60 protein-coding genes (2 of these 60 only partly in view) are annotated in these 54,247 nt (G+C 67.1%); 23 read left to right on the forward strand and 37 right to left on the reverse strand.

What is annotated here, in order from left to right; all coding sequences use genetic code 11:
• On the forward strand, positions 1-76 hold the final stretch of the coding sequence (locus J2S76_RS11840; protein WP_307060649.1) for an ABC transporter permease. It extends 647 nt beyond the left edge of the window; 76 of the gene's 723 nt are visible here — the last part of the coding sequence; its start codon lies beyond the left edge, outside the window; it ends in the stop codon at positions 74-76.
• Positions 76-825 (forward strand): ABC transporter permease, encoded by a 750-nt coding sequence (locus J2S76_RS11845; RefSeq protein ID WP_307060650.1) that lies wholly within the window; start codon positions 76-78, stop codon positions 823-825. Before J2S76_RS11840 ends, J2S76_RS11845 begins: the two co-directional genes overlap by 1 nt.
• 136 nt (positions 826-961) lie before the next feature.
• Here the strand turns inward: J2S76_RS11845 and J2S76_RS11850 are convergent, their stop codons facing one another.
• From J2S76_RS11850 to cobT, 3 genes are all read right to left on the reverse strand, one after another.
• Positions 962-1,597 (reverse strand): uracil-DNA glycosylase family protein, encoded by a 636-nt coding sequence (locus J2S76_RS11850; RefSeq protein WP_307060651.1) that lies wholly within the window; start codon positions 1,595-1,597, stop codon positions 962-964.
• Positions 1,598-1,631: 34 nt separating this feature from the next.
• Positions 1,632-2,174 carry a thermonuclease family protein gene (locus J2S76_RS11855; RefSeq protein WP_307060652.1) on the reverse strand — a complete coding sequence of 181 codons (543 nt, stop codon included), beginning with the start codon at positions 2,172-2,174 and terminating at the stop codon, positions 1,632-1,634.
• A gap of 118 nt (positions 2,175-2,292) precedes the next feature.
• Complete coding sequence (cobT, locus tag J2S76_RS11860; protein ID WP_307060653.1) at positions 2,293-3,315, reverse strand: nicotinate-nucleotide--dimethylbenzimidazole phosphoribosyltransferase; 1,023 nt, start codon at positions 3,313-3,315, stop codon at positions 2,293-2,295.
• Positions 3,316-3,491: 176 nt separating this feature from the next.
• On the opposite strand from cobT, the gene bluB reads away from it, so the two are divergent.
• The 4 genes from bluB (at position 3,492) to J2S76_RS11880 (ending at position 5,951) form a co-directional block, all read left to right on the forward strand.
• A complete protein-coding gene (gene bluB / locus J2S76_RS11865) occupies positions 3,492-4,181 on the forward strand; it encodes a 5,6-dimethylbenzimidazole synthase (protein WP_307060654.1) in 690 nt (229 codons plus the stop codon).
• A gap of 11 nt (positions 4,182-4,192) precedes the next feature.
• Positions 4,193-4,975, forward strand: coding sequence for an adenosylcobinamide-GDP ribazoletransferase (gene cobS, locus J2S76_RS11870; RefSeq protein ID WP_307060655.1), 783 nt, complete (start codon positions 4,193-4,195; stop codon positions 4,973-4,975).
• Positions 4,976-5,052: 77 nt separating this feature from the next.
• Complete coding sequence (locus J2S76_RS11875) at positions 5,053-5,232, forward strand: DUF1289 domain-containing protein (protein ID WP_081620340.1); 180 nt, start codon at positions 5,053-5,055, stop codon at positions 5,230-5,232.
• Positions 5,229-5,951 (forward strand): TIGR02281 family clan AA aspartic protease, encoded by a 723-nt coding sequence (locus J2S76_RS11880; protein WP_307060656.1) that lies wholly within the window; start codon positions 5,229-5,231, stop codon positions 5,949-5,951. Before J2S76_RS11875 ends, J2S76_RS11880 begins: the two co-directional genes overlap by 4 nt.
• 15 nt (positions 5,952-5,966) lie before the next feature.
• Here J2S76_RS11880 and J2S76_RS11885 read toward each other — a convergent pair whose 3' ends face one another.
• The 3 genes from J2S76_RS11885 to J2S76_RS11895 all read right to left on the reverse strand — a co-directional run bounded on the left by J2S76_RS11885 (position 5,967) and on the right by J2S76_RS11895 (position 9,096).
• A complete protein-coding gene (locus J2S76_RS11885) occupies positions 5,967-6,803 on the reverse strand; it encodes a sulfite exporter TauE/SafE family protein (RefSeq protein ID WP_307060657.1) in 837 nt (278 codons plus the stop codon).
• Positions 6,804-6,853: 50 nt separating this feature from the next.
• Positions 6,854-7,855, reverse strand: coding sequence for a tRNA dihydrouridine(20/20a) synthase DusA (gene dusA, locus J2S76_RS11890; RefSeq protein WP_307060658.1), 1,002 nt, complete (start codon positions 7,853-7,855; stop codon positions 6,854-6,856).
• 227 nt (positions 7,856-8,082) lie between these two features.
• On the reverse strand, positions 8,083-9,096 hold the full coding sequence (locus J2S76_RS11895; protein ID WP_307060659.1) for a helix-turn-helix domain-containing protein: 1,014 nt from the start codon (positions 9,094-9,096) through the stop codon (positions 8,083-8,085).
• 178 nt (positions 9,097-9,274) lie between these two features.
• Here J2S76_RS11895 and J2S76_RS11900 point away from each other — a divergent pair, with 178 nt between their 5' ends.
• Positions 9,275-10,498, forward strand: coding sequence for a tetratricopeptide repeat protein (locus J2S76_RS11900; RefSeq protein WP_307060660.1), 1,224 nt, complete (start codon positions 9,275-9,277; stop codon positions 10,496-10,498).
• Between the two features lie 200 nt (positions 10,499-10,698).
• Here J2S76_RS11900 and J2S76_RS11905 read toward each other — a convergent pair whose 3' ends face one another.
• The 8 genes from J2S76_RS11905 to J2S76_RS11940 all read right to left on the reverse strand — a co-directional run bounded on the left by J2S76_RS11905 (position 10,699) and on the right by J2S76_RS11940 (position 19,266).
• Positions 10,699-12,396: a GMC family oxidoreductase gene (locus J2S76_RS11905; protein ID WP_307060661.1), complete on the reverse strand. Its 1,698-nt coding sequence runs from the start codon at positions 12,394-12,396 to the stop codon at positions 10,699-10,701.
• 4 nt (positions 12,397-12,400) lie between these two features.
• A complete protein-coding gene (locus tag J2S76_RS11910) occupies positions 12,401-13,186 on the reverse strand; it encodes an ABC transporter permease (RefSeq protein ID WP_307060662.1) in 786 nt (261 codons plus the stop codon).
• 2 nt (positions 13,187-13,188) lie between these two features.
• Positions 13,189-14,061: an ABC transporter permease gene (locus tag J2S76_RS11915; protein WP_307060663.1), complete on the reverse strand. Its 873-nt coding sequence runs from the start codon at positions 14,059-14,061 to the stop codon at positions 13,189-13,191.
• A gap of 27 nt (positions 14,062-14,088) precedes the next feature.
• Complete coding sequence (locus tag J2S76_RS11920) at positions 14,089-15,126, reverse strand: ABC transporter substrate-binding protein (protein WP_307060664.1); 1,038 nt, start codon at positions 15,124-15,126, stop codon at positions 14,089-14,091.
• 62 nt (positions 15,127-15,188) lie between these two features.
• Positions 15,189-16,493 carry an NAD(P)/FAD-dependent oxidoreductase gene (locus J2S76_RS11925; RefSeq protein WP_307060771.1) on the reverse strand — a complete coding sequence of 435 codons (1,305 nt, stop codon included), beginning with the start codon at positions 16,491-16,493 and terminating at the stop codon, positions 15,189-15,191.
• A gap of 17 nt (positions 16,494-16,510) precedes the next feature.
• Complete coding sequence (locus tag J2S76_RS11930; RefSeq protein WP_307060665.1) at positions 16,511-17,233, reverse strand: HAD-IA family hydrolase; 723 nt, start codon at positions 17,231-17,233, stop codon at positions 16,511-16,513.
• A 37-nt stretch (positions 17,234-17,270) separates the two neighbouring features.
• A complete protein-coding gene (locus tag J2S76_RS11935) occupies positions 17,271-18,362 on the reverse strand; it encodes an ABC transporter ATP-binding protein (protein ID WP_307060666.1) in 1,092 nt (363 codons plus the stop codon).
• A gap of 187 nt (positions 18,363-18,549) precedes the next feature.
• Positions 18,550-19,266: an HAD-IA family hydrolase gene (locus tag J2S76_RS11940; RefSeq protein WP_307060667.1), complete on the reverse strand. Its 717-nt coding sequence runs from the start codon at positions 19,264-19,266 to the stop codon at positions 18,550-18,552.
• A 96-nt stretch (positions 19,267-19,362) separates the two neighbouring features.
• On the opposite strand from J2S76_RS11940, the gene J2S76_RS11945 reads away from it, so the two are divergent.
• From J2S76_RS11945 to J2S76_RS11955, 3 genes are all read left to right on the forward strand, one after another.
• Positions 19,363-20,229, forward strand: a complete 867-nt coding sequence (locus J2S76_RS11945) for a LysR family transcriptional regulator (RefSeq protein ID WP_307060668.1) — start codon at positions 19,363-19,365, stop codon at positions 20,227-20,229.
• A gap of 322 nt (positions 20,230-20,551) precedes the next feature.
• The gene (locus J2S76_RS11950) at positions 20,552-21,508 is read left to right on the forward strand and encodes a LysR family transcriptional regulator (protein ID WP_307060669.1); all 957 of its coding nucleotides are present in this window, start codon (positions 20,552-20,554) and stop codon (positions 21,506-21,508) included.
• A 416-nt stretch (positions 21,509-21,924) separates the two neighbouring features.
• Positions 21,925-22,083 (forward strand): hypothetical protein, encoded by a 159-nt coding sequence (locus tag J2S76_RS11955; protein ID WP_307060670.1) that lies wholly within the window; start codon positions 21,925-21,927, stop codon positions 22,081-22,083.
• A gap of 47 nt (positions 22,084-22,130) precedes the next feature.
• Here J2S76_RS11955 and J2S76_RS11960 read toward each other — a convergent pair whose 3' ends face one another.
• From J2S76_RS11960 to J2S76_RS11975, 4 genes are all read right to left on the reverse strand, one after another.
• Positions 22,131-22,937 carry a DeoR/GlpR family DNA-binding transcription regulator gene (locus tag J2S76_RS11960; RefSeq protein ID WP_307060671.1) on the reverse strand — a complete coding sequence of 269 codons (807 nt, stop codon included), beginning with the start codon at positions 22,935-22,937 and terminating at the stop codon, positions 22,131-22,133.
• A 140-nt stretch (positions 22,938-23,077) separates the two neighbouring features.
• A complete protein-coding gene (locus J2S76_RS11965; protein WP_307060672.1) occupies positions 23,078-26,476 on the reverse strand; it encodes an autotransporter domain-containing protein in 3,399 nt (1,132 codons plus the stop codon).
• Positions 26,477-27,183: 707 nt separating this feature from the next.
• The gene (locus J2S76_RS11970) at positions 27,184-27,447 is read right to left on the reverse strand and encodes a hypothetical protein (RefSeq protein WP_307060673.1); all 264 of its coding nucleotides are present in this window, start codon (positions 27,445-27,447) and stop codon (positions 27,184-27,186) included.
• A 70-nt stretch (positions 27,448-27,517) separates the two neighbouring features.
• Positions 27,518-28,045: an ureidoglycolate lyase gene (locus J2S76_RS11975; protein WP_307060674.1), complete on the reverse strand. Its 528-nt coding sequence runs from the start codon at positions 28,043-28,045 to the stop codon at positions 27,518-27,520.
• Positions 28,046-28,189: 144 nt separating this feature from the next.
• On the opposite strand from J2S76_RS11975, the gene J2S76_RS11980 reads away from it, so the two are divergent.
• The 4 genes from J2S76_RS11980 to J2S76_RS11995 are packed head-to-tail and all read left to right on the forward strand — an operon-like array spanning position 28,190 to position 31,050.
• Positions 28,190-28,738, forward strand: a complete 549-nt coding sequence (locus J2S76_RS11980) for a FadR/GntR family transcriptional regulator (protein ID WP_307060675.1) — start codon at positions 28,190-28,192, stop codon at positions 28,736-28,738.
• 51 nt (positions 28,739-28,789) lie between these two features.
• Positions 28,790-29,689, forward strand: coding sequence for a polysaccharide deacetylase family protein (locus tag J2S76_RS11985; RefSeq protein WP_307060676.1), 900 nt, complete (start codon positions 28,790-28,792; stop codon positions 29,687-29,689).
• A gap of 9 nt (positions 29,690-29,698) precedes the next feature.
• Complete coding sequence (locus tag J2S76_RS11990; protein WP_307060677.1) at positions 29,699-30,001, forward strand: hypothetical protein; 303 nt, start codon at positions 29,699-29,701, stop codon at positions 29,999-30,001.
• A complete protein-coding gene (locus J2S76_RS11995; protein ID WP_307060678.1) occupies positions 29,998-31,050 on the forward strand; it encodes a CobW family GTP-binding protein in 1,053 nt (350 codons plus the stop codon). Before J2S76_RS11990 ends, J2S76_RS11995 begins: the two co-directional genes overlap by 4 nt.
• A 43-nt stretch (positions 31,051-31,093) precedes the next feature.
• Here J2S76_RS11995 and J2S76_RS12000 read toward each other — a convergent pair whose 3' ends face one another.
• From J2S76_RS12000 to J2S76_RS12065, 14 genes are all read right to left on the reverse strand, one after another.
• Positions 31,094-31,624: an SDR family oxidoreductase gene (locus tag J2S76_RS12000; RefSeq protein ID WP_503128596.1), complete on the reverse strand. Its 531-nt coding sequence runs from the start codon at positions 31,622-31,624 to the stop codon at positions 31,094-31,096.
• On the reverse strand, positions 31,563-32,993 hold the full coding sequence (gene hydA, locus J2S76_RS12005) for a dihydropyrimidinase (protein ID WP_307060679.1): 1,431 nt from the start codon (positions 32,991-32,993) through the stop codon (positions 31,563-31,565). The genes J2S76_RS12000 and hydA overlap by 62 nt, the downstream gene beginning before the upstream one ends.
• A 37-nt stretch (positions 32,994-33,030) precedes the next feature.
• The gene (locus tag J2S76_RS12010; protein WP_307060680.1) at positions 33,031-33,450 is read right to left on the reverse strand and encodes an SDR family NAD(P)-dependent oxidoreductase; all 420 of its coding nucleotides are present in this window, start codon (positions 33,448-33,450) and stop codon (positions 33,031-33,033) included.
• Complete coding sequence (locus J2S76_RS12015) at positions 33,380-33,787, reverse strand: hypothetical protein (protein ID WP_307060681.1); 408 nt, start codon at positions 33,785-33,787, stop codon at positions 33,380-33,382. The genes J2S76_RS12010 and J2S76_RS12015 overlap by 71 nt, the downstream gene beginning before the upstream one ends.
• A gap of 108 nt (positions 33,788-33,895) precedes the next feature.
• Complete coding sequence (locus J2S76_RS12020; RefSeq protein WP_307060682.1) at positions 33,896-34,330, reverse strand: ATP-binding cassette domain-containing protein; 435 nt, start codon at positions 34,328-34,330, stop codon at positions 33,896-33,898.
• A complete protein-coding gene (locus J2S76_RS12025) occupies positions 34,264-35,445 on the reverse strand; it encodes an ATP-binding cassette domain-containing protein (protein WP_307060683.1) in 1,182 nt (393 codons plus the stop codon). Before J2S76_RS12025 ends, J2S76_RS12020 begins: the two co-directional genes overlap by 67 nt.
• Entirely contained in the window at positions 35,442-35,975 is a 534-nt protein-coding gene (locus tag J2S76_RS12030; RefSeq protein ID WP_307060684.1) for an ABC transporter permease, read from the reverse strand. The genes J2S76_RS12025 and J2S76_RS12030 overlap by 4 nt, the downstream gene beginning before the upstream one ends.
• Complete coding sequence (locus J2S76_RS12035; protein WP_307060685.1) at positions 35,976-36,494, reverse strand: ABC transporter permease; 519 nt, start codon at positions 36,492-36,494, stop codon at positions 35,976-35,978.
• A 92-nt stretch (positions 36,495-36,586) separates the two neighbouring features.
• Positions 36,587-36,958, reverse strand: coding sequence for a hypothetical protein (locus J2S76_RS12040; protein WP_307060686.1), 372 nt, complete (start codon positions 36,956-36,958; stop codon positions 36,587-36,589).
• Positions 36,959-37,234: 276 nt separating this feature from the next.
• Positions 37,235-37,951 (reverse strand): energy-coupling factor ABC transporter ATP-binding protein, encoded by a 717-nt coding sequence (locus J2S76_RS12045; RefSeq protein ID WP_307060687.1) that lies wholly within the window; start codon positions 37,949-37,951, stop codon positions 37,235-37,237.
• Positions 37,948-38,679 (reverse strand): cobalt ECF transporter T component CbiQ, encoded by a 732-nt coding sequence (cbiQ, locus tag J2S76_RS12050; RefSeq protein WP_307060688.1) that lies wholly within the window; start codon positions 38,677-38,679, stop codon positions 37,948-37,950. The genes J2S76_RS12045 and cbiQ overlap by 4 nt, the downstream gene beginning before the upstream one ends.
• A complete protein-coding gene (locus J2S76_RS12055; RefSeq protein ID WP_307060689.1) occupies positions 38,676-39,230 on the reverse strand; it encodes a NikL family nickel/cobalt ECF transporter subunit in 555 nt (184 codons plus the stop codon). The genes cbiQ and J2S76_RS12055 overlap by 4 nt, the downstream gene beginning before the upstream one ends.
• The gene (gene cbiM / locus J2S76_RS12060; RefSeq protein ID WP_307060690.1) at positions 39,227-39,841 is read right to left on the reverse strand and encodes a cobalt transporter CbiM; all 615 of its coding nucleotides are present in this window, start codon (positions 39,839-39,841) and stop codon (positions 39,227-39,229) included. The genes J2S76_RS12055 and cbiM overlap by 4 nt, the downstream gene beginning before the upstream one ends.
• A 4-nt stretch (positions 39,842-39,845) precedes the next feature.
• Positions 39,846-40,649, reverse strand: coding sequence for a DUF4198 domain-containing protein (locus J2S76_RS12065; RefSeq protein ID WP_307060691.1), 804 nt, complete (start codon positions 40,647-40,649; stop codon positions 39,846-39,848).
• Between the two features lie 146 nt (positions 40,650-40,795).
• On the opposite strand from J2S76_RS12065, the gene nikR reads away from it, so the two are divergent.
• The gene (gene nikR, locus J2S76_RS12070) at positions 40,796-41,269 is read left to right on the forward strand and encodes a nickel-responsive transcriptional regulator NikR (protein WP_307060692.1); all 474 of its coding nucleotides are present in this window, start codon (positions 40,796-40,798) and stop codon (positions 41,267-41,269) included.
• A gap of 173 nt (positions 41,270-41,442) precedes the next feature.
• Here nikR and J2S76_RS12075 read toward each other — a convergent pair whose 3' ends face one another.
• From J2S76_RS12075 to bcoG, 3 genes are all read right to left on the reverse strand, one after another.
• Positions 41,443-41,694 carry a GlsB/YeaQ/YmgE family stress response membrane protein gene (locus tag J2S76_RS12075; RefSeq protein ID WP_018390011.1) on the reverse strand — a complete coding sequence of 84 codons (252 nt, stop codon included), beginning with the start codon at positions 41,692-41,694 and terminating at the stop codon, positions 41,443-41,445.
• A 105-nt stretch (positions 41,695-41,799) separates the two neighbouring features.
• On the reverse strand, positions 41,800-43,326 hold the full coding sequence (locus tag J2S76_RS12080) for a carnitine 3-dehydrogenase (RefSeq protein WP_307060693.1): 1,527 nt from the start codon (positions 43,324-43,326) through the stop codon (positions 41,800-41,802).
• Between the two features lie 10 nt (positions 43,327-43,336).
• Positions 43,337-44,239 carry a 3-dehydrocarnitine:acetyl-CoA trimethylamine transferase BcoG gene (gene bcoG / locus J2S76_RS12085; RefSeq protein WP_307060694.1) on the reverse strand — a complete coding sequence of 301 codons (903 nt, stop codon included), beginning with the start codon at positions 44,237-44,239 and terminating at the stop codon, positions 43,337-43,339.
• Between the two features lie 92 nt (positions 44,240-44,331).
• Between bcoG and J2S76_RS12090 the strand changes: the two genes are divergently transcribed.
• On the forward strand, positions 44,332-45,297 hold the full coding sequence (locus J2S76_RS12090) for a GlxA family transcriptional regulator (protein ID WP_307060695.1): 966 nt from the start codon (positions 44,332-44,334) through the stop codon (positions 45,295-45,297).
• 5 nt (positions 45,298-45,302) lie between these two features.
• Here the strand turns inward: J2S76_RS12090 and choX are convergent, their stop codons facing one another.
• Together choX and J2S76_RS12100 are read right to left on the reverse strand one after the other, a co-directional pair.
• Complete coding sequence (choX, locus tag J2S76_RS12095; RefSeq protein ID WP_307060696.1) at positions 45,303-46,247, reverse strand: choline ABC transporter substrate-binding protein; 945 nt, start codon at positions 46,245-46,247, stop codon at positions 45,303-45,305.
• Positions 46,248-46,381: 134 nt separating this feature from the next.
• Complete coding sequence (locus J2S76_RS12100) at positions 46,382-47,158, reverse strand: inositol monophosphatase family protein (RefSeq protein ID WP_370874738.1); 777 nt, start codon at positions 47,156-47,158, stop codon at positions 46,382-46,384.
• Between the two features lie 321 nt (positions 47,159-47,479).
• Between J2S76_RS12100 and J2S76_RS12105 the strand changes: the two genes are divergently transcribed.
• The 7 genes from J2S76_RS12105 to J2S76_RS12135 all read left to right on the forward strand — a co-directional run.
• On the forward strand, positions 47,480-48,829 hold the full coding sequence (locus tag J2S76_RS12105; RefSeq protein ID WP_307060698.1) for an ABC transporter substrate-binding protein: 1,350 nt from the start codon (positions 47,480-47,482) through the stop codon (positions 48,827-48,829).
• 113 nt (positions 48,830-48,942) lie between these two features.
• Entirely contained in the window at positions 48,943-49,497 is a 555-nt protein-coding gene (locus J2S76_RS12110; protein WP_307060699.1) for an SIS domain-containing protein, read from the forward strand.
• 52 nt (positions 49,498-49,549) lie between these two features.
• Positions 49,550-50,467, forward strand: coding sequence for a carbohydrate ABC transporter permease (locus J2S76_RS12115; protein ID WP_307060700.1), 918 nt, complete (start codon positions 49,550-49,552; stop codon positions 50,465-50,467).
• Entirely contained in the window at positions 50,467-51,285 is an 819-nt protein-coding gene (locus J2S76_RS12120) for a carbohydrate ABC transporter permease (protein WP_018390002.1), read from the forward strand. The genes J2S76_RS12115 and J2S76_RS12120 overlap by 1 nt, the downstream gene beginning before the upstream one ends.
• On the forward strand, positions 51,282-52,196 hold the full coding sequence (locus J2S76_RS12125) for a sugar phosphate isomerase/epimerase family protein (RefSeq protein WP_307060701.1): 915 nt from the start codon (positions 51,282-51,284) through the stop codon (positions 52,194-52,196). The genes J2S76_RS12120 and J2S76_RS12125 overlap by 4 nt, the downstream gene beginning before the upstream one ends.
• Positions 52,197-52,206: 10 nt before the next feature.
• Positions 52,207-53,181 (forward strand): sugar-binding transcriptional regulator, encoded by a 975-nt coding sequence (locus J2S76_RS12130; RefSeq protein WP_307060702.1) that lies wholly within the window; start codon positions 52,207-52,209, stop codon positions 53,179-53,181.
• A 47-nt stretch (positions 53,182-53,228) separates the two neighbouring features.
• Positions 53,229-54,247, forward strand: the 5' portion of a protein-coding gene (locus tag J2S76_RS12135; RefSeq protein WP_307060703.1) for an ABC transporter ATP-binding protein. Its footprint extends 64 nt past the window's final position; 1,019 of the gene's 1,083 nt are visible here — the first part of the coding sequence; the start codon lies at positions 53,229-53,231; its stop codon lies beyond the right edge, outside the window.

Genomic DNA, 54,247 nt, shown 5'->3' on the forward strand with positions numbered 1-54,247 from the left:
CGGGCTTTCGAGCGTCGTCTTCTCCGCGCTGGAAAACCGAGCCTCGCGCGGCTTCAAGCGGGTGGGAGGCCATTGATGGAACCGTTTCTCGGCGCGCTCGGCGAGGGCTTCCTCTGGCTGATGGGGCTGATCGGCCTCAACGCCGATTTGATGAGCCGCTACGGCCTGCGCTTTCTCGACGGCGTCTGGGTGACGCTGCAGCTGGTCGGGCTGTCCATCGTCTTCGGCGCCGTGCTGGCGCTGCCGCTCGCCATTGCGCGGGTGGAGGGCGGCAAGGTGCTCTCCCGCGCGGCCTTCACCTATTCCTATTTCTTCCGCGGCACGCCGCTGCTGGCGCAGACCTTCCTCATCTATTACGGCGCCGGCCAGTTCCGCGAGCAGCTGACCGATATCGGCCTGTGGTGGTTCTTCCGCGACGCCTTCAACTGCGCGGTGTTCACCTTCACCCTCAACACCGCCGCCTACCAGTCGGAGATCCTGCGCGGCGGCATCCAGACCCTGCCCGCCGGGCAGATGGAGGCGGCGCAGGCGCTCGGCCTGTCGCGCGTGCTGGCCTATCGCAAGATCATCCTGCCGCAGGCGATCGCGGTGGGGCTGCGCCCGCTCGGCAATGAGCTGGTGCTGATGATCAAGGCCAGCGCCATCGCCTCGGTCATCACCGTCTACGATTTGATGGGCGTCACCCGCCTCGCCTTCTCCCGCTCCTATGACATGGAGGTCTATCTCTGGGCGGCGGTGCTGTATCTGGTGATGGTCGAGATCGTGCGGCGGGTGTGGAACGTGCTGGAGCGCCGGCTGAACCGGCACCTTCTGGTGTCGCGGTAGCGCGGCCGATTGCCATCCTTCGAGGCTCGCTTTCGCTCGCACCTCAGGATGACGGCGTTCGCCGCACCACGCCGTCATGCTGAGGTGCCGGCCAACGTCCGGCCTCGAAGCACGCAGGTTCGTGCCTCCCGTCCCCCTATCCCACCAGCCGCGCCACCTCGGCGCGCAGCACCGGCACGAGGTCGGCCTCGAACCAGGGGTGGCGCCGGAGCCAGCCGGTGTTGCGCCAGGAAGGGTGCGGCAGCGGCAGGATGCGCGGCGCCGCCCGCGCCTCCCATATCTCCCGCCAGCGCGCCACCCGGTCGGTGAGCCCGCCCCCGGCGAAGCGCTCCAGCCCGAGCCGGCGCAGATGATAGGCCTGCGCCGCCGCCCCCACCGCGACGACAAGATCGAACGGCGCCCGCGCGGCGAACAGCCGGTCATGCCACAGGCCCGCGCATTCCCGGCGCGGCGGCAGGTCGCCGCCCTTGGCATCCTGCCCGGGAAAGCAGAAGCCCATCGCCGCCACCGCGATCCGGTCCTGATCATAGAAGGTCGCGCTATCGACCCCGAGCCAGTCGCGCAGCCGGTCGCCGGAGGCATCGGTGAAGGAACGGCCGGAGGCGTGCACCTTGGTCCCCGGCGCCTGCCCGGCGATCAGTATCCGCGCGCGCGGCCCGACATGCAGCACGGGGCGCGGCGCGTGCGGCAGCGGCTTTCCGCGCGGCGTCTCCACGCAGAAGCGGCAGGCACGGATCGCGGCGAGAAGGGCGTCGAGGTCGTCGGCGGGCATGGGGGCTAGATAGGGGGTCTTCGCCCGCGCGTCATCACTCCGCCGGGCGCGGATGCCGCGCCCGCCACTCCGCCGGCGTCTCGAACGGGCCGGCCCAGATGCCGGCGCCGGCCGACTTCGCCGCGCGCGCCTCGGCGCGATAGGCCAGCCCCAGCGCCATCGCCCAGCCCTGCCGCACCAGTTCCGCCCCGATATCGGCGCCGCCCACCGTGCAGCGCGCGACGGCGCGGCCATAGCGGTCCTCGTCCACCGGGCGGCAGCTTACCTCGCCCTGGGCGACCAGCGCCGCCAGCGCCGCGCGCGCCTTCATTCCGCAAGGCCAAGCCTTCGCCCCCTCGCCGCACTCCTGATGCAGTTCCGGCGCGTCGATGCCCTCCAACCGCACCCGCTCGCCGGATATCTCCAGGCTGTCGCCATCCGCCACCCGCACCGCGCCGCTGAGCGGGGGAATGAAATGCTCGACCACCAGCGCCACCACGATGAGTGCGCCAGCGAGCAGGATGCCGCGCCAGGTCCGGGGATGCCAGCCGCGCAGGGGCCGATGTCGTCTCCGAGGGGTCAGATGGTTGAGCCGCATGACGTCATCCCGGCCGAAGCGAAGCGCAGAGCCGGGATCGCTCCCCGCTCTGTCGCGATCCCGGATCGGCCTGCGGCCGTCCGGGATGACGGCAACCCCACGGCCGCGTTATCGCCCTTCACGCCTCCGCCACGCCGGCCTCGGCGAAGGTCGCCATGCCGCCATGGCAGGCGAGCGCCGATTTGATGATGCCGATCGACAGCGCCGCGCCGGAGCCTTCCCCCAGCCGCATGTCGAGATCAAGCAGCGGGCGCAGGCCCAGCCGTTCCAGCACCGCGCGATGGGCCGGCTCGGCCGAGACATGGCCGGCGAGGCAATGGTCGAGCGCGCCGGGGTCGAGCGCTTTGAGCACGGCGGCGGCGGCCGTCACCACATAGCCGTCGAGCACCACAGGCACGCGCTGCAGCCGCGCGGCGAGAATCGCGCCGGCCATCGCCGCCACTTCGCGCCCGCCCAGCTTGCGCAGCACTTCCAGCGGGTCGTCCAGATGCCCCTTGGCGCGCGCCACCGCCGCCCGCACCGCCTCGATCTTGCGTTCCAGCACCTCGCCGGTGGCGCCGGTGCCGGGGCCGACCCAGTCGCCCGCCTGCCCGCCATAGAGCCCGTGGAAGATGGCGGCGGCCACGGTGGTGTTGCCGATGCCCATTTCGCCGAGGCACAGCAGGTCCGGCTCGCCGGCCAGCGCCTCCATGCCGAAGGCCATGGTGGCGGCGCATTCGGCCTCGGTCAGCGCGTCGTGTTCCACAATATCCGGCGTCGGCAGATCGAGCGCGAGGTCGAACACCCGCAGCCCGGCGCCGAACACGCCGCAGATCTGGTTCACCGCCGCCTTACCGGCCGTGAAGGTGGCGACCATCTGCTTGGTCACGTCCGAGGGGTAAGGCGAGACGCCGCGCCCCGCCACGCCATGGGTGGCGGCGAACACCGCCACGGTCGGCCGGTTCACCTGCGGAATCTCCCGCCCCTGCCAGCCGGCGATGTGGATGGCGATCTCCTCCAGCCGGCCCAGCGCGCCGGGCGGCTTGACGAGTTGCCCCTGCCGGGCGGCGGCGGCGGCGCGGGCGGCCATGTCCGGCCCCGGCATCTGGGCGATGAGGTTGCGGATATCGTCAAAGGGCAGGCCGGTGGCGGAGCGCAGCATGGGAGCCTCAGCAGGAAGACGGACGACGGCAAAACGGAAGATGGGGGTGAAGAGGTGTCGCCTCGGGCGCCAAGGCGGGGTAGACCCTCACCGAGGGACGCGCAACCCTCACGCAGGCCGCCGCGCCCCGGCGATTTCGCATGGAAGCGCGCGGGCGAGCAAGAAGGCGATCACGGATGGAAGCCCGTAAGGAGGCCCCCTTGGCCGTTCCTCTCAAAGCCCCTGCCGCCACGCCGCCGGACTTCGACGCCGCCTTTCGCGACAGGCTCGACGCGCTGTTCGCCTGGCGTCGCGATGTGCGCTGCTTCCGCACCACCGCGCTCGATCCGGCGGAATATGACGCGCTGCTGGCGGCCGCCTGCCGGGCGCCGAGCGTCGGCTTCAGCCAGCCCTGGCGGCTGGTGCGGGTGCGCGAGGCCGGACGCCGCGCCGCCATCCGCGCGATCTTCGAGGCGGCAAATAGCGAAGCGCTGGCGCTGCAACCGGCCGAGCGCGCCGGCCTCTATGCAAGGCTCAAGCTCGCCGGGCTGGACGACGCGCCCGAACATCTCGCCGTCTTCGTCGAGCCGGAGCCGGAAACCGGCCACGGGCTCGGCCGCACCACCATGCCGGAAACGATCGCCTATTCCGCCGTGCTCGCCATCCACACGCTGTGGCTGGCGGCGGCGGCGCGCGGCATCGGGGTCGGCTGGGTGTCGATCCTCGACCCGCAGGCGGTGGCCCAGGCGCTGGAAGTGCCCGCGCAGTGGCGGCTCGTAGGCTATCTCTGCATCGGCTATCCCGCCGAAGCCTCACCCGTGCCGGAGCTGGAGCGCGCCGGTTGGGAGCAGCGGCGGCCGCTCGCCGCGCTGCTGGTCGAGCGCTGAACGGAACGCCGATGCCCCTCCCCGTTGTTTCAGATGTGCCGGCCGCGCTGCGCTTCCTCTCGCGGCTGCCGGTGCGGCTGCCTTCCGAACCGCAAGCGGACGGCCCGCCCGATCTCGACCGCCTCGGCCCGGCGCTGCCGCTGGCCGGCGCGCTGCTGGGACTCATCGCCGCCTCGGTGCTGGTGGTGGCGCAGGGAATCGGGCTGGGGGATTTTCTCGCCGCCACGCTGGCGGTCACGGTGCTGGTGGCGATATCAGGGGCGCTGCACGAGGACGGGCTGTCGGATGTCGCTGACGCGCTCGGCGGCATGAGCGTCGAGCGGCGGCTGGAGATCATGAAGGACAGCCGGGTCGGCGCCTTCGGCGTGTGCGCCCTCATCCTCGCCTTCGCCCTGCGCATCGGCGCGCTGGCGGGGCTGCTGGCGCTGGGCCCGCTGCCCGCTGCCGCCGGGCTTGTCGCCGCCGTCAGCGTCTCCCGCCTCGCCGGTCTGTGGATGCTGGCCGCCCTGCCCTTCGCCCGGGCGGACGGTCTCGCCCGCAGCGCCGGGGTGCCGGGCGTGGAGAGCCGGCGGCTGGCGCTGGGCCTTGGACTTTTTGTTGCGACTGCACTGATCGTCCCCCTCATCGGCCTGACTGGCCTGATCGGCGGAGCGGTTTTTGGCGTTGTGATTTTCCTCGGAGTGGTTCGCCTTGCGCGCGCCCAATTCGGCGGGCAGACCGGCGATGTCGCTGGAGCCGCGACCCTTCTGGTCGAGATTGGCTTCCTGATCGGTCTGCAAATCTTCGCGCGCTGACGCCCTGCCGGCCCGGCGCTTAACCGGATCGACAGGAAATTGCGCCAGAGTCAGCCGTCCCTGAGCGTACCGGATCCATGTCCCAAACCCTTTCAACACCTTGCGTTTCCGTCTGCACGCTGGATGCCGCCGGGCGCCTTTGCCTCGGCTGCGGCCGCACCCTGGAGGAGATCGGCGCGTGGTCCACGCTCGGCGAAAACGAGCGGCGCGCCATCATGGCCCGCCTGAGCCAGCGCCCCGCAGGAGCCGCGCGATGAATGCCGACCGCCTGATGTGGATCGTTGTCATCGGCCTTGCCGGCGGCATCGGCCTGGTGTTCTTCGCCTCGCGCTATGGCGATGTCGGTGGCCTCGGCGCCAACGACTTGGCACAGCTTGTGTTTTACGGCTCTCTGCTGATGGTGGTGGGGGCGAGCGTGTTCGCTACCTTCACCGGCAGGCTTGGCGAAGCACTGCGCGCCGCCGCGCTCTGGCTGGTGATTTTCGCTGTTCTGGCCGTGGGTTACTCCTACCGGGTCGAGCTGCACGCCGTCGCCTACCGCGTCCTGGCCGAACTGGCCCCGGGCTATGCCGTCCCGCTCGCCGATAACGGCCCGGCGGTCGAAGTGGCCCGCGCCCGCGACGGCGATTTCAACGTGCGGGTTGAGGTAAACGGCAACAGAATACCGATGCTGGTCGACACCGGCGCTTCCAGTGTCGTGCTGACGCCCGAGGATGCGGTGGCGGTGGGTCTGCCGCTGGAATTCCTGCGCTACGACATCCCCATCGACACCGCCAATGGCCGTGGCCGCGCGGCGGCGGTGGTGCTGGAGCGCATCGGCATCGCCGGCTCGATCGACGAACGCGACGTGCCGGCCCTTGTCGCCAGCCCCGGCACGCTCAAGCACAGCCTGCTGGGCATGACCTTCCTCTCCCGCCTCGCCAGCTTCGAGATTCGCGGCGAGAAGCTGGTGATGCGGGCCAAGATCCTGGACTAGCAGCCCTTCTTCGCCTCACTCGACGATCAGCGCCACCACGAAGCGCAGACCAACGATGAGCAGATACAGGCCGAACCCGACCTCCAGCTGGCGCCGGGTGAAGCCGTGCGCCAGCCGGGCGCCGAGCGGCGCGGCCAGCGTCGCGATGCCGCCCACCAAGACCAGCCCCGGCAGCGAGACATAACCGAGCGAGAAGGGCGGAAGGTCGTCCAGATGCGGGATGCCGCTGATGATGTAGCCGATCGTCCCAGGCACCGCGATCAGCGCTCCCAGCCCGGCCGAGGTGGCGATGGCGGTATGGATCGGTACCCGGTAGAGGGTGAGCACAACCGTGGCGATGCCACCGCCTGATATGCCGATCAGTGGCGCCGAGGCGCCGATGCCGAAGCCATACAGCGCCATGGGCAGCCGCCCCGGCAGCGTGTCGGCCAGCACCCAGTGGTCGCGGCCGAACAGCAGCTTCGACGACATCAGCGCGGCGAACAGCACGAAGGCGATCTTCAGCACCACATCGGGCGACACCGCCGCCAGCAGAGTGCCCGCGACGACGCCGGCGACCAGCGGCACGGCCCATTGCCGCATGATGGAATTGTCGATCTTGGTGCGGCGTCGATGGGCGAAATAGGAGCGCAGCGCCGTCGGCACGATGATGGCCAGCGCCGTGCCCACAGAAAGGTGCATGCGCTCGGAATCGTCGACGCCCACCGCGCCGAACACCTCATAGAGCACCGGCACCACGATGGCACCGCCGCCAATGCCGAACAGGCCGGCGAGGATGCCGGTGGCAAGGCCGGCCACCAGCAGCACACCGGACAGCCACAACAGATGTTCGAGAGGAATTGCCTGCACCATCACGCCACCACGTTTCGTCCTGCGTCGGATCGCGTCGTGATGGCACGAATTCAGGCCACAAGCGACCGGCGTTCTTCGGCCTTGCGCACCTCGTCGACGGCGGCGCGCAGCACATAAAGCCCTGCCTCCGGCTTCACGCCCTCGGTCGCCAGATGGCGCCGGAAGGCCCGCGCGCCGGGGCGGCCGGTGAACAGGCCGAGCATATGGCGGGTGATGTCGTGGAGCCGGCCACCCGCCGCAAGGTGGGCGGCGACATAGGGTTCGAAGGCCGCCACGGCGGCAAAGGCATCGGCGTGCGGGTCCTCTTCGCCGAAGAACAGGCTGTCGATCCGCAGCAGCAGTTCGGGCTGCTGATAGGCGGCGCGACCGAGCATGACGCCATCGACATGCGCCAGCTGCGCCAGCGCGGCGTCCAGAGTGAGAAGGCCGCCATTCAGGCTGACCGGCACATCCGGCAGCCGGGCCTTCAGCCGATGCACCCGGTCATAGTCGAGCGGTGGAATGTCCCGATTTTCCTTCGGCGACAGCCCCTCCAGCCACGCCTTTCGAGCATGGACGATGAGCCCGTCCGCCCCTGCCGCCAGCACCGCATCGGCCAGCGCGTCGAGAGCGACCTCAATGTCCTGATCATCGACGCCGAGCCGGCATTTCACGGTGACGGGGATGGCCACTTCCGCCTTCATGGCGGCCACGCACGCCGCCACCAGCGCCGGATCACGCATCAGGCAAGCACCGAAATTGCCGCCCTGCACCCGGTCCGAGGGGCAGCCGACATTGAGGTTGATTTCGTCATAGCCCCACGCGGCGCAGATCACCGCGGCCTTCGCCAGCGCCACCGGGTCCGACCCACCGAGCTGCACCGCAATCGGGTGCTCGACTTCCGAAAAACCGAGCAGCCGCTCACGGTCGCCGAAGATCACCGCATTCGCCGTCACCATTTCAGTATAAAGCAGCGCCCGGCGCGAGAGGACCCGGTGGAACGCCCGGCAATGCCGGTCGGTCCAATCCATCATAGGAGCCACAGAAAATCTAAATGATTGATTTATAGACATATTATTTCTGTTTTAAGGGGTGGGGTCTTGTCGTGAGCACACGATGTTTCGCCACGACACGCCCCAAGTTCCGATTTTTCGACGTGTGAGTGCACATGAAGCGCGCACGGATTGGCGACCTTCACTAAACTAAAACCCGGCTCCTGGAGAGCCCAGATCCGACGGAACGGCGCGCTCGGCGCCTCGGCATCAATGACGGCATCTCCCTTGTGCACCGGCGACCGAGCTCAGAGCGAGACCAGCCAGTCGGGGAACACACGCCGCGCAGGATCGGCTTCGCCGCCGGCCCGGCGCCGCGCCACAATGGGCGCCCCTTCCGCGAGGGCGGCGCGCGCCTCGCGGGGGGAACAGCCGTAATAGGCCTTGAAGGCATGGCTGAACTGGGATTCGCTGGAGAAGCACAAGGCGTGGCCGATGGCACCCACGGCGGCCGTGCCGGAGCGCAGATCGCGTAGCGCCTGATGCAGGCGCGCCTCGCGAATGGCGCGCGCAACACCCCCGATCGGCTCAAACAGCCGATACAGGCTCGCCCGCGACATGCCGGTCTCCCGCGCCAGCATGTCTGGGTCCAGCCGCGGGTTCCGCAAATTCGCGTAGAGCACATCGCGCGCCTTGCGCATGAAGGCGAGATCGAGCTCCGCGCGCGCGTGCCGGGCGTTCTCCCGTCCCGGCTGAAGGCAGGCCGCGATCAGCTGCGGCGTCAGGGCCAGCAGATCGTCCCCGACGGCGCCGCCGGCGCGCTGGGCGAAGCGCATGAGCGAAACCACATGCTCGGCGAGAAACAGCGCCTGCGGGGTGAGCAGGCTCTCGCCATGGAATGAGGCCACCGCCTGGCGCGCCGGGCCGGCGAGAGCGTGGCGCGGCAGGATCAACGAGATGTTGTGCTCGGGCGTCGGCCGGTGATCAATCGGCTGGCCGAGATCGATCACTGTCAGCGCCCGCGCCTGTCCGCCCTTATCGGGCGCGCCGTCGAGATCGATCCGCAACATGAGGTGGTCGAGGAAGTCGCGCAGGATGCGTTGGCGCGGACGCTCGAAGCTGAACCGGCGCGTCTGCATGGAACTGACCAGCATCGTCCCAAGATTGGCGCTGCTGATCCTGCCCTCGAAGCCCAACCGTTGCTCGGTCGAGACTATCCCCATCTCGAACATGGTGTCGATGCGCAAGCGGAAGGCGTCGAACCGTTCCTCTGGCGAAACAGCCTGCGTCGAGAAATGATGAAAGCGAACGGTCTTCTGCATCGTCCCGGCGGTATCTCATTCTAGCCAGCAAGCGGATCGGCGCGCAACGATCAGTGTTTGAGACGCCTGCGCAAATCCAGCCGATCACTCTGCGACGCAGACGATAGCACTTGTGACTGTTCTTTCGATAGCGTGCTGCGCTCCGTTCAGATCACCCAACGTCAAGGCGTCCCAACTCATGCATGTCGGCAGTCTTGCGCGCACGCGCGTCACCCCCCTGATTGCGCTGGTCGGTCTTTTGCTCCTCGCCGGCTCAGCTTCGGTCTGGTCGGCGCCCGATCCAGCCATCGCCGACTGCGACGCGCTGGCGGCCAGCCCCAATGACGCCGTTCCCGGACGGGCCGGCGTCGCCTTGGAGGACATGGACGGCGAACGCGCCCGGGAGGCGTGCAGGAAGGCGCGCAGCGTCGATCCCGCCAATGCGCGCCTCGCCTTCCAGCTGGGGCGCGCCGAGCAGAAGGTCGGCAACTACAGCGAGGCCCTCACGCGGTTCGAAGAGGCCCGCAGCGGAAACTACCGGCTTGCCGATGTCGCTATCGGTATCCTCTACGACCACGGCCTCGGCGTGCCCCAGGATTACGGCCGGGCGCTGGAACACTACAATCGCGCGGCCGAGGCGGGAATCGGTGTCGGCCTCAGCAATGCCGCCGATTTTTATGCGGAGGGCCTGGGCGTGACGCGGGACGACGCCAAGGCGCTTGCGCTCTACCGGCAGGCGACGGCCGCCGGCTATGTTCCCGCCTATGGCAAGATCGCCGACCTGCTTGCCAGCACCTATGCGCAGGGCGATGATCCCCGCCCGGTGATCGACGCCTACATGGTTGCATCCGCGCATGGCATCGGCTTCGCCGATTCCGAGTTGGGGCAGTTCTACCGCGATGGCCGGTTCGGTTTGCCGGCCGACACCCTTGCCGCTCGCGCCCATTTCGAGGCCGCCATGGCGGCGGGCGATGAGTGGGCGGCTCTCCATCTCGCCGAACTCCTTGTGTTCAGCCGCGACACGGCGCGGCGCGATCGGGCCCGCGCGGCCGAGCTGCTCGCCGGCCCGGCCGAAACCGGCGCGCCGCCGCTGCGCGCCACCGCGCTGGCGCTGCTGGCGGAGATCGCCCTGCAGCGGAAAGGAGCGGAAAAGCAGGCGGCCGCCCTGATCGAACAAGCGCTTGCGCTCCAGCCCGAGAGCGCCATCGCCCAGGCCGCCCTGGCAGAACTGCTGCTGCGCACGCAGGACTTTCACGGGGCCGATGCTGCGCTTACCAAGGCGATCGAGGCGGCCCCGGACTGGGCGCCCTATCATCTTCGCCGCGCAAGCGTGCAGGACGAGCTGCATCAGCCGGAGGCGGCTGCGACGCTGCGGGCGAGCGCCGGCACGGCCACCGAGGGTGCCGGCCTCCAGCCGCGATAGCGGGCGCGGGCAACAGCTAGAGCATTTTTCGAGCGAAGTGGGTTCCAGTTCGCGTGAAGAAAATGCGTAAAAACAAAAACCTAAAGCACGTCCGGTGAATCGGCTTTCACCGGACGTGCTTTAGGCACGAGGCCCGGTGTCCATGGCCGGCGCGGCCTTCGGGCATCGGCCCGACCGCGATTCGAAGAAGGTCGCCGCGCTCAGCGCCCGTCGCAGATGAAGCCGGCGATGCGCTCGGCGATCATGATGGTGGGCATGTTGGTGTTGGCGCGCGGGATGGACGGCATCACCGAGGCATCGGCGACGCGCACGCCCTCGACGCCCAGCACAGCGCCAAGCGGCGATGTCACAGCCTGGGGGTCGTCGGCCCGGCCCATGCGGCAGGTTCCCGAGGGATGCCAGGTGCCGCCGACATTCGTCCGCACGAAATCGGTGAGCGCATCGTCGTCGGAGAGGAGGCCGCGCAGGGTGATGCCCTGCGTCACGACGGCATGGATCAACGCCGTGCGCAGCGGGCCGGCCCAATCGAGCAGTCGGGCAAGCGCGCCGCGCTGCATCGCGTTCCAGGCGCCGGGCACCGCGATCCTGGCGACACGCGGCGTGTAGCTTGCCGGGAACACCACGTCGCGCGCGCCGTCCATGCCGGGATCGAGCAGAACCTCTCCGCCCATGCGGAGCGCCGCCTTCAGGCGGACAAGGTCGCGCTCGTCGCTGAGCATGCGGAAATCGACCTCCGGCTCCACGCTTGGGTCGCGCGAAGCAAGGCGCAGGAAGCCGCGCGACCAGGACTTGTTCACCCAGAAGAACAGGCTGCCGGTGCGCAGCCCCACCGAATGCCAACCGGCGCGCGAGAGTATCGCCGCGTGCATGTCGCCGGCCGGCGCGCCGGGCAGGCCAGAGGAGTAGCGCCAGATCGCCTGTTCATGGTGCTCGCCCAGGTTGCGCTCGCGCAAGCGTGGCGGCAGCCAGGTCGCGACCGCGATGGAGGGGTGCTCCATCAAATTGCGGCCGACGCCCCGCCGGTCGGCGACGACCGGAATGCCGAACGCGCGTAATTCTTCTGCCGGGCCGATACCGGAGCGCAGCAGCAGCGTGGGCGAGTGGATGGCGCCGGCCGCGAGCACCACTTGCCGCGCCGCGATGGCGAAGCGCCGGTTCCCGGCCGCCTCGACCTCGGCGCCGATGGCACGGGCACCCTCGAACAGCAGGCGGGTTGCGGCATGGCCGGTGAGGATCGTCAGGTTCGGACGGCGCCGGACCTCGGGCGTCAGATAGGCGAGCGAGGTCGGTTGGCGCTGGCCGCGATCATCCACCGCCACCACGCCGCGGAAGGTGCCGTCTTCCCAAATCCCGTTCTGGTCGGGCAGGATCGGGTAGCCGCGCCTGTCCAGCGTCGTCATCACACGGTGGACGAAGGGCGAGATTTGCGCGTCGCCGATGCGGCGCAGCACCAGCGGGCCGTTGCAGCCATGCAGCGGTCCGTCGAAATCGCGGTCGGCCTCCAAGGCGCGGAACACCGGCAGGCAGGCCTCCCAGTTCCACCCCTCCGCGCCGAGCGCCTCCCATTCGTCATAATCGCCAGGCGCGCCGCGATTGGCCATCAGGGCGTTGATCGCCGAGCCGCCGCCGAGAATCCGGGCCTGTTCGTAGCGCCGTGGCCGGCGGCCGGCATTCCTCGTCGCGCCGCCCATCAGCGCCGTCAGGCCGCTCCAGATGTTGGTACTGTCGAGATAGGCGCGGCCGGGATAGCGGGCCTGCACCTCGGCCGGGATGTCGCCGACCGACACATTGCGCCCGGCCTCGACGAGGAGGACATCCCTATGCGGGTCTTCGGAGAGCCGCGCGGCCAGCACGCAGCCGGCCGACCCACCGCCGAGGATCAGTATGTCCGTGTTCATGGCGCTAGACCCGCCCGCGCTCGCCACGCGCATTGAGCGCCACCAGCATGACGATAAGGAAGGAGACGGCCGTGAGCAGCGTACTGATCGCGGCAATGGTCGGATCGATCTCGTCGCGCAGCGCGGTGAACATGCGCTTGGTCAGCGTCTGGTACTGGCCGCCGGAAATGAACAGGGCCACCACCGTCTCGTCGAGCGCCGAGATGAAGGCGAACAACAGGCCCGTGATCACGCTCGGCCGGATCTGCGGCAGGGTGACGATGAAGAAGGTGCGCAGCCGGTTCATGCCCAGGCTGCGCGAGACCATCTCCTGCGCCGGATCGAACTTCCTCAGCCCCACCAGTACCGAGGTGATGACATAGGGCAGGCCGAGCATGACATTGGCGAGGATCAGGCCGGTCATGGTCGCGAGCAGACCGACATTTGCATAGACGAGGAACACGCCCACGGCGGTGATCACGATCGGCACCACCAGAGGCAGCATCAGCACGACCTGCAGGCTGCGGACCAGGCGCGAACTGGCGAGATTGAGCGCATAGGCGGCCGCTGTCCCCATCACTGTGGCGATGATGGCGCTCGCCACGGCAACGGTCAGGCTGACCCGCGTCGCCTGCATCCAGGCGGGGCTGGCGAGATAGGCCTCGTACCAGCGCAGCGACCAGAAGGGCGGTGGAAAGGCGAGGAAGCGCGCGCCGGAGAACGACATCGGCACGATGATGACAATGGGAATGATCAGCCACAGCAGGACGAGGCCGACGAAGGCGCGCAAAAGGAGCTTGGAGACCGCCATGGTCAGCGCGCCCCCATGATGCGCTCGAACGGGATCACGAGGCTGGCGAGGCGGAAAATGAAGAACACGCAGGCCAGCAGCACCACGCTGATCGAGGAGGCCGCGCCCCATTCGTTGTAGACCTCGATGTTGCGCGAGACCAGCATGGAGACCATGTAGGTCCGCCCGCCGCCGAGCAGCTCCGGCGTGATGTAGAAACCGAGCGTCAGCACGAAGACCAGAACCATGCCGGCGACCACGCCAGGCAGGGAGAGCGGCAGGAACACGCGCAGGAACACGTGCAGCGGCGTACCGCCGAGGCTTGAGCCCGCCATGGTCAGTTCGGGCGGGATCTTCTGCATGGTGGCGTAGAGCGGCAGCACCATGAAGGGCAGCAGGATGTGCACGGTCGCGACGATGGTGCCGAACTCGTTGTTGACCAGCGTGAGCGGGGCGTCGATGAGCCCCAGTTCGGTCAGCGCGGTGTTCACCAGGCCGCGCCGCTGCAGCAGGATCAGCCAAGCATAGGCGCGCACGAGAACGCTGGTCCAGAACGGCAGCACCACCATCGCCAGAATGAAAAGGCTCCAGCGCCGGGAGGTCCCCGCCGCCACATAGGCAACGGGATAGCCGAGGATGAGAGCCGCGGCCGTCACGATGAAGGCCATGCGGAAGGTCTGCAGGAAGGTCATCCAGTAGACGTCGTCGGTCAGAAACCGGGCGTAGTGCGCCAGGGTGAAACCGCCATCCTGCCGAACCGATTGCCAGGCCAGCCAGCAGAGCGGCACGATCAGGAGACCTCCCACCACGGCGAGCGCCGGCGCCAGCAGCAGCAGAACCAGGCGTCGCTCGCGCCGCTGATGGGCGAGCGACGAGTTGACCGACGACATCGACATGGAAGCCTCCTCGCTCGCAGCCGTCGCTCACTTCTGGATGAAGGATGCCCAGCGCTTCTGCGCCTCCTCGCCCGCCGGCGAGCTCCACCACGCCACCGAGATCAACACCTGCTTGGCCGCATTCTCCGGCGAGCTCGGCATCTGCGCGGCGCGCTCGGGTGAGATCTTGCCCGTCTTGTACGCGGCGGGGTTGCCCGGGCCGTAATCGATATAGGCCGGGAAGTTCGCCTGGATGTCCGCCGAGATCGCCGCGTTCAGGAACTTGTAGGAGGTGTCCAGATTGGGCGCGCCCTTGAGGATGCAGAGCGAGGTTTCCTGAAGGAATCCCTGATTGAAGGTGTAGCCGATCGGCGCGCCTTCCTTGATCACCGCGGTGACGCGGCCGTTCCACGCCATCTCCATGTCGATCTCGCCATCGGCGAGGAGTTGCGCCGACTGGGCGCCGGACGTCCACCACACGGTGACATGGGGTTTCAACTCCTCCAGCTTTCTGAAGGCCCGGTCGACATCGAGCGGGTAGAGCTTGTCGGCCGGCACCCCGTCCGCCAGCAGCGCGGCCTCCAGCGTCGCCATCGGATGGCTGCGCAGTGCCCGCGTGCCCGGGAATTTCTTCACGTCCCAGAAATCGGCCCAGCTCTTCGGCCCGTTCTCGCCGTACTTCTGCTTATTGAAAGCAAGGACCGACGAATAGAACTCATAGGGAACCGAATGTTCCGTTTTGTAGTCGGCGGGAATTTCAGCGGCATTGGGCAGCCGGGAGAAGTCGAGCTTCTCGATCATGCCCTGCTCGCCGCCGCGAATGCAGTCCTTGGTCGGCGTGTCGATCACGTCCCAGATCGGCTTGCCGGTCGCGGTCTGTGTCTTCAGCACCGGCCAGGCGTCAGGCGAGGAGTCCTGGTTGATGGTGATGCCGAGCAGTTTGGCGACCGGATCGAGGATGGCCTTGGTCTGGGCCTCCTGATAGGCGCCGCCCTGGGAGACGAAGGTGATCTGTTCGGCCGAAGCGGCCGCGGCCGACAGCAGCAGAGCCGCCGTTATCGCAGGGATCGAGAGTGTCACGCGCATTCCGATTCTCCTCTGGTCATTTTTATCGGCCGCTGTCTCAGACGAGCGATGGTCGCGGCGCGTCATCGCCCTATGGCGTCGAGGAACTGGTACCAGCCCGCGACCAGGCGGACGGCGGGTTCGCGCAGTCCGTAGAGGGGGATGTGAGGAAGCGGCTGCCGCGTCAGCAGGCCGAGATCGGGCGAGCCGCCAGTGACCAGCGCGGCGACATGGCGGCCGATTCCGGAGGCGAGGGCCACGCCGGTGCCGTTGTAGCCAACCGAATAGACGACGCGGTCGTCGAGCCGCCCGAGATGCGGCAGGCTGTCCAGCGTCATGGCGACCAGCCCCGACCAGCGATGTGTCACCCTCACCGAGGCGAGCTGCGGGAACTGGCGCACCATGGCCTTTTCCAGCGCCGCGAAGGCCGACGCGCTGTCGCTCTTGCCGAAGGCGCCGCGCCCGCCATAGAGCAGGCGATCGCCCGATTTTCGGAACCAGCGCATCATGCGCCGCGTCTCGGTGTAGCTGCGCCCGCTCGCCAGCAGCCCTGCTCCCGGAGTGCCCGCCAGCGGTTCGGTCGCGATCATCGCCGAACGGAACGGGATGATCGACGTCCGCACGCTCGCGGTTGCCGGTGTCAGGTCGGAATAGGAATTGGTGGCGATGACGAGCTGGCGCGCGGTGATCCGTCCGGTTGGCGTCTCCACAACGACGCCGACTCCCTCGCGCCTGACGCCGATGACGGTCGTGTTCTCATGGATGACGATCCCCAAGGCCTTGAGCCCAGCGGCCATTCCCAGCACGAAGTTGAGCGGATGGATGACACCGCCATGGGTGTTCAGCATGCCGCCGGTGAAACCATGAGAGCCGGTCTCGGCCGCCACCTCCCCGGCACTCAGGATCGAGACCCCGGTGTCGCCCAGTGCCTCGCGCATCCATGTGGCTTCGCTCCTGAGCCCCTCGAATGTGTGCGCATTATGGGCGCAGCGCAGCGAACCCGACGGGCGGTAATCGGCGCCCGCTATGCCGAGCTCCTCGACCAGCTGGCCGACATGGTCGACCGCCTCCAGCCCGAGAGCGTGCATGCGCCGCGCCGTGTCGAGGCCATGGCGCGCTGCGATATCCTTGAAGCCGACGCGGAACTTGCCGGACACCACGCCACCATTGCGCCCGCTGGCACCCCAGCCGATGCGGTTGGCCTCGATGACCACTGGCGAGAGCCCCGCCTTGACGAGATAGCGCGCGGTGCACAGCCCGGTATAGCCGCCGCCGATGATGGCGACGTCGAAGGACTGGTCGCCCGACAGACTCCCGAACTCCGGCCGTGCGACTGAGGTTGCCCGCCAGAGGGAGTCGATGTCGACCGAGGAGGTTGGGAGAACCATGACCTTCATGCTCGACATCAGGCGGCCGCACGAGCGTCGGCGCGTTCCGCATCAACCGCATCGGCAAGCTGCTTGAGCGAGGAGAAGTGCAAGTCTGGCGTGGTGAGCACCTTGGGATCGGGCGTGCCGCCGAAGCCCTTCTGACCCTGGCGACGCTCGATCCAGCAGGTGGTGTAACCCTCGGCCTTGGAGACGCCGATGTCGTGGTACTGGCTCTGCGCGACATGCAGGATCTCGCACTGCTGGAAGCCGAGCGCGGACTGCCGGCCCTTGTTAAAGGCGAAGAAGCGGGGATCCGGCTTGGCGCATCCGGTCTCGTCGCAGGTGACGCTGTCATGGAACGGATTGCCGAGCGTGGCGGAATAGGCGGAGAAAGCGGTGCGGTCCGCATTGGTCATGGCGACGAGGCGGAAGTTGTTCCGCAGCCGGCGCAGAGCCTCGACGGAATCGGCGAAGGCCGGCCAGCGCAGCACCGCGAGCTGGAAGGCCTCGGCGGTGGCATCGTCGTTCCTGAAGCCGCATTCATTGGCGAGCGACAGGTAGACGTCCTTCATGGCGAAGGAGGAGCGCCCATAAAACTTGTCGCGGCCGCGCTTGTAGGGCTCGAAGATTTCGTCGTCGCTGGCTGCCGCCGCCTTCGGCCCGCCCAGCGCGCGCACCGCGCTCAGGACACCCGCCTCGAAATCGATCAGCGTGCCGACCACGTCGAACGTCATGACCTTGAAATCGGTGAACTTCATTTTCTGCGTTCCTCTTGGCAGGTATCGGTAATTCGGGTCAGCGGACGTTCGGCACCACGATGGTGTCATCCGGGTGGATAGCGACGGCGATGCGCTCGCCCGGCGCCTTGATCTGCGAACGGCCCTGGTGATTGCTCGGCACCCGGAGGCTGAGCCGTGCCCCACGGTCGAGCTCCAGGAAGATGCGGATGCTCTCGCCCTGGTAGAGCGTCTCGGTCACAAGGCCGCTTAGCACGTTCGCCATTCCCGGCATGGCGTCCGCGACGATGGTGAGCTTCTCGGAATGGACAGCGAGGAACAGTTCGGCGTCGGCCGGCACCGGGCGCGCGGAGATGAGGGGCGTGCCGTCGAGATCGACCGAGCGGTCATCGATGCGCCGCACCGGCAGAAGCGTCGCCTCGCCGATAAAGCCGGCGACAAAGGCATCCGCTGGATGGTCGTGCAGGCGCTCCGGCGTATCGACCTGGATCAGCTGCCCCTTGTTCATGACCGCGACGCGATCGCTCATGGTGAGCGCCTCGCGCTGGTCGTGGGTCACATAGATCATCGTCGCCGCCAGCTTGCGGTGCAGGTGCTTGAGTTCGATCTGCATGGTCTCGCGCAGCTGCTTGTCCAGCGCGGAGAGCGGCTCGTCCATCAGGATCAGGCGCGGCTCGAAGATCATGGCGCGGGCGAGTGCCACGCGCTGGCGCTGGCCGCCGGACAGCTCGTGGATCTTGCGCTCGCCGAAGCCGCCGAGCTCGACCATGTCGAGCGCGGATTTGAGCCTGGCCGGCCATTCGGACTTCGGCATGCGCCGCGCCCGCAGGGGGAAGGTCACGTTCTCCGCGACGTTCATGTGCGGGAACAGCGCGTAGTTCTGGAACACGATACCGATGTCGCGCTTGTGCGGCGGCTCGAAGGTGATATCGCGCTCGCCGAGGAAGATCGAGCCGGCGGTCGGCTGGACGAAGCCGCCGAGAATGCCGAGCAAGGTGGTCTTGCCCGAGCCGGACGGCCCCAGTATCGAGACGAATTCCCCCGGCGCAACGTCGAGATTGATCACGTCCAGCGCGCGGAAGCTTCCATAGAACTTCGAAGCGGCCCGGATTGAGACCCCTACCGTGTTGCGAGATATCGTACTCGACATGCTGTCTCGCTTTATCATCCAGGAAAACACGACGCTTCACGCAGGCCATCGGCCGGCACAAAGACACACTTCGGCCACGTGACCTTTTTGCCCATTCTGCGGGTGGCAATACTGGTCCCGATCTTCGGCCCATGGGCCGCAGGCACCGCCACTTCGCACACGGTTCGTTCTTCCCGGCGCGTCGGGTTTACCCTTCACGGTCCACGGCGTCGGCCAGTTCCACCAGGCTCGCATAATGGAAATCGGGCCGGGTCACGACGCTCGGCGCCGGCGAGCCGCCAAAGCCTCGCTTGCCCATTCGCCGCTCGATCCAGGCCGTGCGATAGCCGAGCTGCCTGGCAACGCCGATATCGTGGTACTGACTCTGCGCAACGTGGAGATAGTCTTCCAGCTTGTAGCCCTGCGGACTCTGGCGACCCCTTGTGTAAGCGAAGAACTGAGGGTCCGGCTTGCAGGTCCCGACATCCTCGGCTGTCACCGTGTCGTCGAAGGGCTGCTGCATCGTCTGCATGAAATGACCCAGCGCCCAATTGTCCGAATTGGTCATCGCGACAATGCGATAACGCTTCCGCAGCCGCTTCAGCGCATCGACCGTATCTGGGAAGGCCGGCCAGGCCGGAATGGACTCTCGGAAGCCCTCCACCGTGGCCTTGTCCGCGGGAAGCCCCAGTTCTGCGGCCATGGCCTGATAGGCCGGCGCCATCATCAGCGGGAAGGGTAAGCCGGGCGTCCGGTCGTGCTCGAAACCTTCCGCCTTTCCATAGCTCAGCAGGATCACCTCGTCGTCGAGCTGCACTCCCGCCCGCTGGGCGATCGGACGGACATATTCGAGTATGCCGGCCTCGAAATCGATCAGTGTGCCGACAACGTCGAAGGTGAGAATTTTGAAGTCGCTGAGGTTCATCGGATGCCTGCCCGGTTTGGGAACACAAGCGAACGCTAGCCGGCTTGTCAGAATGACAGAAATGATATGTTATCATTCTCATCATCGAATTTTGTCATGGCCTGCGATATGCGTCTCGATATCGACTCTCTGCGCGCTTTCAAGACCGTTCTGGAACTGGGGGGTGTCACGCGTGCCGCTCACAAGCTGAACCTGACCCAGTCGGCCGTCAGCCATAAGCTGACCCGGCTCGAGGAACGCATCGGCCGTCCTATTCTGCTTAAAGGCAGCAGTGGTTTCGTTCCGACTTCTGATGGGCGGAGCCTTCTGTCCTATGCCGAACGTCTGATTGCCCTGCATGATGAGGCGGCAGCGCACTTCCAATCGTCTGAACTGGCCGGCGAGGTCCGGCTGGGCACGACCGAGGATGCCGCCTGCGAATGGATGGCGGCCGTGCTGGGTCGCTTCAGAAGGCTGCACCCCCGTGTCTCGTTGAGCATTCGCGTGGCGCAAAGCCTCGTCCTGGAGCAATGGCTCCGGGCGGGAGATCTGGATCTTGCGATGATGCAGATATTTGCTCATGAGAAGGAACCGAATGACCTGGAATTATGGAGAGAAGACCTGATTTGGGTGCAGTCTATCGACCACCCTTTCACGTTAGAAAATAATATTCCGTTCGTTTCTTTCGATAAAAATTGCTTCTACCGCCGCGCAGCCCAAGATGCACTGGCGGAAACCGGGCGACACCTCAACATCGTCCTGGAGTGCCCGAGCTGCGATGGCGTGACAGCCGGGGTGCGCCATGGATTGGGCGTGGGCGTGATAAGCCGTCGGCAGCTAAGGCCCGGCCTGATGGAGATCCAAGGCGACCTTCCTGTCTTTCCCCAGATCTGCCACATCGCCCGCTCGAGCAATGCGTTGCCGGCAGATATTGAGAAGACGCTGATGGAAGCCGTCTCCGAGAAGATGATCGGTGATCGATAGGCTGCAGTCGCACGACGCCGACGCAGCCAGATCGACCGAGAATTGACGATGCTGTCCCCCGGCCCGACCCCGGGGCCGATGTTACGACCAATCTCCTCGCCATAAAATCCCCTCCGGAAAGGAGGAGCGTTACATTGCATACCGACAAGCCATGCCATCGCGTCGGCGGCCCGACGGGTGCGCACCAAGGCCTAAGCGCGACCGTGCTATTCCAAGACCTTTAGTTCTTCTGGGCTCGAAACCAGCTTTCCATGGCGGAAGGAAACCAATGATCGACGCCGCATTCAATTGAAAAAATATCCGAACAAAGTTACATAATGTAATGCGCAAACTTCGCCTCGCCCTGCCGTCGATGAATGGCTTCTTCACGTTCGAGGCGGCGGCCCGCTGCGGCAACTTCGCCCGCGCCGCCGAGGAACTCAACGTGACGCCGGCCGCCGTGAGCCGGATGATGGGCCGGCTGGAGGACCATCTCGGCATCATCCTGTTCGACCGCACGCCCGGCGGGGTGACGCTGACTGAGGCCGGGCGGATCCTCTATGAGGCCGTCTCGCGCGGCTTCTCGGGCTTCGAGCATGCCCTGCGCGAGATCGAGGACCGCAAGACGGGCGTTCAGACCGTCACCCTGTCGGTCTCGACCGGCTTCACGACACACTGGATCATGCCGCACATGGCGGAGATCAAGCGGGCCTTCCCTTCGCTCGAACTGCGTTTCCAGCTCATCATGTCGGCGCTGTCCGGGCCGGTATCGGATGTCGACCTCGGCATGCGCTTTGTCGACGGCCCGGACGAACGGCATGAGGCAAACTACATCATGCCGGAGATTCTGGTGCCGATCTGCAGCCCCGGATACCGCGAAAGGCAGCAGCATTCGCCGTCCGATGCGGCGACGGAGAGCTTGATCAATTTCGGCGACGCGCAGCCCGACTGGTCGCAGGTGTTCTTCCCCGGCGACCCCGGCGCGGCGACCAATTCAATGATCTTCTCCGACTATGCGATCGTCGTGCAGGCGGCGATGCTGGGTCAGGGCGTCGCGCTCGGCTGGCTCAACGTCATCTGCCACTGGCTGCGGACCAGGGCGCTTGTCCCGGCAAGCCCCGGCATCAAGGTCACGGGTCGGCACTGCCAGTTCGTGCGCTCGCGCGACAAGCCGCTGCGACCGATCGTGGCCGATCTGCGCGACTGGATCATTACGCGGCTCGGCGAGGATGTCAGGCAGGTCGCCCAGCTCTATCCGGAGCTTCAGCTCGAAACGGTGCTGGAACGCAGCCGCGGGTAAGCACTCGATCGCTGTGGCTGTGCCGGAAAGTTTTGATCACCAGAACCAAATTTCGGCATCAGTTGAATAGCTCGCGCGACTTGCGATGCAGCGGCTGCGGGAGATCTGGCTCGGCAAACCGGCTGACGCGGCCCTGGCTGACGCCAGCGTGGAATCGACGCTGGCCGCCATGGGCCGCGACTACTGGCCCTGTGGCTTCACGGCCGCGCGCACCGAGCTTGCCGCCGCCTGCCGCGAGTCCAGCGAGCAGCTCCTCGCCATCAAGATGGCCTCGCCGGTCTTCACCACCCCCATCGTCCAGAGCACGCACTCGGTGATCGACCAGGTCACACCGACCGCCAGCTTCGCCCAATCGGAGTTGGTCTTGCTGCGACATTCCCCGGCCGCCGCCGGTTCTCGCACTGGTGCTGGCGCCGATGCTGGAGATGTCGCTGCGCCAGTCGCTGCTGCTTTCCTTCGGCAGCCTGTCGATCTTCGTCGAGCGCCCGATCTCCGCCGTACTTCTGATGGTGGTTCTGCTCTCCCTCGCGCTGCCCTTCTTCGGCGCGCTGAAGCGGTCCCGGGCCAGTTCCTGACGGCACAGCCTGTCCAGCCGGGGCAAGGCGTATGCTGCTGTCTGGTCTCAGGCCGTTTCAAGCCGGGCGAGGTGGAGCTTCACGCCGCTCTTCTCAGCCACCCTGGCGAGATCGCCGACCGGCGCCGCCTCGGTGACGAGCAGGTCGATGTCGCGGAGCGAGCCCAGCCGCACCAGCCCGCGACGGCCAAACTTGCTGCTGTCAATGGCCAGGATCACCCGCCCGGCCTGCATCATGGCGGCACGCACGGCGGCGACTTCGGCATAATCGTCATCGCCGATATCGCCATCCTCGTCGATGCCGCTCACCGAGATGACCACGAAATCGAACTTGAACGCCTGAATGAACTCGGCCGAAGTCTGGCTGAACACGCCGCCATCCACCTGCCGCACGAAACCGCCCGGCACGGCGATGGTGAAGTCCGTGCAGTCGCTCAGGGTCGACGCGACGCGCAGGCTGTAGGTCACGATGCGCAGCGCCTTGTGGTCGATGAGCGCGCGGGCGACGGCCTCGCAGGTGGTGCCGGTATCGAGGAAGACAGAGGCGTTGTCGGGCACAATGCGGGCGATGGCGGCGCCGATGGCGTCCTTCGCCTGCGCATTGGCGATGCGGCGCTGGCGATAGACGGTCGGATCGATCGGCGTCGAGGCCACCGCGCCGCCATGCAACCGGCGCACCTTGCCCTCCAGTTCGAGCGCGACGATGTCCCGCCGCGCGGTCTGGGTCGTCACCGAGAAACGGCTCGCGATCTCCTCGATCGAAATGTAGCGGTGCTGTTCGAGGTGCTGCACCAGAAAGGCGCGGCGACGCGCCTTCTTGCCCTCATCATCCCGCTCGTCGTCGCGCATCTGCATGTGGGTTCTCGAAAGCACAGCGTCAAAATAGCCAGCGACCCATGCGGCGCCGGTTCAGCGCCGCATGGGTCGAGACGGCTCATTGCCGGCCGGGACCTCACGTCCCGGCCGGCAGATTATGAGTACGGAACGCCGGCGCGTCAGAACCTGACGCTCAGCGTGCCCGTAAGCCCATTATCGCTCTGTCCCGAGCCGAACTGCCCATCATAGCCAACACTGATGGTAGCATATTCCGTAGCGGCAAACTCGATGCGTGCACCGATCACGGCAACATTTTCGGCGATCGGCGCACCGGCAACCGAGAACACGTTGCCGCCGGCAAAGGCGAGCGAGGCGTCGGGGGTGATATCGCCGGAGGCATATTGCCAGCCCACCGTTCCGTGCAGTGTGGTCTGCGTGCCGCCGAGGTCGAAGCGGGTGGAGGCGCGCAGACCGAGCGTGGTGAAGAAGGTGTCGAGGCCGTCGCTAGCCCCGCCAAGCGCAGTAACGCCGCCCTGCTCAGCGAACGAGTCGTTGCTGAAGTGGACATAGGCAAGGTTTACGAAGGGTTCGAGCATACCCTTCTCGTGCTCGAACCGATAGCCCAGTTCGCCGAAAGCCTGGGTGGTTGCGGCATCATAATCGGCCGTCAGCCGCTCGCTGATGGTGGGAATGTTGACCTGGCGCGTGCTGTCGATGCTGTGCCAGGTGTAGGCGGCGCCGAGGCGCACGCCGACCGGGCCGGCCTGCGTCCCGGCATAGACGCCGAAATGAACATTGTCGCTGTTGGCGCTCGCGGCGAGATCGTCCAAGCTGACGGAGGTCTGGCTGTAGCCTGCCAGCATGCCCACGCGCCAGTTACCGGGCAGGCCGGCATCGAGGCCGCCAAGAACGCCGCCCGTGTTGCTGGAGAGTCCGGAGGCGTTGCCGTCCCCATCGACGTCGGTCCACGCGCCGAAGCCGCGCATCCACATTGCGACTTCCTTGGTGTCCGCCGCCACCGGGCGGGGTGCCTTGGTGTCGAGGCCGACCACCGTCATGTCGGAGAGAAGCGTCTCACCGCCCGAGGCGAGCAGGCGGTCATTCATCGCGTCGCGAACGAACCGGCTGTTGCTGACCATCACGCCGGCGGTGGAAGCATGAAGCTCGCCGCCAATCTGGGTGAAGATGGAGCGCGCTGTCGCCGCATCCTGCATGACGATGGCGTTGTAGAGCGCATTGCCATAGCCGAGGCTTTCGGCGCCGCGCGCCGCCGCCTGCTGGTTGCTGGTGTAGCCGACCTTGTCGAAGGCGGTGTCGTTGCGCGCCAGGGTGAGCTGGATCTGCGTGCTTCCATAGCTCAGTGTGGGGTCGAGGAAGGCAAGGCTGGAGGTGACGTCGTCGAATGTCCCCTCGACCCCCCCGGCCGAGGTAAGAATGGTGTAGGCCGTTTCCGGGAGGTAGTTGCCGCCGGCGGCGATGCCGATCACGCTGCCGCCCTCAATGGTGGTGGCGCCGGTAACGGCGATGAGGTCGCTTTTCCCCTCGGCATTCACCTCGACTTCATAGCGGGAACCCGCCGCGAAGCTGAGATTACCCGCCACGTTGAGGGTACCGATGGACTGGCCGGGGGCGATCGCGCCGCCGGAGGCGATGCGCAGATTGCCCACCGTGCCGGTGCCGGCCAGCGCAGCGCCGTCGAACACCGTGGTCAGCGCCGAGGTGGCGATCGAGCCATTGACCACCAGCAGGCCCTCTTCGACCCTGGTCTCGCCAGTATAGGTATTCTGGCCGAACAGCCCCAGCGTGCCCTCGCCGAGCTTGGTCAGGGCGCCGGTGCCGGAGACGGCGCGGGCAATGGCCACCGCATTTTCCGCCTCATCGACGTCGATGCCGCCACCGCCGGCTTCCAGCACCAGCGAGCGGTCGAGCAGCGCCATGTCGGTGCCGGCGATGCGCAGCGTGCCATTGTCGAGATGCAGGCTGGCCGCCGAGGTGCCGAGCGCGGCGTCCTCGTCGACGATGACCGTCCCGCCATCGGTGATCAGCGTCTCGCCGATGAAGCTGTGGTCATCGATGCAATAGTCGACAATAGCCTGCTGCAGGCGCGGATCGGTGCTCTTGCAGTCGAGCAGGGTCTTCTTTTCCTCCAGCGTCAGGCCGGTGAGGATGGGATTGCCGTTCTCGTCGGAAATCTGCCCGAGATAGACATCAGTCCGCATATTGTTGCGGGTGAGGTAGAATTCCTTGTTCTTCTCCTCGAACACCGTTGCGTCGGAACCCCACACCAGGCGGGTCTTCTCGACTTCCTTGCTGTCGACCGTCTCCTTATAGGTCTCCAGCGCCGGGCCGATCCATTTCAGCGTGTGGGCGACCGGCTCGTGGTCGGCAAGCGGGGCGCTGCCATCATTGGTGAAGCCGACATCGTCGAGCACGCCGGTATAGGCGTCATTGGGATCGTCGACGATGGTGTACCACTTGCCGAAGGGGCGGGAGACCATGAAATGGTCGATCGTCACCCGGTCCCAGCTGGTCCATGTATTGGTGTCGTCTTCGCCGGCCGAGGGCCAGGTCGTGGTGCCGTCACCCAGTCCGTGCGGGGCGAAGGGTTCCCGCTCCGCCGGGGTGGTGAGCAGCATATACTGCTTCTTGAGCACGTTCATCGTCACCGGCGTGTTCGACGCCACCGGATAGGTCTCGTCCTCGAAGGTGACGCCGTTCTTTGCCATATCCTTGGCGATGATCTGTTCCCACTGCCGCCAGCTCATCTGTGAAATACTGGAGATGCCGGGGAACTCGGAGCGATGGGCGTCGAAATAGGACTGGATCACGTTGCGGTAGTGGGCCGTGCCGTTGCCGTCGACCACCTTCATCGAGGCGGCATAGGCCTCGTAATCCGCCGCCTTGCCTTCCGGGGTGTATTCCTTCGCCAGCTGCTTCCACAGCGCCGAGGAGCCGCCGTCGATGATCGTGCGGGCGAAGAGATAGGATTGCTGCTCCGCGCCGTGGAGACCTCGCTCGGAGACGTCGCCTGCGTTGAAGTCGCCGACGAGAATGATCGGCGCATCCGAACTGGCCGCCCAGCTGTTGAAACCCTTCACCTCGTTGAGGCGCGCATTGGACTCGTCGTAATAGTTCAAGTGGACGGAACCGATGATGGTCTGCGGCACGCCGTTCTGCGCGTCGATCTTCTGGTAGGCGATCGCGTCGCCTAGCGTGCTCGCGCCGAACGTGCCGGACAGCCGGCTCACCACGCTGACATCGCTGATCTGGGTGCCGGTATAGGTGCCGAGCCCGGCATCGCCCAGCATCTGGGTCAGGCCCGGAATGTACTTGGTGTTGGCGCGCGATTCCTGCAGAGCGATGACGTCGTAATTGCCGTTGATGAAGAAGTCCGACGTGACACTCAGGTTGGAGGCGTACTGATCGTTCCAGGTGTTCAGCGTCAGGATACGGAGCGTTCCATCTTCCGCATGACCGGCGGCGGTGCCGAGCACCGTCATCGCGGCACCGCAAAGAAGCCGCGACGTCATCGCGGCAAGGCTGAAGTCACGTCGATGGCGGGTCTTCCTGATAGTCATCGTGCAGTCCCCATGCGCCCGGAATTGCCGCAGCCTGGCCCGGGAGCGGCGATGGCTCCGGGATTCAGGTCGGCGTTGATCGAGGACTGTTGCTTTGGCAGATCAATATGTCACTTAGATAACATTTTCAGCAACACACCACCGGGCTGGAGGTGCCTTGGCACCTTTGCAACGTAAGCGGGCGGCACTGACCCGCCTAGGCGACGGCCGATGGAGCAGCGTGCGGGACTTGGGACACGCGGTCACGCGGCGAGAGACGAGCCGCACCCAGCGACAGCATTGCCTTATATCTATGATTTTTATGCCATTTTCGTTCACGGCCCCCTCGTGCACGCCAAGGCGTGCGACGAAATGCGAATGTGGGCCACCGCTCGGCACCGCTTTTCCCGAGCCCCTCGCCTCGCCCGCAGGCAAGCGCGCCGGCAGGTCGGATCACCCCAGGGCGCGCAGGCTCTCTGGTCGGCGGATCGGGCGTCGAGGCGAGGGCGGCCGCGCAACAGCGGTCAATAAATGTCGTAAAACGGACATTTTGACATTCTCCGCTGAACGGGAAAACGCCTTTGTTCCTCCGCGCGTCATTCCGTCGGCGCAGCCGAAGCCGCGCCGTCGTTCCACGGGCAAAAAAAGGGAACAGGGGTAAACACCCCTGCCCCCTCAGATTCGTCGCCCCCCTTGGGGCTGGCCGGATGCGGCCTGCGCCGCTTGGCTCACCAGCGGTGATGGCGATCCCGGCCAATGAGATAGCCTACCACCACCCCCGCCAACGCCGCCGTGACCATGCCGGGAAGCACGTCGATCCGGTTGGCAACAGCCGCGTTGCCGGCGGCGTAGAGCCCCGAAGCGCGGTCGGCGGCATCGCTGACCCCCTCCCGCACCGCTTCGGTCGCGGCAGAAACGTTACGGCCCGTCTCGCGCATCAGCGCATCAGCACTGGAAGGAAGATTCTCGTTGATCTTGTTGGCGTCGACCATCGGTATGCTCCTGACATTGACTGCCGGAACAACGCCCGCTGCCCGTTAGCGTTCCCACCGAGAGGCGCCGTCAGCCGGCCCGGATGACGAAGGGGCTGACGAATTGCTCCTCGCAATCCTCGGTCGTGCCGGCCTGCCAAGACTGCACGAAGAACCGCCCCGCCCCGCCGAGCCCGATGATCGGCGTGTGCCAGACGCCGCGCCGGTAGACCACGCCGCCCCCACCGGGAAAGTGGAAGGCTTGCAGCGTGGCAAGGTCGGGGAGCCCCTGACCATCATCGAGGCAGACGGCTAGGGCGAAGTCGTCCGAATGCATGGCGACGATGGCCTGCTGCGAAAAGGCATGGCGCTCCAGCAGCCGCACCACCAGCGGCAGCGCCTGGGGTGCCGTCTCGAACACCGAGGCAATGAGTCGGCTTCCCGGCCGTGTATCCGCGTCGATCCGCGCAATGTCGTAGCGCAGCGCGGTGCCGGCGTTAACGTGCAACGGGTCGGCGGCACCGGCGCTGACGAGATGGCCATAGGGGCGAAAAAGGGCTGTGGTGGCCGGCAGCAGTCGCGCCTCCAGCCGGCCCCCAATATCCGTGTTCTCGCTCAAGCACGCCTCATTACCTCGGACACCTGCGCTCGCCCGGCAAGTGCGTCAATCGAACATTCGGGGCCAGCGAAGCGACCAAAATTTCAACTGGTCAGACCGGCTCCAACGGTGCCATCCTCGCAGCGAGTAACGGAATTTAGTCAGATGCGTAAAGCGGTGCAAGGCACCGGCGAAAACGGTGGTCCGACCGATTCAACAGGCAAGCGGCGGCGCCAGCCGCCCCCCCCCACGGCAGCCCAGTTCGCCGTGAGCGCGCTGCAGAAGCTGATCGAGGACCGCAAGCTCGGGCCGGGCGCGCCCCTGCCGCCGCAGTGCGGCCTGGCGCGGGAGTTCAACATCAGCCGCGCCACGCTGCGCGAGGCGCTGAAGGACAATGTGCAGGCCTTCCGCGCCGCCGCCCATGCGCAAGACTTCGCCGCTTTCGCGCAGATCGATTTCGAGTTCCACAAGCTGATCATGCGCTTCTCGCGCAACCGGCTGCTGGCCGACATGCACGACACATTCGGCCGCGTTCTGCTGGAAAGCTCGCGGCTGCCGGTGCGGCGTGACAAGCTGTGGGACCCGGTGATGGAACATGAGCGCGTCGTCGAGGCGCTCACCATGGGCGACCCGGAAGGCGCCGGCTACTATATGCGCCGCCATCTCAGCCGCACGGTGGACCGCGCGGGCATCACCATGACCAAATTCGTCTGAGCTTTGGGCGCCGCGGCCCCCACCGTGGCAGGAACAGCGAAAGGAACGCGCATGGCCAAGGAAATCTTCGTGTCCTACGGCATTGACGTCGACGCGGTAGCGGGCTGGCTCGGCTCCTATGGCGGCGAGGACAGCCCCTGCGACATTTCCCGTGGCGCCTTCGCCGGCAAGGTCGGCAGCCTGCGCCTGCTGCGGCTGTTCGAGAAATGGGGCATCAAGACCACCTGGTTCATTCCCGGCCATTCCATCGAGAGCTTCCGGGCGGAAATGCAGGCGGTCGCCGATGCCGGCCACGAAATCGGCATGCACGGCTACAGCCACGAGAACCCCATCGCCATGACCCCCGAGCAGGAGGAGGCGATCTTCGACAAATGCGTCGAGCTCATCACCCAGCTCGCTGGCAAGCCCCCGCGCGGCTATGTGGCGCCGTGGTGGGAATTCGGCTCGAAGACCAACGAGTTGCTGAAGCAGAAGGGCATCAAGTACGACCACTCGCTGATGCACAACGACCATCACCCCTATTACGTGACCGTCGGCGACAGCTGGACCAAGATCGACTATTCGCAGCACCCCTCGACCTGGATGAAGCCCTATGTGCAGGGCGAGGAAACCGACCTGATCGAGATCCCCGCCTCCTGGCACCTCGACGACCTGCCGCCGATGATGTTCATCAAGGCGGCGCCCAACAGCCATGGCTTCGTCTCGCCGCGCGACATCGAGGACACCTGGCGCGACCAGTTCGACTGGGTCTACGAAAATTACGACTACGCCGTCTTTCCCATCACCATCCACCCCGACGTGTCCGGCCGCCCGCATGTGCTGAAGATGCACGAGCGGCTGTTCGACTACATCAAGGGCCATGAGGGCGTGAAATTCGTCACCATGGAAGAGATCGCCGACGATTTCGCCCGGCGCTATCCGCGCAGCGGCGCCGCTCGGCCCACGCCCTGAGGCACGGCGATGTGCGGGCTTTGCGGCGCCTTCGCCGGCAGCGACCACTGGACCGCCGGCACCTCGACCGGCGGCAGCGTCACGCCGACGGCGGAGCGCCGCGCCCACGCCGCCTGCGCCAACGAGGTGTTGCGACTCTATGGGCTGCGGCTCGACGAGTGGGCGGGCCGCTTCACCCTGCGCTCGCGCACCGGGCGCATGACGGTGGTCGAGCATCTCGGGGCCCTGTGGCCGGAGGCGGAAAAGCTCGCCGGCCAGCCCTGCGATCCGCTCGACCCGGCCGTGATCGAGCGGATCGAACGTAGCCGATGAACGTGCCGGAAGGTCCCGCCCGCAAGCTGCCGGTGCATGTCCTCACCGGCTTTCTCGGCGCGGGAAAAACCTCGCTGCTGCGCCGGCTGCTCGCCTCGCCGGCGCTGGCCGACACCGCCGTGCTGATCAACGAATTCGGCGAGGTGGGGCTTGATCATCTTCTGGTCGAGGCGGTGGACGAGGACATCGTGCTGCTGAAAAGCGGCTGCGTCTGCTGCACGGTGCGAACCGACCTGAAGGAAGGCCTCGTCAATCTGATGGAGCGCCGCCGGCACGGCACGCTGCCGCCCTTCGCGCGGGTGGTATTGGAGACCACCGGCATCGCCGATCCCGGCCCGATCGTCGCCACGCTGACCGCCGACCCGATGCTGCGCCACCAGTTCCGACTCGGCGGGATCGTCACCGTCGTCGACGTGCCGAACGGCGTGGGCAATCTCGCCTCATTCCCGGAATCGCTGCGGCAGGTGGCGGCGGCGGACCGACTGGTGATCAGCAAAAGCGACCTTGCCTCCGCTGACGAGACCGCCGCGCTGGCCGCGCGCCTCTCGGCCCTCAACCCGAGCGCGGCGCTGGTCACGCTACTCCCGGACGCCGAGCCCGATATCGAGCTGCTGCTCGGCGACCCCGCCGATGAGGCGCACCGGGCCGCCGAGGTGCAGCGCTGGATCGCGGCGGCGGCCGCGCGGGAGGGCGGCTGGCGCTTTCACGGCCATGCGGGGCATGAGCCGGACCGGCATGGCGACATCCGCGCCTTCGTCATTCGCGCCGAGGCGCCGCTGGCCTGGCCGCGCTTCGCGCTCTGGCTGTCCATGCTGCTGAACCGACATGGCGGCGAGATCCTGCGGCTCAAGGGCCTGCTGTCGATCGAGAACGTCGCCGAGCCGGTCGTCATCCAGGGGGTGCAGCACCTCGTCCACGCCCCCGAGCACCTGAAGGCGTGGCCCGAGGGCGCTTCCGGCACGCAGATCGTGATGATCGCGCGCGGGCTCGATCCCGCGCTGGTGCAGCGCTCCTTCGATGCCTTTGTCGGCTCAGGTAAGGCGCAGTAGCGCCCGACCAGCAACCCGCCATCCACCGCGATCACCTGTCCGGTCATGCAGCGCGCCGCTGGCGAGGCAAGGAACAGGATGACGTCGGCGATATCCTCGGGCTCGCCGACGCAGCCAAGCGGGATGAAGTCGGCCGCCTTTTCCAGCCCCTCGGGCCCGAGCGAATGCTCGCGCGAAAGCGGCTGGCGGTGCGGATATAGCCGGGCGCCACGCCGTTGACGGTGATGCCGTCGCGCGCCAGTTCCGCCGCCAGCCCGCGCACCAATTCCACCACGCCGGCCTTGGCGGCGGAATCGTGCACATGCTCGTCCCGGCCATAGGCGACGCTCATGATGGAGGAGAGCGCCACAACTGTCCCGGCCTTGCGCGCCCGCACGCCGGGGGCGGCGGCGCGGGCGAACCGCATGATTGCCTTCAGGTCGACATGATAGTCGGCACGGGCAAAGGCGAAGGAGGTCGGCCGCCTGATGCCGATGCCCGCCCCCCGGTGACGAGGACGACCGGCGCGGCGCTCACGAGACCCCTCCCGCCGGCACGGCATAGGGTGATAGCTCGCGCTTGAGGAACCTGCCATCGCCGGGTGCACCGACGATGCGCCCGTCCTCGGCCATCACCTTGCCGCGCAGCAGCGTCATAACAGGCCAGCCGGTGACGGCCATCCCCTCATAGGGCGTGTAGTCGGCCCCATGGTGCATCAGCTCCTGGCGGATAATTTCCTTGCGGTTCGGGTCCCACAGCACGATGTCGGCGTCGAAGCTGGGGGCGATCGAGCCCTTCTTCGGGTAAAGGCCGTACATTTTGGCGTGGTTGGTCGAGGTCAGCGCGACGAACTCGTTGAGCGTGATGCGCCCTTCCACCACGCCCTTGGAGAACAGGATCTGCATCCGCGTCTCGACGCCGGGAATGCCGTTCGGCACCCAGCGGAAGGAGGTGCGGGCCTTCGGGTTCAGCTTGCCCATCTCGCCCTCATAGAAGAAGGCGCAATGGTCGGACGAGAAGGTCTGGAACACGCCGGTGCGGATGCCTTCCCAGATGGCGTCCCAGCTCGCATGGTCGCGCGGCGGCGGCGAGCAGACATATTTGCCGCCGCTCTCGTCCATGTTGAGGCCCTTCATGTCGTCGGCGGTGAGCGCGACATATTGCGGGCAGGTCTCGCCATAGACCTTGAGGCCCTTCTGCTGCGCCCAGCGGATCTGCTCCATCGGCTCGCGCCCGGAGACATGCACCACCATGATCGGCACATCGGTCAGCTCGGCATGGCTGATGGCACGGTGGGTGGCCTCGCGCTCCACCGATTGCGGGCGGGAGACGCCGTGATAATAGGGCGCGGTCTTGCCGGCGGCCTCCAGCTTCTGGGTCATGAAGCGGATGGCGTCATAGCCCTCGCAATGGACCATGACCAGCGCGCCGCAACCGCGCGCGCAGTCGAACACTTCCAGCAGCTGGCGGTCGTTCAGCACCAGGTCGTCATAGGTCATGAACACCTTGAACGAGGTGTAGCCGTCGCCCACCAGCGCCGACAGTTCCTGCCCCAGCACGCTGGCGGAAGGGTCGGAAATGATGAGGTGGAAGCCGTAGTCGCAATAGCACTTGCCCTCGGCTTCCTTGTGATAGTCCATCACGCTCTGGCGCAGGCTGGCCCCGCGCGGCTGCAGCGCGAAGGGCAGCACCGTGGTGTTGCCGCCCGCAATCGCCGAGCGCGTGCCGCTCTCGAAATCATCCGCCATGGCCGGGCCGCCAAAGGCCGGCTGGGCGAGGTGCACATGGCTGTCGATCCCGCCGGGCATGACCAGCAGCCCGGAAGCGTCGATCACCTTGGCCCCATCGGTCAGGCTCTCGGCCACCGCCACGATGCGCCCGTCGCGGATGCCGACATCGGCGCGCACCGTGTCCGAGGCGGTGACCACTGTGCCACCGCGTATGACCGTATCGAATTCGCTCATGGGCGCCTCGCTGGATGCGTTGGGACAAGAAACGGGATCAAAGCATGATGTCGCCGCCATTGGGCGAAAGCGTCTGGCCAACATAGAAGGCACCCGCCTGCGAGGCGAGCATCAGGATGGCGGGGGCGATCTCCGACACCTGGCCGCAGCGGTCGAGTGGGATCTCGGTGAGCTTGCGCGCGCGCCATTCATCGGTGAGGCCTCCCGGCAGAACCGTCTCGTTGGCGCCGGGGGCGATGGCGTTGACCGTCACCCCGTGCGGCGCGCCCTCATAGGCGAGCGCCCGGGTGAAGCCGACAATGCCGACCTTGGCGGCGCAGCAATGCGCCAGCGCCGGGGCGCCGCGATAGGCGAGCTGCGAGGCACAGTTGATCACCCTTCCATAGCTACGCGCCAGCATGTCGGGGAAGAACTGCCGCGTGACAAGGAAATGCCCGCGCAGATGCACCCCGATCATCCGGCCCCGCCTCCAGATCGAATTGCGGGGCGTAGCCGAGATCGCGGGCAATGGCGGAGATGTCGAAGCGCCGGTGCACCTCGTCCACCGGGTCGGGACCGGGTGCGAGGACGATGTCGGCCTGCGGCAGCACCCGCTTCACCATCTCGCCGATCTCGCCCAGCGTGACATGGGTGCCGCCTGTCGCGGTGCAGACGCGCCGGGCCGGTGCGGGGGCGTCGAGCGCCAGCAGCAGCGCGGCGACCGCATCCTCGACATGGATGCGCGCCAGCTCCAGCATGTTGATGGTACCGACGTCATTCACCTGCACCATGGAATACGGGTTGTCACGCGCCACCATCGGCCCGGAATGGGCGCCGCAATGATCGCCTCAAGCGGATATTGCGCGGCGATGGCATGCAGGCGGTGAATGTCGGTGAGGTCGCATGCGAGGAGCGGCAAACCCTCACGGGCGCGCTCGACCAGATCGATGGCCACGACCTTGCGGCCCTGCCCCTCCAGCGTGCCGCGTACCGCGCAGCATCCGTGTGTAATCCTGCGTGGGGTGGGCGAAGATCGCTTCGGTCTCGCCAAATTCGACGATCTTGCCGTGGCGCATCACCGCGACATTGTGGGCGAGCGAGCGCACCGAGTTGAGGTCGTGGGTGATGAACAGCGCCGACATGCCGATCTCGGCCTGAAGGTCGCGCACTAGGTCGATGATCTGCGCCCGCACCCGGATGTCGAGCGCGGTGGTCGGCTCGTCGAACACCACGAAGTCCGGCCCGGTGGCCAGCGCACGGGCAATGCCGATGCGCTTCTGCTCGCCGGCGGTCAGTTCGTGCGGATAGGCGTCGGCAAGGCTGAGCGGCAGGTGGACCAGATCGAGCAGCTGCCGCACCCGGCGCTCCCGTCCCTTTCCATCGATGCCGGGGGTCGAGCCGCAGCGGCTGGGCGATCAGCGCGCGCACCGGCCAACGCGGGTTCGTCGATCGCCCGCACCACCTCGGTGCCGCCGGCTATGGGGAAGAACTTCTCCAGCCGACGCACGTCGAGCAGCGGCCTTGCATGCGCCGCCTCCGCCCGGCCCTGCATCGTCCCCTCGCTTTGCCCCGTCCTCGGCGTCGGGCGCACCCGCGCCGCATCCAGCAGCGTGCGGCTGTAGTCGTCGCGCGGACCTTGGAGGAAACGGCCGACCTCGCCCAGCTCGACGATGCGCCCGCCCTTCATGATCGCCACGCGGTCGCAGCAATGGGCGATGATGCCGAGGTCATGGGTGATGAGCACCACCCCGGCACCGTGTTCGCGGCAGCGCTTCACCAGGAGATCGAGCACCTGCACCTGAATGGTGGCATCAAGGCCGAGCGTGGTGTCATCGGCCAGAACGATATCGGGATTGGCCACCATCGCCATGGCGATGACCGCGCGCTGGGCCATGCCGCCGGAATGCTCGTGCCGATAGGCCTTGGCCCGGCGCTCGGGATTGACGATGCCGAATTTGGCCAGAAGATCCGCCGCCGCCCACGCCCCCCGGTGGCCGCAGGCGCGATGCGCCCGCATCACCCGGGCGATCTGCCCCCCCACCGTCGCCACCGGGTCGAGCAGCGCCTTGGCGTTGGTGCCGATGAGGGCGATGCGGGCCCCGCGCAGCTTGCCCTGCTCCGCCGCGCTGAGCCCGAGCACCGTGGCGCCGTCGAGCCGGATGTCGCCCTCGACGATGCGCCCGCCCTCGGGCAGCAGGTCGAGCAGGCTGCGCGCCACGGCGGTCAGCGAGATCAGCAGGTTGATGCGGGTGGCGTAGATGACGCGGGCACAGATATCCATGCCCGACACATCGGTGCCGAACCAGTGCGCCAGCGAGGGCGGCTCCAGCGAGGCCAGAGGATCGGCCTCGACAGGCGAATAGGAGGTGAGCCAAGGCGAGAAAAGGATGGCGATGACCTGCAGCGCCAGCAGCGCCAGCCCGACGACCGCGGCGGGATGGCGGCTGAGATAGCGCATGAACTCCGCCCTCATACCCGGATCCTGGGATCGGCAAGTTCGTAGAGAATGTCGACCACGGTGCAGACGACCAGGATGAAGGCAGCGGCCACCAGCACGAAGCCCTGCAGCGCGGGATAGTCGCTGTTCACCACCGCCTGCACCGCATACTGCCCCAGCCCGCCCCAAGCGAAGATCGTCTCCACCAGCACCGCCGCCCCAAGCAGAAAGCCGACCATGAAGCCGACCAGGGTGATGATCGGCGGCAGGCAATTGCGCAGCGCGATCCGGCGGATGGATCGCTCCGGCAGGCCCGAGGCGCGGGCGTGGCGGATGAAATCGCTGCGGTAGACATCGGCAAACACCGTGTTGGTCATCTTCATCAGCGCGCTGGCATTGACGATGGCGAGCGTGAGCACCGGCAGCACGAGGCGGCCGACCGAGGAGAAGAAGGCCTGCGGGTTGCCGGCGATGACGCTGTCGATGGTGTAGAAGCCGGTGACAGTGGGGGGCGGCGTGACGAAGGTGTCGATGCGCCCGAACGTCGCCGCCGCCCAGCCGAGCATTTAAAAGAAGAAGTGGATCAGCAGCAGGCCGATCCAGAAATCCGGGATGGCGCCGGCGGCGAGGCCGTAGATCCGGCTGCCGATATCTACCGCCCCGCCCGGCCGCGCCACCGAGACGATCGCCAGCGTCACGCCGATGAGGATGGTGTGGATCATGGCATAGGTGATCAGCTCCAGCGTCGCCGAGGCGCGTTCCAGAAGGTCGGAAACCACAGGCTGGGAGGTGAAGATCGAGGTGCGGAGATCGCCGTGCAGGGCGTTCCAGACATAGCGCAGGAACTGGTCCCACACCGGCAGGTCTAGCCCCAGCCGATCGCGAAAGGCGGCGATGGTCTCGGGCGTCGCCATGTTGCCCAGCAGCAGCAGCGCCGGATTGCCCGCCAGCAGGCGTACCAGCAGGAACGTCACCATCATCACGCCGAAGAGCTGGGGCAACAGCATGAACAGGCGGCTGGCGACGATTTTCAGCGGGCGGGGAACGATGCCCCAGAACCCGGCGAGGCGGACGGCGACAGTCATGCGGGGGTCGTTCAGGGCTCGTGCGACCTTGGGGGGAGAGGCGCGGCGGGGAGCCCGGCATCTGCCGGGCCCCTCGGGCGAGCGGCGGCGGCTCACTCCTTGTACATGTCGTAGGAAGCGTTGCCGTTCGGGGTGTACCAGGAGTAGCCCTTCACAGTGGCCCGCGTGGCCAGCTGGTAGGCGGGGTTCATCAGGAACACCCAGGGCGCGCCCTCCATGATGATCTGCTGCACCCGCTTCATGTCGACCAGGCGCTTGGCCTCGTCGGTGCTGGTGAGACCGGCATTAATGAGAGCGTCGACCTCTTCGCTCTTGAACGTCGAGTCGTTGATCGCCGAGCCGCTGTTGAGCCAGAGATTGGCGACATAGGCCGCGTCCGGCATGGTCGCCAAGTCGTAGAGGATGCGACCGTCGCCCTTCTTCTGGGCGTAGCCGAGCAGGCGCTCATTGACGTTGCGGCGCACCTCGTGGCCGGCCCGGTGGGCAGGTTTTCCTGGTCGAGCGATCCGGGGTGCCCGGGGCGGCGACCACCAGCGTGGTCTTGGCGTCCTGCGCCTGCGCCGGCAAAGGCGCGGCGAGCAGCGCCGCGAGGAGGCCGGCACCGACGCCGCCGGCCGGCCATTGTCCCTCGAAGAGGTCCAACCACAATTGGAGATTGTTGATGTCGTGCGGCGCGCCTTCAGGTCGCCGGGGCCCCGCCAGGGGCTGCCGGCCGAAGGGAAGGCGGCGCCTCGATGGCCCTAGCCCTGTGCCACCGGATGGATGTGCGGGTGCGCGTGCGTATGGCTGTGCGGGTGGGTGTGCAGCGCGGCCGGGGCGAGATGGCCGTTTTCGATCGCCATCGCCCGTGTCGCCAGCTCGGCGATGAAGCCGTCATCATGCGACACCAGCAGCATGGCGCCAGGAAAAGCGTGCAGCGCCGCCCGCAGCCGCTTTCCGTTTTCGGTGTCGACGCCGTTAGTGGGCTCGTCCAGCAGCAGCACGTCCGGCTGCATCGCCAGCAGCCCGGCGAGGCAGACAAGGCGCTTCTCGCCACCGGAAAGCCGATGGCTGATGCGCGGGGCGAGAGCGTGGATGCCGAGCATGGCCAGCACCTCCTCGGCCCGGCGAAAGGCCTCCGCCTGGGTACAGCCAAGATTGAGCGGGCCGAAGGCGACATCCTCGATCACGCTGGGGCAGAACAGCTGGTCGTCGCTGTCCTGGAACAGATAGCCGATGCGAGGGCGCAGGGCGCGGAAGTCGCGTTCGCTCCGGCAGGATGTGCCGAACAGCCGGACCTGCCCGGCGCTCGGATGTTCCAGCCCGACAAGGGTGCGCAGCAGCGTGGTCTTGCCCGCCCCGTTCGGGCCGACAATGGCCAGCCGCTCGCCTGCGGCAAGGGCAAGGTTGACCGTGCGCAGCACGGCGGCGCCGTCGCGGGCGACGGTGACACCCTCAAGGGCGAGCAGCGCGCTCATAGCCGGTCCGCCATCGTCACCGCGAGACCGAAGGCCAGCGCGGCGCAGAGGCCCGCCCAGTCCCGCGCCGTGGGGGAAGGCGGCGCCAGATATGGAAAGCGGCCTTCATAGCCCCGGCAGCGCATCGCCTCCTCCACACGCTGCGCCCGCTCCAGTGCCCGCACCAGCAGCATGCCGAGCAGATGGCCATAGCTGCGCCAGCTGTGGCGGTTCGTGCCGGGGCGGAAGCCGCGCATTCGCATCGCTTCCTGCAGCCGCCGCGCCTCGTCGCGGATCAGCGAGAGATAGCGCGCCGTGAGCACGAACAGGCGCACGAGAACCTCCGGCACATGAAGCGCGCGAAGCGCGGCGCCGAGCCGCACCGGCTCGACCGCGCCCAGCAGCGCCGTGAGCGCCAGCACTGAGGCGGAAACCTTGGCGGCGATCAGCAAAGCGCGCTCCACGCCCTCGACACTGGCGGTCAGCGGGCCGAGGGAAAACAGCGGCTGGCCCGCCATCGTGAAGGGAAGCGTCGCGAACAGCAGCAGCAGGAATCCCTCGACATGCAGCAGCCGCCGCCAGAGCCGGCCATCGGGCCGGCGCCAGGCGGCAACCAGCCCGGCCACGGCGAGCGCCGCCAGCGCCACGGGGAGCGTGCGCAGCTGCGACAGGCAGGCGATGGCGATAAAGGCGGCGACGAGGCGCAGGCGCAGGTCGCACACGGGAACCTGCGGGACCGCCACCGTCATGAGCGGCGTCCGCGCGCCCACAGGCCGATGCCGGCGAGGCCCAGAATGAGGAAAACTCCGGAAAGGATGTCGGCATAGCGCAGGCGCGCATCCAGCTGCTCGATCCGCTCCATCAGCGGTGCCAGCTGCCGCTGCACCGCCGCCTCGACCAGTGCGGCAAGGCGCGCATCGGCCTCGCCGCCGGCCGGGGCCGATGCGTCCGTCGCAAGCACCGGCGGGGTCGCGCGCGCGGCCCCCCCGAAGCGTGCGGCCGGCAGCGTCACCGAGGCCACATGCCCCTCGCGCGTGTCGACCGTCACCGTGGCGTCCGTGGGCGGCTGCGGCGCGGTGAAGGCGAAGCGCCCCTCCCCGTCCGTCGTGCCGGCAGCGATCGGCGCGCCGGCGGTGTCCTTCGCCACCCACGCGGTCTGCGCCGCGCGGCCGCCGCCGATGAAGAAGGCGTAGCCCTTCACCTCGCCGCCCTCCACCGTGGCGAAGACCTTCAGCTTGTGCGCCTGCGCCGGGCCGGAAAAGGCCAGCGCCAGCAGCAACACTGTCAGGAAACGGATCATGGCGCGACCGGACGCAGCGCCTCGGGCTGCACGCGGGCGAGGAAGGAGACGATCGCGGCGGTGATGAAGGCCTCCACGAGGGCGAGCGGCAGATAGGTGGCGATCACCACACGGGCCGCCGGCGTATAATCGCTCGACGACAGCCACAGCGACAGGGCGACGAGCCCTCCCGTTCCCAGCACCGCCAGCCCCCCGGCCAGCGCGCCGGCCGCCAGCCGCACCGAAGGCCGCGCGGTGGCGCGGATCAGCGGCCCCAGCAGCAGCCCGCACAACACCCCCGGCAGCGCGATATTCACCGTGTTCACCCCGAGCGTCGTGAGCCCGCCAAAACCGAACAGCAGCGCTTGCAACAACAGGGCCACCAGCACGGCGAGAAAGGCGGCGGTGCCGAGCATTACCCCCATCAGCCCCGCCAGCAGCAGGTGCACGCTCGACGGCCCCACCGGCACGGCCACCAGCGACCCCGCGAAGAATGCCGCCGCCAGGATGGCGGTGCGCGGGATCATCCGGTCGTCGAGCCGCCGCAGCCCCAGCGCCACGCCGGCGGCGGCCAGGACGCCGCCACTGACGAGCACCGGCGCGGAGAGGAGGCCGTCGGGAATATGCGCCATTCGCCTACTTCCCGGCGCCCATGTTGTTCCCCGCGCTCATGTCAGTCGCCTTCACCCAGATCAGCGCGCCGTCTTCCACCGGCACCTCTTTGCCCTCGGGCGAGGTCATCGGCGTGTCGCCGTCCAGCAGCGCGGCGAAGCCCCACCAGCCGGCGCGCGGCATGGCATAGGTGAAGGTGCCATTGGCGTCAGCCTTGATCACCTGCGTCACGAAAGCGTCGTTCGGCGGCGTCACCGTGCCGTCATTGATGAACTCGACCTCCACCTCGGCGAAGGGCACCGGCTTGCCGCCCTTCAGCACGACGCCGGAGAAGAGATTGCCCGTCCACAGCCCGGTCGGGCGGGTGAGCGGCTGGATCTCCACCGGCAGCCCGACCAGTTCGTCCCAGCCCTCGCCCGAGGCGTAGCTGTCGACGATCACCTTGGAGTAGTGGACGATGTACTTGCCTTCCGAAGGCTCCCAATAGGGCTGCGGCTCGACATAGAAGATCGCCGCGCCCGGCTCCTTCAGCTCATAGGCGAGCGTCCAGGCGCTCTTGCCGTCGACCGGCTTTTCGCTGATCTGGCCGAGCAGGTCGGTGGTGGTGCCGCCCGCCAACACACCCACCTTGGCCGGCTTCTTCATCTCCATCACCGGCCCGCCCTCGACCGGATGGGTGAACACCATATCGATATTCACCGTCCCGCCCTCCGGCAGCACGTCGGCAGAGGGGATGATCTCCTGGAAATGCGCCAGCGCCGGCCCCGCCCCGAGCGGCAGGACAAGGGCAGCGAAAACGACGAGACGGGCCGGAAAGCAGGTGGGCATGCGGCACCCCTTTTGTATGAATTAAGTGAATAAAAATCATACAAAGTCCGCCCAGTCTCCGGCAAGGGCAAAAAACCATCCCTGGGGAAATTCTTGCCGGGATCAAGGTGATAACCTAACCTCACCACATTCGGCCGGGGGCTCTCATGCAGCGGATCACCATCGCCATCGACGACGATCTGGCCGCGCAGCTGGATGGCTTCATCCAGGAGAGCGGTGCCGCGAACCGCTCCGAGGCGATACGCGATCTGGTGCGTCGGGGCCTTTCCGCGCGTTCGGACGGACCGGCACAGGCCTCCTGCTTCGGCGTCATCAGCTGCGCCATCGACCAGTCGGTGCGCAATCTCGCGGCACGGGTGCCCCAGGGCCGGCTCGACCGGCACGACCAGACCGTCGCCGCCCTCTCGGTGCCGCTCGATCACTCGACCTCGGTCGATGTAACGGTGATGCGCGGGCAGGTCGGCGACATCGCCACCTATGCGCAGGCGCTGTTTCTGGAACGCGGCGTCATGCATGGCGCGCTCAGCCTCATCCCGGTGGCCGAGGACAAGGCCCATCACGTCCACAACCAGGGCTCCCCGCACGCGCACACGCATCTGCGGGTGAAGAGCGGATTCTAGAGCATTTTCGAGCGAAGTGGATTCCGGTTCGCGTGAAGAAAATGCGTAAAGACAAGAATCCAGGGCACGCCTGGTGAACCGGCTTTCACCGGGCGCGCTCCAGAAACGAAAAAGGCGCGCTCGGCCGGAGCGCGCCCTCTTCGCTGTGGTGACGGCAGCTGTCGGCCGCTGCCTCAGTTTCGTATCGCCCGCACCAGCCCGATCAATATGCAGGCGCCGATGACGCCGGCGACGAGATAGCCGATCCAGCCGCCAAAGCCGACGCCGATCAGGCCGAAGAGGAAGCTGGCAATCGCCGCGCCGATGATGCCGAGCACGATATTGAGGAAGATCCCCGTACCGGTCTTCATGATGGCGGAGGCGATCCACCCCGCCAGACCGCCGATGATGATGGCGGCGATCCAGCCAATCTGTGCGTCTTCCATGCTATTTCTCCCAGAGCCCCAGTTGGATGCCGGGGATAAACGCACGGGCCCGTGCGCTGTTCCCGCAACAGGGTACGCCGCGACGGTATTTTTGGCGACGCCTCCTCACGCCGCCGGCGCGGGCGCTTTGAGGCCGATGGCACGCCCGGCCACAAGGGGGCGCTCCAGCCCCGCATGGGCTCCAGCGAGAACGTCAAGGGCGGCGCGCACAGGCGGAGCAGCGGGGCAGGCCCGGCCGGCCTTGCTGTCGACATGCAGCAGCATGTGCTCGCCGGTGGCGATCTCGCGGTGCTCGGGGCCGGCATAGAGCCGGTGGAACACATGCAGCCGCTTCTCGTCCGTGCCGAGGATCTGGGTGGTGCAGACCAGCGCCTCGCCCAGCTTTGCCTCGTCGAGATGCCGCAGGTGGGTTTCCACCGTGTAGTAGCTGTGGCAGCCCTCGACATAGGCGAGATCGACGCCGATCAGCCGCAGCAGCGCGTCGGTGGCGTCGCCGAACACCTGGAGATAGCGGTGCTCGGTCATGTGGCCATTATAGTCGATCCAGGCCGGGGAGACCCGTGTTTCCACCAGCGCCAGCGGCTCGGAGGGGTCGGGGGCCGGGACGGTACCCGCCTGCGCCCATAGTCGCTGCTCGAACTCCTTCAAAAGCTTGCCCGCGCCCCAGCCATCCCCGCCCCGGCCCGCCTTCAGCGCCTGCACGATGCCGACGAGGTTCTCGTCGCGGATGCGCTCCAATTCGCGGATGGAGAGGCCCGCCGCCTGCGCGTCGGATTGCGCGCCGATTTTCTCCACCAGCGCGTCGTCGAGGTCGACCACGTCGGTCAGCTTGGTCCACGGCCAAGCGAGGCACGGGCCGAACTGGGCAAGGAAATGCCTCATGCCGGCCTCGCCGCCAGCGATGCGGTAGGTCTGGAACAGCCCCATCTGCGCCCAGCGCAGGCCGAAGGAATAGCGGATCACGTCGTCGAGCGTCTCGACGTCGCAAATGTCGTCCTTGATCAGCCACAGCGCCTCGCGCCACAGCGCCTCCAGCAGCCGGTCACCGACAAAGGCCTCGATCTCGCGGGCAATCACCACCCCCTTCATGCCGATGGCGTCGAGCACCGCCTTGGCCCGCGCCACCGTCTCCGGCGTCGTCGCCCTGCCACCGACGATCTCGACCAGCGGCAGCAGATAGACCGGGTTGTAGGGGTGGGCGACAAACAGCCGGCCGGGATGGGCGAGCCCCTCCTGCAGATCGGTCGGCTTGAGGCCGGAGGTGGACGAACCGAGCAGCGCTTCGGCTGGCGCGGCCGCGTCGATCTCCGCCAGCACGCGGCGCTTGAGGTCGAGTCGCTCGGGCACGCTCTCCTGCACCCATTCTGCGCCCGCCACCGCCTCTTCGAGGCTTGCGCAGAAGGTCAGCCGGCCACGCTTGGGCAGCGGCGCGCCGGTGAGCAGGCCATAGGCGCGCTCGGCATTGGCCAGCACCTCGGCGACGATGCGCTGCGCGTCGGGGTGCGGGTCGAACACATTGACGTCGATGCCGGCGAGCAGGAAGCGGGCGATCCAGCCGCCGCCGATGACGCCGCCGCCGATGCAGGCCGCGCGGGAGATGGGGGCAAGGCCCCCGGGAAGGGTCGCCGTCATCGTCGTCTCCTCAGCGCTTCACCAGCTTCAGCTTCTCGCGCACCTCGGCCGGGCCGATGATCCGCGCGCCCATATTCGTCACCACGTTGGCGGCCTTCTCGACCAGCTGGGCGTTGGTGGCGAGCTGGCCCTTGCCGACATAGAGGTTGTCTTCCAGCCCGACGCGCACATTGCCGCCCGCCAGCACCGCCGCCGCGGGATAGGCCATGGCGTTGCGGCCGATGGAGAAGGCGGAGAAGGTCCACCCTGCCGGCACATTATTGACCATCGCCATAAAGGTGTTGAGATCGTCAGGCGCGCCCCAGGGAATGCCCATGCACAGCTGGATCAGCACCGGGTTCTCGATCAGCCCTTCCTCGGCGAGCTGCTTGGCAAACCAGAGGTGCCCGGTGTCGAACGCCTCGATTTCGGGGCGCACGCCCAGCGCCGTCATTTGCCGCGCCATCTCGCGCAGCATGGACGGCGTGTTGGTCATGACATAGTCGCCGAGATTGAAGTTCATCGTGCCGCAATCGAGCGTGCAGATTTCCGGCAGGCATTGCGCGACATGGGCGACGCGCTCGGTGGCGCCGGCCATGTCGGTGGCTTTCTCGTTGAGCGGAAACGGCGCCTCGACGCCGCCGAAAACGAGATCGCCCCCCATGCCGGCGGTCAGGTTCAGCACCACGTCCACCTCGGCCGAGCGGATGCGGTCAGTGACCTCGCGATAGAGCTCGAGGCGGCGCGAGGCGGCGCCGGTCTCGGGATCGCGCACATGGCAGTGCACCACCGCCGCGCCGGCCTTGGCGGCGTCGATCGCACTGTCGGCGATCTCTCGCGGGGTGATCGGCACATGGGCGGAGCGCCCGGTCGTGTCGCCGGCACCGGTGACGGCGCAGGTGATGAAGACATCGCGATTCATCTGCAAAGGCATGGCGTGGCTCCTGAAAGCATGCGCGGAGCTTGACGGCAAAGCGAAGTCGTGACGCAACTATTTACGCAATCCATTTTTCATTCTGCGAAGCGATGATCTTTACCCCTTCCGACGACGCGCTCGACGTCACGCTACTGCTGTTTCCCGGCCTGTCGCTGCTCTCGCTCGCGGCGACGCTGGACCCGATGCGCGGCGCCAACCGCGTGCTCGGACGGCCGGCCTTTCGCTGGAAGCTGGTGTCGATGGACGGCCAGATGCCGACAGCGAGCTGCGGCCTGCCGATCCCGGTGGACGGCGCCTTCGATGCCGGCACGCGGCAGGATGTGCTGATGGTGGTCGCCGCCTTCGAGGCGGCCCGCTTCGCCACGCCACCGATCCTCAAGGCGATCCGCGCCGGCGCCAAGCGCTCGGTCGCCACGGGGGGCATCGAGTCCGGCTCATGGCTGATGGGCTTCGCCGGGCTGCTGGAGGGGCGGCGCGCCACCACCCATTGGGAGGACCTGGAGGACTTCGCCGCCCGCTTCCCCGAAACCGACGTGCAGCCCGACCGCTTCGTGATCGACGAGCCGGTATTCACGACAGGCGGCGCCACCCCGGCGCTCGACTGCATGCTGGCGCTGATCCGCGCCCGGCACGGCTATTCCGCCGCGCTCGATGTCGCCAGCCTCTATATCTATGAGGAAGTGCGCGCGGGCTCGGACGTGCAGCCCATCGTCTCGCTCGGGCGCATTCGCCAGCATGAGCCGCGCGTGGCCGAGGCGATCCGGCTGATGGAAACCCATATTGACCGCCCGCTCACCGTCGCCGCCATCGCCCGTCGGGTGGGGGTGTCGACGCGGGGGCTGGAGACGCTGTTCACCAAGACGGTGGATGTGCCGCCCGGCGCCTATTACGTCACGCTGCGGCTGAAGGCGGCGCGGCGGCTGGTGCTCGACACCAACCTGCCGATCGCCGACATCGCCGAGCGCACCGGCTTTTCCGCCATCGCCTCGCTGTCGCGGGCGTTCCGGCGGCAGTTCGGCGCGCCACCGTCGGCGGCGCGCCGTCAGCGTTTGTAGCAGCCTCAGAGGCCGAGGCCGGCTTTCACCGCCGCCGCGCCGGGCTTGCCGTCGAGCGTGGTGACGCCGGCGAGCCATGTCTCCACCGTCGCCGGGTTCTGCTTCATCCACGCCGTCACCGCCGCCTCGGGCTGCATCCCCTTGTCGAGAATGTCGCTCATCAGCCGGTCTTCCATCGCCACGTCGAAGACGAGGTTGGTGAGCAGCTTGCCGACATTCGGGCAGTCCTTGACATAGCCCGGCCGGGTAAGGGTCAGCACGCTGGCGCCGCCATCCTTGGGCCCGAACACATCATTTCCCTTGGTGAGATACTCGATCGGCAGGTTGACGTTCATCGGGTGCGGCCGCCAGCCGAAGAACACCACCGGCTCGCCCTGCTTGATGCGATGGCCGACCTGGGTGAGCATCGCCTGCTCGCTGGATTCCACGAGGTCGAAGCCCTTCAGTCCGAACGTGTCCTCGGTGATCATCTTGGAGATGGTGGCGTTGGCGCCGCTGCCGGCCTCGATGCCGTAGATCTTGCCCTGCAGCTTGTCCTTGAACTTGGCGATGTCGGCATAGGTCTTCAGCCCGGCATCATAGGCCGCCTTGGAGGTGGCGAAACCGATGCGCGCGCCGTCGAGATTGGTGGCGACCACGTCGATCTTGCCGGCCTTCACAAGAGGAACCTGTGTCGGCTCCTGCAGCGGCATCCAGTTGCCGAGGAAGATGTCGCGGTCCCCATTCTCCAGTGCCTTGAAGGTGATGGCGACGGAGAGCACCGCGACGTCCGGCTTGTAGCCGAGATGGGTGAGCAGTTCATCGGCCACCGCCGTGGTGGCGGTGATGTCGGTCCAGCCGACATCGGAGAAGCGCGGCTTGGCGCAGGCGGCCGGGTCGACGGCGAAGGCCGGGGACGACAGGAGCGTGGCGGACAAGGCGATGCAAGTCACGAGATGGCGTGAAATCATTGCTGTTCCCTCTGTTGGCGATCATGCCGCACAACGGCATCGCAAGGGAAAGCCTATCGACAGGTGCGCCGGTTGATTGACCTTGTTCGAAGTACAGATGACCGAATGCGCAACCCGGTCATCCCCGCCCTTGCCTAGTCGCGCCCGCTTAGCCGCCGCAGCGCGGCGTGGACGGTGGCGTTGCCGGCCCACATGGCGCCGGGCCGGGTGAAATCGCCGTCAAAACTCACCAGCCCGCCGGCTTCGCGCACCAGCACCATGCCGGCCCAGCAATCCCAGCAATGCAGCGTCGGGTCGTAATAGCCGGCGAGGCGGTTGGCGGCGACATAGGCCAGCATCAGCGCCCCCGAGCCGACGCGGAACAGCACGCCGCCTTCGCGATAGAGCCCCTCGACAAAGGCGCCGACCTCGGCGGGCAAGGCCTTTTGCGTGGCGCCGAAGCCGATGGTGGTGGAGGCGATGGTCCAGTCCGGGTTCATCGCCAGCGACCGCCCGTTGAGCCGGGCGCCCCCGCCCGCGACGGCGGAATAAAGCTCGCGCAGCATCGGGGCATAGATGACGCCGGCCACCGGCTCGCCCCCGCAGGCGAGGCCGATCGACACCGTCCAGTTCGGCTGTCCCACCAGGAATGGCATGGTGCCGTCGATCGGGTCGATCACCCAGACGAAGCCGGACGTGCCCTCCGTCGCCGCCTCTTCCTCGCCGACAATGCCATCGCCGGGGAAATGCCGGCGGATCGCCCGACGCAGCCAGGCCTCGATGCTGCGGTCCGCTTCGCTGACGAGGTCCTGCGAATCGGACTTCAACTCCGGATGCAGCGTGTCACGCTGCAGAAAGAACTTGCGCGCCCGCGCCCCCGCCCCGCGCGCCAGCGCCTCGGCGACGGCCTGCCGGGCACGGAGCGGCTCCATTCCATCGTCATGCTCCGCTGCCATCCTGCCCGTCTCCACACTTGTTGACTGCCACGCACCGGCCACCGTGCCAGCTCCTGATGCTATTGCATATTTCAGATTACAAATGTATCGGTTTCCCGTCGACGACAGTGCTGTTGTCGCGGCCGGGCTTCTCGAAAAGCGCCGGCACGGGTTGAGGCCGGCACGTCCGGCGGAACTGCGGAAGGAAGCGGCGCCGGCGACGGCTCCACGCCCCCGCCAATGATGAGAGACGGTTTTCAACCGTCCGCATGTCGGCCTCGCCCGAACCGTGGCGCTGCGCCATTTCAGGAGGAAACCATGAAGCGTGCATTGAAAATCTGCGCCAGCGTCGTCGCCCTCGCGGCGGCAACGGCGGCCATGCCGGTGGCGGCGATGGCGGACTGGCTCGAAGAGGCGGCCAAGCCCCTCAAGGGCACTGAAGTCAACGGCATCTTCCTCGACCGTCCGGGCTACCGCGCCATCATCAAGCTGCTGCCCGAATTCGAGAAGAAGACCGGCATCAAGGTCAATTACGAAATCGTTCCCTATGAGAACGCGCGCGAGAAGGAAGTGCTGAACTTCACCTCGCGTGGCGACCTTACCATGGCGCTGGTCGATCTGGTGTGGATCGGCGAGTTCGCCGAGAATGGCTGGCTGGTGCCGGTGGACGATCTCGCCAAGGACAAGGCGATTACCGACCCCAACCTCAAGCTCGACGGCTTCTTCCCGCTGCTGCTGGAAGCGTTCGGCTCCTGGGGTGGCACGGTCTATGGCCTGCCCTTCGACAATTATTCCGGCCTGCTGTTCTATAATTCCTGCAAGCTCAAGGAAGCGGGCTTCGACAAGCCGCCGGCGACCTGGGAAGAGGTGATGACCGTCTACGGTCCCAAGCTCACCGACAAGTCGAAGAACGAGTTCGCCTATGCGCTGCAGTCGCGCCGCGGCGAGACCCAGTCGGCCGACAGCTTCATGCGCTTCCTCTGGCCCTTCGGCGGTTCGCTGCTGAACAAGGAGTTCAAGTCGAACCTGCTCAGCAAGGAGAGCCAGGCCGGCCTGCAGTTCCGCCAGGACCTGATGAAGTACCAGCCGCCCGGCGTTGTCTCCTTCGATCACGCGGAATCGGTGAACGCGCTGGCCCAGGGCCAGGTGGCGATGATCACCGAATGGTCGGCCTTCTATTCCACCCTCGCCGACCCCGCGACCTCCAAGCTCGGCGATTGCCTCGCCGTGGCGCCGGAGCCCGCCGGTCCCGCCGGCCGCCTGCCCGCGCTGGGTGGCTTCTCGCTCGCCGTCGCCGCGCAGGCGACTCCCGAGCAGCAGAAGGCCACCTGGCTGTTCATCCAGTGGGCAACGTCGGAAGACATCGCCAAGGCCTATGTCGAGGCCGGTGGCGTGTCGGGCCGCATGGCCGTCTACAACGACCCGGCGATCAAGGCGAAGTACAAGTTCGTCGAGCCGATGGTCGCCTCCTGGCAGGCCGGCGTTCCCGAATATCGCCCGCGCTTCCCGGCCTGGCCGGCGATCTCCGAGATCGTCGCCGAGTGGGGCTCCAAGATGATGCTGGGTGAAGTCACCGTCGAGGGCGGGTCCAAGGAGATCGGCACCCGCATGGAAGCCATCCTCGGCAAGGAAGGCTATTACGACGGAAAGAAGAAGCTCCTTCAGTGAGTTGAAGCCGGCGGCGGGGCCTCTCTCCCGCGCCGCCGGCCTCCGGGCGGATGCCGCAACCCGCGAAGCGGCATCCGCCCATTTTCATTCAGAACGGTGCCGGGATTTACAATATGAGCACGCTCCACGGCCGGGCGCTGGACGAGATCCGCGCCTGCCTCGACAAGGTGCGCGGCGACGAGCTGGACGGTGCCATTGCCGAACTGGCGGGTGCCGGCCGCATCGCGCTCTACGGCGTTGGCCGCGAAGGCCTGCAGATCAAGGGCCTCGCCATGCGCCTCTACCATCTCGGCTGCAAGGCGGCCGTGGTGGGCGACATGACCACGCCGCCGGTGGGACCGGGCGACCTTCTGGTGGTCTCCGCCGGGCCGGGCGACTTCTCCACCGTTTCCGCCCTGATGGCCGAGGCCCGCGCCGCCGGCGCCCGCACGCTTCTCGTCACCGCCGAGCCGAACGGCACTGCGGCCGCCCGTGCCGACCGCGTGCTCACCGTGCCGGCGCAGACCATGGCCAGCGACCAAGGCGCGGCCGCCACCTCCGTACTGCCCATGGGCTCGCTCTATGAGGGCGCGCTTTATGTGCTGTTCGAGATCCTGATCCTCGGCCTGCGCGAGCGGCTGGGCGTGACGCCGGCGCAGATGCGCGCCAATCATACGAATCTGGAGTGACCGGAGAGGTTCTCCGCACACCGCCCCAGCAAGACGCGACAGGGAAGACGCCATGAGCGAGGCCGCGACATCCGCCGCACGACGCAAGCCCAACCGGGGCTATGGCCGCTGGACGCCGCTGTGGTTCCTCGCCCCGGCCGTGCTGACGCTGCTGCTGATCGGCATCTACCCGACGATCTTCGCGCTCGTCACCTCGTTCCGCCGCTACAATATCACCCGCCCGCGCGAGGGCTTTCCATTTGTCGGCTTCGAGAACTATGTGAACGTGCTGACGGACAGCACCTTCTGGTCCTCGCTGTTCCTCACCGCGAAGTTCTATGTGGCCGTGCTGCCGATCCAGGTGGTGCTCGGTCTCGCCATCGCGCTGCTGCTGCACAAGCCGGGCATGGGGCTGTTGAAGTCGCTCGCACGGGTCACACTGGTCGTCCCACTGGCCACCACCTACGCCGTGGTCGGCCTTGTCGGCCGCCTGATTTTCAACCGCGATTTCGGCGTGGCAAATCAGTTCCTGTCCTTTGCCGGCTTTGGCCCCATCGACTGGCTGTCAACGCAGGACGGCGCCTTCGCGGCCATCGTCATCATGGATGTGTGGCAGTGGACGCCCTTCTGCGCGCTCATCTTTCTCGCCGGCCTGTCCATGGTGCCCGGCGAGATCGAGGAAGCGGCGCGGCTGGAAACCTCATCCAAACTGGCCCTGCTGCGCCATGTGCAGCTGCCCTATCTGCTGCCCGGCCTCACTGCCGTGATGATCCTGCGCTCGGCCGACGTGCTGAAGCTGTTCGACATGGTGTTCGTGATGACCCGCGGCGGCCCCGGCTCGGCCACCGACCTGATCTCGATCTACATCCAGCGCGTGGGCTTCCGCATCTTCGATCTCGGCACCGCCTCGGCGCAGGCGATCCTCTTGCTGATCCTCACCATCATCATCAGCCGGCTCTATATCCGCCTGCTCTACCGCGAGGTTCACTGATGCGTATCTCGTCCGGCAAGCTGCTTCACGCCCTCGGCCTGACCGCCGTCGTCATCTTCACGCTGTTTCCGTTCTTCTGGATGGTGTCGGCCAGCTTCAAGACGCAGGCCGACATCCTGTCCTCGCCGCCGGTGTGGTTCTTCACCCCGACGCTGCAGAACTATGCCGAGATCTTCGCCGACACCAAGGTCAGCGGGGCGATCATCAACTCGCTGATCGTCGCCACATGCTCGACCCTGCTCGCCGTGATCCTCGGTGCGCCCGCGGCCTTCGCGCTGGCCCGCTACGAGTTCCGCGGCAAGTCGGACCTGTGGTTCTGGTTCATCTCCAACCGCATGATCAGCCCGATCGTGCTGGCGCTGCCGGTCTATCTGCTGGCGATCCAGACCGGGCTGCTCGACACCCATCTGGTGCTGATCCTCATCTACCTCACCTTCCAGCTGCCGATCGTGGTGTGGATCGTCACCGACCAGTTCAAGTCGATCCCGGCCGATCTCGAACAGGCCGCGCGGCTCGATGGCGCCGACCAGTTCACCATCTTCCGCAAGATCTACCTGCCGCTCGGTGCCCCCGGCATCGCGGTGTCGGCGATCTTCTCCTTCATCTTCTCCTGGAACGAGCTGCTCTATGCGCTGGTGCTGACGCGCCGCGCCGTGCAGACCGCCCCGGTCGTCGCCACCAGCTTCATGTCCGGCTATGAGCTGCCCTGGGGCAAGATCATGGCCACCGGCACGGTGATCGTGCTGCCGGTGACGATCTTCGCGCTCATCGTCTCCCGCCACATGGTGCGCGGCCTGACCATGGGAGCGACCAAGTGACGGGCACTTCAACATCGATCCGCTTCGGCATCAATCTCGGCTTCTGCACCAAGCGCTGGGTGACGCCGGAGCTGTGGACGCGGGTCGTGCGCGAGCGGCTCGGGCTCGACCTCGTGCAGTTCTCCTTCGACCTCGTCGACCCGATGTGGCCGGACGCCATCGTCGACCGCCACGCCGCCGACATAAGGCGCGCGGCGGAGGCGGCGGGCATCACCATCCACAGCGCCTTCATCGGCTTGGCCCATTACAGCTTCAACCAGCTGCTGCACCCCGACCCGGCGGTGCGCAACTATGCCGAATACTGGCTCGGGCGGGCCTATCGCTTCGCCGCGCTGGCCGGCATTCCCCGCGTCGGCGGCCCGCTTGGCGCCATTCCCGCCACGCTCGACGGCAGCGAGGCAGATGCGCTGGATCCGGCCGACTACGCCGAACTGATCACCCGCCTGCACCGGCTCGGCGAGCGCGCCGCCGCCGAGGGGCTCACCGAACTCTATGTCGAGCCGACGCCGCTGCGCCGGGAATGGCCGTGGAGCATCGACCAGGCCCGGCAGATGATGAACGACGTGGCCGGCAGTGCCGTGCCGTGGCGGCTCTGCGTCGATTGGGGGCACGGTACCTTCGCCCCCCTCTATGGCGAGGACCATGGCGGCATGGAACCCTGGTTCCGCGCGCTCGCCGACGTCATCACCGCCGTCCATATCCAGCAGACCGATTTCACGCTCGACCGCCACTGGGACTTCACCGTGCCGGGCCAGGTCGATCCGGTGGAAGCCGCGGCGCTGCTGCGGCGCACCGGCGTCGACGCCTGCCCGGTTTTCCTCGAAGTGTTCTATCCCTTCGAACACGATAGCCGGGCGATCCTCGGCGCGCTGGAAACGACCTGCGCGCGCCTCACGCAGGCTCTGGCCTGAGGGGGATGGGATGAACGGGAGCGGGCGGGAGCGCGGCAGGCTGGTGGGCACCCAGGAGATGGAGGCGGCGCAGACCCGTGCGCGGGTCGCCTGGCTCTATTTCATCGGCGGCCTCACCCAGCAGGAGATTGCCGACCAGCTCGGCCTCACCCGGCTGCGCACCAACAAGATCCTGGGCCAGGTGCGCTCGGACGGCTCGGTCTTCATCGACATCCGCCTGCCCATGGCCGATTGCATCGAGGCCGAGGAGCGGCTGAAGGCGAAATTCGGGCTGGCCGATGTCAGCGTCGTCCCTTCCCTGCCTGACGAGGCCGAGCAGCAGCGCGTGATCGGCGAGGCCGCCGGCGGGATGCTCGACAGCCTGCTGGAGAACGGCATGGGCCTCGGCGTCGGCTGGGGCAAGACACTCGCTGCCGGGCTCAAGCGCATCACCGCCCGCCCGATGACGGAGAGTTGGGTGACATCGGTGATGGGCGGGCTCACGCGGGGCTCGGGGTCGAGCACCTTCGAGGTCGCCACCGGCTATGCCCGCGCGATCTCGGCGGAGTGCTATTATCTCGCCGCCCCGCTGTATTTTCCCACCCCGGAGAGCCGCACCATGCTGCTCTCCCATCATGGGATCAGCGAGACCATGCGCCGCGCGCGCACCGTGGACGTGGCGCTGCTCTCCTGCGGCGACATGACGACCCGCTCGTTGCTGGTGCAGACGCAGACCGTTTCGGAAAACCTCGACAGCCTGCGGGCCGCCGGCGCGGTGGGCGACCTGCTCGGCATGTTCCTCGATGCCGACGGGCGCCCGGTGGATCACCCGCTGAACGAGCGGGTGCTCTCGCTGGCGCCGCACGAGTTGAACCCGGTGCGCCATTCGATCCTCGCTTCGGGCGGCCTCTACAAGGTGCCGATCGTGCGGGCGATCCTGCGTGCGGGCTATGTAAACCGACTGGTAACGGACGAACGCTGCGCCGACGCGCTGCTCACGAGCTGATGGACGGCCGCCGGACCCTCGCGGCCGGCCTATCTGGAGACGACACGATGACCTTCCTGCGACTGGACAACATCAAGAAGAACTATGGCGACGCCGCCGTCATCAAGGGCGTCAGCTTCGAGGCCGAGAAGGGCGAGTTCGTGGTGTTCGTCGGTCCCTCGGGCTGCGGCAAGTCCACCCTGCTGCGCATGATCGCGGGGCTGGAGGATGTCAGCTCGGGCGAGCTCTATATCGATGGCAAGGAGGTGACCTATGAGGAGCCCGCCAAGCGCGAGGTCTCCATGGTGTTCCAGTCCTATGCGCTCTACCCGCATATGAGCGTGTTCGAGAACATGGCGTTCGGCCTGCGCATGGCCAAGAAGCCGGAAGCGGAGATCAAGGCGCAGGTGCTGGAAGCCGCCCGCATCCTGCAGCTGGAAGCACTGCTGGAGCGCAAGCCGCGCGCCCTCTCCGGCGGCCAGCGCCAGCGCGTCGCCATCGGCCGTTCCATCGTGCGCCATCCCAAGCTGTTCCTGTTCGACGAACCGCTGTCCAATCTCGACGCCGAGCTGCGCTCGCAGATGCGGGTGGAAATCGCCAAGCTGCACCGGGCGCTGGGCGCCACCATGGTTTATGTCACCCATGACCAGGTAGAGGCGATGACGCTGGCCGACCGCATCGTGGTGCTGCGCGCCGGGCTAGTCGAGCAGATCGGCTCGCCGACCGAGCTCTATGACACGCCAGCCAATACCTTTGTCGCCGGCTTCATCGGCTCACCGAAGATGAACTTCATCAATGCCAAGGTCGCCTCCGTCAGCGGCAGCACCCTGGCGCTGGAGCACACCACCTTCGCCGGCGGCAGGCTGACCCTCGACACGCCCGCCGCCGCCCGCACCAAGGTCGGCGCAGCGGTGACCGTGGGCCTGCGGCCCGAGCACCTCACCGTCAACACCGGCAACCCGGTGCTGGCGCTGACCCTCGACTTTGCTGAGAGCCTCGGCGGCTCGACCCAGCTCTATGCCCGCTCGGAAGGCGAGCCGATCATCGCGCTCACCGCCGGCCGGCCGAACCTCAAGCCGGGCGATGC

It is taken from the genome of Ancylobacter vacuolatus (assembly GCF_030813595.1).
GTDB classification, from domain to species: Bacteria; Pseudomonadota; Alphaproteobacteria; order Rhizobiales; family Xanthobacteraceae; genus Ancylobacter; species Ancylobacter vacuolatus.

Coding starts and splice junctions, on each gene's coding strand:
- J2S76_RS11845 (WP_307060650.1), top strand. CDS start 76: ATGGAACCGTTTCTCGGCGCGCTCGGCGAGGGCTTCCTCTGGCTGATG.
- J2S76_RS11850 (WP_307060651.1), bottom strand. CDS start 1,597: ATGCCCGCCGACGACCTCGACGCCCTTCTCGCCGCGATCCGTGCCTGC.
- J2S76_RS11855 (WP_307060652.1), bottom strand. CDS start 2,174: ATGCGGCTCAACCATCTGACCCCTCGGAGACGACATCGGCCCCTGCGC.
- cobT (WP_307060653.1), bottom strand. CDS start 3,315: ATGCTGCGCTCCGCCACCGGCCTGCCCTTTGACGATATCCGCAACCTC.
- bluB (WP_307060654.1), top strand. CDS start 3,492: ATGGAAGCCCGTAAGGAGGCCCCCTTGGCCGTTCCTCTCAAAGCCCCT.
- cobS (WP_307060655.1), top strand. CDS start 4,193: ATGCCCCTCCCCGTTGTTTCAGATGTGCCGGCCGCGCTGCGCTTCCTC.
- J2S76_RS11875 (WP_081620340.1), top strand. CDS start 5,053: ATGTCCCAAACCCTTTCAACACCTTGCGTTTCCGTCTGCACGCTGGAT.
- J2S76_RS11880 (WP_307060656.1), top strand. CDS start 5,229: ATGAATGCCGACCGCCTGATGTGGATCGTTGTCATCGGCCTTGCCGGC.
- J2S76_RS11885 (WP_307060657.1), bottom strand. CDS start 6,803: ATGGTGCAGGCAATTCCTCTCGAACATCTGTTGTGGCTGTCCGGTGTG.
- dusA (WP_307060658.1), bottom strand. CDS start 7,855: ATGTCTATAAATCAATCATTTAGATTTTCTGTGGCTCCTATGATGGAT.
- J2S76_RS11895 (WP_307060659.1), bottom strand. CDS start 9,096: ATGCAGAAGACCGTTCGCTTTCATCATTTCTCGACGCAGGCTGTTTCG.
- J2S76_RS11900 (WP_307060660.1), top strand. CDS start 9,275: ATGCATGTCGGCAGTCTTGCGCGCACGCGCGTCACCCCCCTGATTGCG.
- J2S76_RS11905 (WP_307060661.1), bottom strand. CDS start 12,396: ATGAACACGGACATACTGATCCTCGGCGGTGGGTCGGCCGGCTGCGTG.
- J2S76_RS11910 (WP_307060662.1), bottom strand. CDS start 13,186: ATGGCGGTCTCCAAGCTCCTTTTGCGCGCCTTCGTCGGCCTCGTCCTG.
- J2S76_RS11915 (WP_307060663.1), bottom strand. CDS start 14,061: ATGTCGATGTCGTCGGTCAACTCGTCGCTCGCCCATCAGCGGCGCGAG.
- J2S76_RS11920 (WP_307060664.1), bottom strand. CDS start 15,126: ATGCGCGTGACACTCTCGATCCCTGCGATAACGGCGGCTCTGCTGCTG.
- J2S76_RS11925 (WP_307060771.1), bottom strand. CDS start 16,493: ATGGTTCTCCCAACCTCCTCGGTCGACATCGACTCCCTCTGGCGGGCA.
- J2S76_RS11930 (WP_307060665.1), bottom strand. CDS start 17,233: ATGAAGTTCACCGATTTCAAGGTCATGACGTTCGACGTGGTCGGCACG.
- J2S76_RS11935 (WP_307060666.1), bottom strand. CDS start 18,362: ATGTCGAGTACGATATCTCGCAACACGGTAGGGGTCTCAATCCGGGCC.
- J2S76_RS11940 (WP_307060667.1), bottom strand. CDS start 19,266: ATGAACCTCAGCGACTTCAAAATTCTCACCTTCGACGTTGTCGGCACA.
- J2S76_RS11945 (WP_307060668.1), top strand. CDS start 19,363: ATGGCCTGCGATATGCGTCTCGATATCGACTCTCTGCGCGCTTTCAAG.
- J2S76_RS11950 (WP_307060669.1), top strand. CDS start 20,552: ATGCGCAAACTTCGCCTCGCCCTGCCGTCGATGAATGGCTTCTTCACG.
- J2S76_RS11955 (WP_307060670.1), top strand. CDS start 21,925: ATGCTGGAGATGTCGCTGCGCCAGTCGCTGCTGCTTTCCTTCGGCAGC.
- J2S76_RS11960 (WP_307060671.1), bottom strand. CDS start 22,937: ATGCAGATGCGCGACGACGAGCGGGATGATGAGGGCAAGAAGGCGCGT.
- J2S76_RS11965 (WP_307060672.1), bottom strand. CDS start 26,476: ATGACTATCAGGAAGACCCGCCATCGACGTGACTTCAGCCTTGCCGCG.
- J2S76_RS11970 (WP_307060673.1), bottom strand. CDS start 27,447: ATGGTCGACGCCAACAAGATCAACGAGAATCTTCCTTCCAGTGCTGAT.
- J2S76_RS11980 (WP_307060675.1), top strand. CDS start 28,190: ATGCGTAAAGCGGTGCAAGGCACCGGCGAAAACGGTGGTCCGACCGAT.
- J2S76_RS11985 (WP_307060676.1), top strand. CDS start 28,790: ATGGCCAAGGAAATCTTCGTGTCCTACGGCATTGACGTCGACGCGGTA.
- J2S76_RS11990 (WP_307060677.1), top strand. CDS start 29,699: ATGTGCGGGCTTTGCGGCGCCTTCGCCGGCAGCGACCACTGGACCGCC.
- J2S76_RS11995 (WP_307060678.1), top strand. CDS start 29,998: ATGAACGTGCCGGAAGGTCCCGCCCGCAAGCTGCCGGTGCATGTCCTC.
- J2S76_RS12000 (WP_503128596.1), bottom strand. CDS start 31,624: ATGGCAGGTTCCTCAAGCGCGAGCTATCACCCTATGCCGTGCCGGCGG.
- hydA (WP_307060679.1), bottom strand. CDS start 32,993: ATGAGCGAATTCGATACGGTCATACGCGGTGGCACAGTGGTCACCGCC.
- J2S76_RS12010 (WP_307060680.1), bottom strand. CDS start 33,450: ATGATCGGGGTGCATCTGCGCGGGCATTTCCTTGTCACGCGGCAGTTC.
- J2S76_RS12025 (WP_307060683.1), bottom strand. CDS start 35,445: ATGAGGGCGGAGTTCATGCGCTATCTCAGCCGCCATCCCGCCGCGGTC.
- J2S76_RS12030 (WP_307060684.1), bottom strand. CDS start 35,975: ATGCTCGGCTGGGCGGCGGCGACGTTCGGGCGCATCGACACCTTCGTC.
- J2S76_RS12035 (WP_307060685.1), bottom strand. CDS start 36,494: ATGACTGTCGCCGTCCGCCTCGCCGGGTTCTGGGGCATCGTTCCCCGC.
- J2S76_RS12045 (WP_307060687.1), bottom strand. CDS start 37,951: ATGAGCGCGCTGCTCGCCCTTGAGGGTGTCACCGTCGCCCGCGACGGC.
- cbiQ (WP_307060688.1), bottom strand. CDS start 38,679: ATGACGGTGGCGGTCCCGCAGGTTCCCGTGTGCGACCTGCGCCTGCGC.
- J2S76_RS12055 (WP_307060689.1), bottom strand. CDS start 39,230: ATGATCCGTTTCCTGACAGTGTTGCTGCTGGCGCTGGCCTTTTCCGGC.
- cbiM (WP_307060690.1), bottom strand. CDS start 39,841: ATGGCGCATATTCCCGACGGCCTCCTCTCCGCGCCGGTGCTCGTCAGT.
- J2S76_RS12065 (WP_307060691.1), bottom strand. CDS start 40,649: ATGCCCACCTGCTTTCCGGCCCGTCTCGTCGTTTTCGCTGCCCTTGTC.
- nikR (WP_307060692.1), top strand. CDS start 40,796: ATGCAGCGGATCACCATCGCCATCGACGACGATCTGGCCGCGCAGCTG.
- J2S76_RS12075 (WP_018390011.1), bottom strand. CDS start 41,694: ATGGAAGACGCACAGATTGGCTGGATCGCCGCCATCATCATCGGCGGT.
- J2S76_RS12080 (WP_307060693.1), bottom strand. CDS start 43,326: ATGACGGCGACCCTTCCCGGGGGCCTTGCCCCCATCTCCCGCGCGGCC.
- bcoG (WP_307060694.1), bottom strand. CDS start 44,239: ATGCCTTTGCAGATGAATCGCGATGTCTTCATCACCTGCGCCGTCACC.
- J2S76_RS12090 (WP_307060695.1), top strand. CDS start 44,332: ATGATCTTTACCCCTTCCGACGACGCGCTCGACGTCACGCTACTGCTG.
- choX (WP_307060696.1), bottom strand. CDS start 46,247: ATGATTTCACGCCATCTCGTGACTTGCATCGCCTTGTCCGCCACGCTC.
- J2S76_RS12100 (WP_370874738.1), bottom strand. CDS start 47,158: ATGGAGCCGCTCCGTGCCCGGCAGGCCGTCGCCGAGGCGCTGGCGCGC.
- J2S76_RS12105 (WP_307060698.1), top strand. CDS start 47,480: ATGAAGCGTGCATTGAAAATCTGCGCCAGCGTCGTCGCCCTCGCGGCG.
- J2S76_RS12110 (WP_307060699.1), top strand. CDS start 48,943: ATGAGCACGCTCCACGGCCGGGCGCTGGACGAGATCCGCGCCTGCCTC.
- J2S76_RS12115 (WP_307060700.1), top strand. CDS start 49,550: ATGAGCGAGGCCGCGACATCCGCCGCACGACGCAAGCCCAACCGGGGC.
- J2S76_RS12120 (WP_018390002.1), top strand. CDS start 50,467: ATGCGTATCTCGTCCGGCAAGCTGCTTCACGCCCTCGGCCTGACCGCC.
- J2S76_RS12130 (WP_307060702.1), top strand. CDS start 52,207: ATGAACGGGAGCGGGCGGGAGCGCGGCAGGCTGGTGGGCACCCAGGAG.